The sequence below is a fragment of the Bradyrhizobium sp. 141 genome (genome assembly GCF_023074055.1).
In the GTDB taxonomy this organism is placed as follows: domain Bacteria; phylum Pseudomonadota; class Alphaproteobacteria; order Rhizobiales; family Xanthobacteraceae; genus Bradyrhizobium.
This window is the reverse complement of the sequence record NZ_JADPKR010000097.1, coordinates 115,343-172,060: the sequence shown is the minus strand read 5'-3', so window position 1 is coordinate 172,060 and position 56,718 is coordinate 115,343. Positions and strand designations below refer to the sequence as shown.

The 56,718-nt window shown below is 64.8% G+C and carries 51 protein-coding genes (1 of these 51 running past the window's edge); 23 read left to right on the top strand and 28 right to left on the bottom strand.

What is annotated here, in order from left to right; genetic code table 11:
* Positions 1 to 45 precede the first annotated feature (45 nt).
* Together IVA81_RS29880 and IVA81_RS29875 are read left to right on the top strand one after the other, a co-directional pair.
* Positions 46 to 954, top strand: coding sequence for a helix-turn-helix transcriptional regulator (locus IVA81_RS29880; RefSeq protein WP_247324623.1), 909 nt, complete (start codon positions 46 to 48; stop codon positions 952 to 954).
* A 2-nt stretch (positions 955 to 956) separates the two neighbouring features.
* Positions 957 to 1,352: a group II truncated hemoglobin gene (locus tag IVA81_RS29875; protein WP_247324622.1), complete on the top strand. Its 396-nt coding sequence runs from the start codon at positions 957 to 959 to the stop codon at positions 1,350 to 1,352.
* Positions 1,353 to 1,365: 13 nt separating this feature from the next.
* On the opposite strand, the gene IVA81_RS29870 is transcribed toward IVA81_RS29875, so the two are convergent.
* Both IVA81_RS29870 and IVA81_RS29865 read right to left on the bottom strand, forming a co-directional pair.
* Entirely contained in the window at positions 1,366 to 1,698 is a 333-nt protein-coding gene (locus IVA81_RS29870; protein WP_247324621.1) for a PRC-barrel domain-containing protein, read from the bottom strand.
* A 98-nt stretch (positions 1,699 to 1,796) separates the two neighbouring features.
* The gene (locus IVA81_RS29865) at positions 1,797 to 2,582 is read right to left on the bottom strand and encodes an IclR family transcriptional regulator C-terminal domain-containing protein (RefSeq protein WP_247324620.1); all 786 of its coding nucleotides are present in this window, start codon (positions 2,580 to 2,582) and stop codon (positions 1,797 to 1,799) included.
* 111 nt (positions 2,583 to 2,693) lie between these two features.
* On the opposite strand from IVA81_RS29865, the gene IVA81_RS29860 reads away from it, so the two are divergent.
* Both IVA81_RS29860 and IVA81_RS29855 read left to right on the top strand, forming a co-directional pair.
* Positions 2,694 to 4,052, top strand: a complete 1,359-nt coding sequence (locus IVA81_RS29860; protein WP_247324619.1) for an aromatic ring-hydroxylating dioxygenase subunit alpha — start codon at positions 2,694 to 2,696, stop codon at positions 4,050 to 4,052.
* Positions 4,053 to 4,182: 130 nt separating this feature from the next.
* Positions 4,183 to 5,619 (top strand): glutamine synthetase family protein, encoded by a 1,437-nt coding sequence (locus IVA81_RS29855; RefSeq protein ID WP_247324617.1) that lies wholly within the window; start codon positions 4,183 to 4,185, stop codon positions 5,617 to 5,619.
* Between the two features lie 17 nt (positions 5,620 to 5,636).
* Here the strand turns inward: IVA81_RS29855 and IVA81_RS29850 are convergent, their stop codons facing one another.
* The 11 genes from IVA81_RS29850 to IVA81_RS29800 all read right to left on the bottom strand — a co-directional run bounded on the left by IVA81_RS29850 (position 5,637) and on the right by IVA81_RS29800 (position 16,924).
* Entirely contained in the window at positions 5,637 to 6,971 is a 1,335-nt protein-coding gene (locus IVA81_RS29850) for a hypothetical protein (RefSeq protein WP_247324615.1), read from the bottom strand.
* Positions 6,972 to 7,079: 108 nt separating this feature from the next.
* Positions 7,080 to 7,622 (bottom strand): hypothetical protein, encoded by a 543-nt coding sequence (locus IVA81_RS29845; protein WP_247324614.1) that lies wholly within the window; start codon positions 7,620 to 7,622, stop codon positions 7,080 to 7,082.
* 530 nt (positions 7,623 to 8,152) lie between these two features.
* Positions 8,153 to 10,456 carry a TonB-dependent siderophore receptor gene (locus IVA81_RS29840; protein ID WP_247324613.1) on the bottom strand — a complete coding sequence of 768 codons (2,304 nt, stop codon included), beginning with the start codon at positions 10,454 to 10,456 and terminating at the stop codon, positions 8,153 to 8,155.
* Positions 10,457 to 10,566: 110 nt separating this feature from the next.
* A complete protein-coding gene (locus tag IVA81_RS29835) occupies positions 10,567 to 11,346 on the bottom strand; it encodes an AraC family transcriptional regulator (protein WP_247324612.1) in 780 nt (259 codons plus the stop codon).
* A 239-nt stretch (positions 11,347 to 11,585) separates the two neighbouring features.
* Positions 11,586 to 12,299 (bottom strand): ABC transporter ATP-binding protein, encoded by a 714-nt coding sequence (locus IVA81_RS29830; protein WP_247324610.1) that lies wholly within the window; start codon positions 12,297 to 12,299, stop codon positions 11,586 to 11,588.
* Positions 12,292 to 13,059, bottom strand: coding sequence for an ABC transporter ATP-binding protein (locus IVA81_RS29825; RefSeq protein ID WP_247324609.1), 768 nt, complete (start codon positions 13,057 to 13,059; stop codon positions 12,292 to 12,294). Before IVA81_RS29825 ends, IVA81_RS29830 begins: the two co-directional genes overlap by 8 nt.
* Positions 13,052 to 13,996: a branched-chain amino acid ABC transporter permease gene (locus tag IVA81_RS29820; RefSeq protein ID WP_247324608.1), complete on the bottom strand. Its 945-nt coding sequence runs from the start codon at positions 13,994 to 13,996 to the stop codon at positions 13,052 to 13,054. Before IVA81_RS29820 ends, IVA81_RS29825 begins: the two co-directional genes overlap by 8 nt.
* Positions 13,993 to 14,910: a branched-chain amino acid ABC transporter permease gene (locus IVA81_RS29815; protein ID WP_247324607.1), complete on the bottom strand. Its 918-nt coding sequence runs from the start codon at positions 14,908 to 14,910 to the stop codon at positions 13,993 to 13,995. Before IVA81_RS29815 ends, IVA81_RS29820 begins: the two co-directional genes overlap by 4 nt.
* Positions 14,911 to 15,221: 311 nt before the next feature.
* Entirely contained in the window at positions 15,222 to 15,440 is a 219-nt protein-coding gene (locus IVA81_RS29810; protein WP_247324604.1) for a hypothetical protein, read from the bottom strand.
* A gap of 1 nt (position 15,441) precedes the next feature.
* Positions 15,442 to 16,101, bottom strand: coding sequence for an acyl-homoserine-lactone synthase (locus IVA81_RS29805; protein ID WP_247324603.1), 660 nt, complete (start codon positions 16,099 to 16,101; stop codon positions 15,442 to 15,444).
* A gap of 85 nt (positions 16,102 to 16,186) precedes the next feature.
* Positions 16,187 to 16,924, bottom strand: coding sequence for a LuxR family transcriptional regulator (locus tag IVA81_RS29800; protein ID WP_246927773.1), 738 nt, complete (start codon positions 16,922 to 16,924; stop codon positions 16,187 to 16,189).
* Between the two features lie 165 nt (positions 16,925 to 17,089).
* On the opposite strand from IVA81_RS29800, the gene IVA81_RS29795 reads away from it, so the two are divergent.
* The 10 genes from IVA81_RS29795 (at position 17,090) to IVA81_RS29750 (ending at position 27,202) form a co-directional block, all read left to right on the top strand.
* Positions 17,090 to 17,266 (top strand): hypothetical protein, encoded by a 177-nt coding sequence (locus IVA81_RS29795; protein WP_247324601.1) that lies wholly within the window; start codon positions 17,090 to 17,092, stop codon positions 17,264 to 17,266.
* A gap of 279 nt (positions 17,267 to 17,545) precedes the next feature.
* Positions 17,546 to 18,508: a LysR family transcriptional regulator gene (locus IVA81_RS29790; RefSeq protein WP_247324598.1), complete on the top strand. Its 963-nt coding sequence runs from the start codon at positions 17,546 to 17,548 to the stop codon at positions 18,506 to 18,508.
* Positions 18,509 to 18,652: 144 nt separating this feature from the next.
* Complete coding sequence (locus IVA81_RS29785; RefSeq protein ID WP_247324597.1) at positions 18,653 to 19,531, top strand: shikimate dehydrogenase; 879 nt, start codon at positions 18,653 to 18,655, stop codon at positions 19,529 to 19,531.
* A 56-nt stretch (positions 19,532 to 19,587) separates the two neighbouring features.
* Positions 19,588 to 20,718, top strand: a complete 1,131-nt coding sequence (locus IVA81_RS29780; protein WP_247324594.1) for an ABC transporter substrate-binding protein — start codon at positions 19,588 to 19,590, stop codon at positions 20,716 to 20,718.
* A gap of 203 nt (positions 20,719 to 20,921) precedes the next feature.
* Positions 20,922 to 21,797, top strand: a complete 876-nt coding sequence (locus IVA81_RS29775; protein ID WP_247324593.1) for a branched-chain amino acid ABC transporter permease — start codon at positions 20,922 to 20,924, stop codon at positions 21,795 to 21,797.
* Positions 21,794 to 22,792, top strand: a complete 999-nt coding sequence (locus tag IVA81_RS29770; RefSeq protein WP_247324591.1) for a branched-chain amino acid ABC transporter permease — start codon at positions 21,794 to 21,796, stop codon at positions 22,790 to 22,792. Before IVA81_RS29775 ends, IVA81_RS29770 begins: the two co-directional genes overlap by 4 nt.
* Entirely contained in the window at positions 22,789 to 23,532 is a 744-nt protein-coding gene (locus IVA81_RS29765) for an ABC transporter ATP-binding protein (RefSeq protein ID WP_247324589.1), read from the top strand. Before IVA81_RS29770 ends, IVA81_RS29765 begins: the two co-directional genes overlap by 4 nt.
* 9 nt (positions 23,533 to 23,541) lie before the next feature.
* Positions 23,542 to 24,279 (top strand): ABC transporter ATP-binding protein, encoded by a 738-nt coding sequence (locus tag IVA81_RS29760; protein WP_247324588.1) that lies wholly within the window; start codon positions 23,542 to 23,544, stop codon positions 24,277 to 24,279.
* Positions 24,276 to 25,334, top strand: coding sequence for a Gfo/Idh/MocA family oxidoreductase (locus IVA81_RS29755; RefSeq protein WP_247324585.1), 1,059 nt, complete (start codon positions 24,276 to 24,278; stop codon positions 25,332 to 25,334). Before IVA81_RS29760 ends, IVA81_RS29755 begins: the two co-directional genes overlap by 4 nt.
* Positions 25,331 to 27,202, top strand: a complete 1,872-nt coding sequence (locus tag IVA81_RS29750; protein ID WP_247324583.1) for a sugar phosphate isomerase/epimerase and 4-hydroxyphenylpyruvate domain-containing protein — start codon at positions 25,331 to 25,333, stop codon at positions 27,200 to 27,202. The genes IVA81_RS29755 and IVA81_RS29750 overlap by 4 nt, the downstream gene beginning before the upstream one ends.
* A 310-nt stretch (positions 27,203 to 27,512) precedes the next feature.
* Here IVA81_RS29750 and IVA81_RS29745 read toward each other — a convergent pair whose 3' ends face one another.
* On the bottom strand, positions 27,513 to 28,685 hold the full coding sequence (locus IVA81_RS29745) for an ABC transporter substrate-binding protein (protein WP_247324580.1): 1,173 nt from the start codon (positions 28,683 to 28,685) through the stop codon (positions 27,513 to 27,515).
* Between the two features lie 310 nt (positions 28,686 to 28,995).
* Here IVA81_RS29745 and IVA81_RS29740 point away from each other — a divergent pair, with 310 nt between their 5' ends.
* The gene (locus IVA81_RS29740; RefSeq protein WP_247324579.1) at positions 28,996 to 30,258 is read left to right on the top strand and encodes an NAD(P)/FAD-dependent oxidoreductase; all 1,263 of its coding nucleotides are present in this window, start codon (positions 28,996 to 28,998) and stop codon (positions 30,256 to 30,258) included.
* A gap of 174 nt (positions 30,259 to 30,432) precedes the next feature.
* On the opposite strand, the gene IVA81_RS29735 is transcribed toward IVA81_RS29740, so the two are convergent.
* The 3 genes from IVA81_RS29735 to IVA81_RS29725 are packed head-to-tail and all read right to left on the bottom strand — an operon-like array spanning position 30,433 to position 33,249.
* Complete coding sequence (locus IVA81_RS29735) at positions 30,433 to 31,644, bottom strand: ABC transporter substrate-binding protein (RefSeq protein ID WP_247324573.1); 1,212 nt, start codon at positions 31,642 to 31,644, stop codon at positions 30,433 to 30,435.
* Between the two features lie 55 nt (positions 31,645 to 31,699).
* Positions 31,700 to 32,023, bottom strand: coding sequence for a 2Fe-2S iron-sulfur cluster-binding protein (locus IVA81_RS29730; protein WP_247324571.1), 324 nt, complete (start codon positions 32,021 to 32,023; stop codon positions 31,700 to 31,702).
* Between the two features lie 11 nt (positions 32,024 to 32,034).
* Entirely contained in the window at positions 32,035 to 33,249 is a 1,215-nt protein-coding gene (locus IVA81_RS29725; protein WP_247324565.1) for a cytochrome P450, read from the bottom strand.
* An 83-nt stretch (positions 33,250 to 33,332) separates the two neighbouring features.
* On the opposite strand from IVA81_RS29725, the gene IVA81_RS29720 reads away from it, so the two are divergent.
* Positions 33,333 to 33,839 carry a MarR family transcriptional regulator gene (locus IVA81_RS29720; RefSeq protein WP_247324564.1) on the top strand — a complete coding sequence of 169 codons (507 nt, stop codon included), beginning with the start codon at positions 33,333 to 33,335 and terminating at the stop codon, positions 33,837 to 33,839.
* A 394-nt stretch (positions 33,840 to 34,233) separates the two neighbouring features.
* Here IVA81_RS29720 and IVA81_RS29715 read toward each other — a convergent pair whose 3' ends face one another.
* The gene (locus tag IVA81_RS29715) at positions 34,234 to 36,090 is read right to left on the bottom strand and encodes a feruloyl-CoA synthase (RefSeq protein WP_247324563.1); all 1,857 of its coding nucleotides are present in this window, start codon (positions 36,088 to 36,090) and stop codon (positions 34,234 to 34,236) included.
* Positions 36,091 to 36,241: 151 nt separating this feature from the next.
* Here IVA81_RS29715 and IVA81_RS29710 point away from each other — a divergent pair, with 151 nt between their 5' ends.
* Complete coding sequence (locus IVA81_RS29710) at positions 36,242 to 36,748, top strand: MarR family winged helix-turn-helix transcriptional regulator (protein ID WP_247324562.1); 507 nt, start codon at positions 36,242 to 36,244, stop codon at positions 36,746 to 36,748.
* Positions 36,749 to 36,942: 194 nt separating this feature from the next.
* A complete protein-coding gene (gene atzF, locus IVA81_RS29705) occupies positions 36,943 to 38,751 on the top strand; it encodes an allophanate hydrolase (protein WP_247324561.1) in 1,809 nt (602 codons plus the stop codon).
* Positions 38,752 to 38,862: 111 nt separating this feature from the next.
* Here the strand turns inward: atzF and IVA81_RS29700 are convergent, their stop codons facing one another.
* The 10 genes from IVA81_RS29700 to ugpB all read right to left on the bottom strand — a co-directional run bounded on the left by IVA81_RS29700 (position 38,863) and on the right by ugpB (position 50,162).
* Positions 38,863 to 39,585, bottom strand: a complete 723-nt coding sequence (locus IVA81_RS29700) for a GntR family transcriptional regulator (RefSeq protein ID WP_247324548.1) — start codon at positions 39,583 to 39,585, stop codon at positions 38,863 to 38,865.
* Positions 39,582 to 39,977, bottom strand: coding sequence for an oxalurate catabolism protein HpxZ (hpxZ, locus tag IVA81_RS29695; RefSeq protein ID WP_247324547.1), 396 nt, complete (start codon positions 39,975 to 39,977; stop codon positions 39,582 to 39,584). The genes IVA81_RS29700 and hpxZ overlap by 4 nt, the downstream gene beginning before the upstream one ends.
* 12 nt (positions 39,978 to 39,989) lie before the next feature.
* Positions 39,990 to 41,384 carry an AtzE family amidohydrolase gene (locus IVA81_RS29690; RefSeq protein ID WP_247324544.1) on the bottom strand — a complete coding sequence of 465 codons (1,395 nt, stop codon included), beginning with the start codon at positions 41,382 to 41,384 and terminating at the stop codon, positions 39,990 to 39,992.
* A gap of 7 nt (positions 41,385 to 41,391) precedes the next feature.
* Positions 41,392 to 41,571 (bottom strand): DUF4089 domain-containing protein, encoded by a 180-nt coding sequence (locus IVA81_RS29685; protein ID WP_246925989.1) that lies wholly within the window; start codon positions 41,569 to 41,571, stop codon positions 41,392 to 41,394.
* A gap of 26 nt (positions 41,572 to 41,597) precedes the next feature.
* Positions 41,598 to 43,328, bottom strand: a complete 1,731-nt coding sequence (locus IVA81_RS29680; protein WP_247324542.1) for an ABC transporter ATP-binding protein — start codon at positions 43,326 to 43,328, stop codon at positions 41,598 to 41,600.
* Between the two features lie 91 nt (positions 43,329 to 43,419).
* Entirely contained in the window at positions 43,420 to 44,319 is a 900-nt protein-coding gene (locus tag IVA81_RS29675; protein WP_247324540.1) for an ABC transporter permease, read from the bottom strand.
* Between the two features lie 8 nt (positions 44,320 to 44,327).
* Positions 44,328 to 45,341: an ABC transporter permease gene (locus tag IVA81_RS29670; RefSeq protein WP_247324538.1), complete on the bottom strand. Its 1,014-nt coding sequence runs from the start codon at positions 45,339 to 45,341 to the stop codon at positions 44,328 to 44,330.
* A gap of 248 nt (positions 45,342 to 45,589) precedes the next feature.
* Complete coding sequence (locus IVA81_RS29665) at positions 45,590 to 47,212, bottom strand: ABC transporter substrate-binding protein (protein WP_247324536.1); 1,623 nt, start codon at positions 47,210 to 47,212, stop codon at positions 45,590 to 45,592.
* Between the two features lie 385 nt (positions 47,213 to 47,597).
* Complete coding sequence (locus IVA81_RS29660; protein ID WP_247324530.1) at positions 47,598 to 48,557, bottom strand: aminoglycoside 3'-phosphotransferase/choline kinase family protein; 960 nt, start codon at positions 48,555 to 48,557, stop codon at positions 47,598 to 47,600.
* Between the two features lie 222 nt (positions 48,558 to 48,779).
* Entirely contained in the window at positions 48,780 to 50,162 is a 1,383-nt protein-coding gene (gene ugpB / locus IVA81_RS29655) for a sn-glycerol-3-phosphate ABC transporter substrate-binding protein UgpB (RefSeq protein ID WP_247324528.1), read from the bottom strand.
* Positions 50,163 to 50,304: 142 nt separating this feature from the next.
* Here ugpB and IVA81_RS29650 point away from each other — a divergent pair, with 142 nt between their 5' ends.
* The 5 genes from IVA81_RS29650 to IVA81_RS29630 form a co-directional block, all read left to right on the top strand.
* Complete coding sequence (locus tag IVA81_RS29650) at positions 50,305 to 51,315, top strand: TRAP transporter substrate-binding protein (protein ID WP_247324526.1); 1,011 nt, start codon at positions 50,305 to 50,307, stop codon at positions 51,313 to 51,315.
* An 84-nt stretch (positions 51,316 to 51,399) separates the two neighbouring features.
* Positions 51,400 to 53,400: an ATP-binding protein gene (locus IVA81_RS29645; RefSeq protein WP_247324671.1), complete on the top strand. Its 2,001-nt coding sequence runs from the start codon at positions 51,400 to 51,402 to the stop codon at positions 53,398 to 53,400.
* Entirely contained in the window at positions 53,370 to 55,115 is a 1,746-nt protein-coding gene (locus IVA81_RS29640) for a DUF3369 domain-containing protein (RefSeq protein WP_247324525.1), read from the top strand. The genes IVA81_RS29645 and IVA81_RS29640 overlap by 31 nt, the downstream gene beginning before the upstream one ends.
* A 10-nt stretch (positions 55,116 to 55,125) precedes the next feature.
* Positions 55,126 to 55,863 carry a response regulator gene (locus tag IVA81_RS29635; protein WP_247324524.1) on the top strand — a complete coding sequence of 246 codons (738 nt, stop codon included), beginning with the start codon at positions 55,126 to 55,128 and terminating at the stop codon, positions 55,861 to 55,863.
* 406 nt (positions 55,864 to 56,269) lie between these two features.
* Positions 56,270 to 56,718, top strand: partial view of a sigma-70 family RNA polymerase sigma factor gene (locus IVA81_RS29630; protein ID WP_247324523.1) — the 5' portion only. 163 nt of this gene lie beyond the right edge of the window; 449 of the gene's 612 nt are visible here — the first part of the coding sequence; the start codon lies at positions 56,270 to 56,272; the stop codon falls past the right edge of the window.

Here is a 56,718-nt window from a genome sequence, read left to right as displayed (position 1 = left end):
GCGCCGCAGGACACCCTTCAAGAAGACATCCCTTAAAGAAGGCTCATGACCGACAGTCCCGACGCCGAATCCCAGTTCCTCGAACAGCTCGGCCAGCGCGTGCGCACGATGCGCGCGCTGCGCGGCATGTCGCGCAAAGTGCTCGCCAAGGTATCAGGAATCTCGGAGCGCTACATCGCGCAGCTCGAGAGCGGCAAGGGCAATGTTTCGATCGTGCTGCTCCGCCGCGTCTCCGACGCGATGGGCGCGCATCTCGAGGATCTGCTCCCCTCAGCCGATCCGACGCCAGACTGGCAGATGTTTCGCGATCTCTTGCGCAAGGCGACGCCTGCGCAGATTGCGCAAGCAAAGGATCTGCTCACCGGCGGCAGCTCAACCGCGCCGCGGCGCGCGCCATTCTGCGGCATCGCGCTGATCGGCCTGCGCGGCGCCGGCAAATCGACGCTTGGGCGGACGCTGGCGAAGAAGATCGGCTGGAGTTTTGTCGAGCTCAACAAGGAGGTCGAGCAGCAGAACGGGCTCTCGGTCGCCGAGATCATTGCGCTCTACGGCCAGGAAGGCTTTCGCCGCATGGAGCAGGCGGCGCTGCAGCAGCTGCTCGCGCGCAACGAGCTGATGGTGCTGGCGACCGGCGGCGGCATCGTCTCCGAGCCGCTGACCTTCGACCAGATCCTGAGCTCGTTCTACACGATCTGGCTGAAGGCTGAGCCGGAAGAGCACATGGCCCGCGTCCGCCGCCAGGGCGATTTGCGCCCGATGGCGGACGATCGCTCCGCAATGGCGGAGCTGCGCAACATCTTGCTGAGCCGCGAGCCGCTGTACTCGCGCGCAACGGCGGTGGTGGATACCGCCGGCCTCAGCGTCGATGCGGCGGCCGCCCGGCTGATCGACGCGGTGCGGCCGGTGCTGCAGAACGAGGCGCGCAGCTTCGGGCTGCGGAGCGTGGCGCTGTAGGGATGACCGATAGCGACGTCGCAATCACCATGTTCGAGCGGATCGGCGGCAGTGCCACGATCGACGTTCTGGTCGATCGCTTCTACGAGCGCATGGACACGCTGCCCGAGGCACAGATCATCCGCGCCATGCATGCGGACGACCTCGGTCTGATCAGGGACGTGCTGAAGCGCTATCTCACCGAATGGACCGGCGGCCCGCGCCTCTACTCCGTCGAGAAGGGCCATCCGCGGCTGCGGCAGCGGCACATCGGCTTTGCCATCGGCGATGCCGAACGCGACGCGTGGATGCTCTGCATGCGCGGCGCGCTGAAGGAGACGATCACCGATGCCGCCGCGCGGCAGGATCTCGACAAGGCGCTGTTCGGCCTCGCGGACTGGATGCGTAACCGGCAGTGACGAAGTCGATCTTCTAGATCGACCAGTAGTTCGGATGCTGGTACGGCCGCGAGCGGTCGCCCCAGTCGAATTCATCGCCGTCGACTTCGCAGGGACCGCTGCTCAATTGCTCCGGCGTCAGTTCGACCTGAAAGGCCTGACGTCCCGGATCATATTTCAGCGCGCTCCACTGCACGGGATAATGGTGATGGGTGCCGAGCAGCCGGCCGGTCTTGATCACGGCGTAAGCGACAGTCCCACTTACCTTGTCGAGCATCAATCGTTCGATCGTGCCGAGCTTCGTACCGTCGCACCCATAAACGGCAACGTGCTCGATGCGATCACTGGGAACCATGGTGTGTTGCATGGCGTGCTCCCTGATCTTGTGTAGACGGCATTATAGCACACACGTCGGAGTGTAGGACGTTTGCGTCAGCGCAGTCCGCTCTTGCGTTGCACCTAAAGCTACAGCAGCTGTGAACGCACCGCCTCTGCGCCTTCCCGCAGCAACGGCAGGAAACGATCGATCAGTTCCTGCACCGGCACGCGATCGACATGGGCGCCCATGTTGATGGCGGCGACGATCACGCCGTCATAACGGCGCACCGGAACCGAGATCGAGCGGAAATGCGGCTCGGCCTCGCGGTCGACCAGCGAATAGCCCTGCGCCCGGTCGGCTGTGATGCGCGCGAGCAGTGCTTTCGCGTCCGTCACCGTCTGCGGCGTCAGGGCCTCGCGCTTCATCGCTTCGATGCGCCCGGCAAGATCGGCATCGTCAAGCTGGCCGAGCATGGCGCGGCCGACCGAGGTGCAGAAGGCCGGCAAGCGGTAGCCGATTTCGAGGCCGCCCGAGAACATCCGCGCCGGGCTGCTGCGTGCGATGAACACGACGTCGTCGCCATCAAGCACGGCGAGCGATGCGATCTCGTTTGCCGCGGTCGCGACGCGATCGAGCACGGGCTGAAGCACCGCGACGAGCTGGCTCGAACGCAAGTATGACGCCGCCAGCGTCAGCACATGCGGCGTCAGCGAGAACAGCTTTCCATCACCGGAGACGTAGCCGCCGCGCTGCAGCGTGAACAGCATGCGCCGGGCCGTCGCGCGCGGCAGATCCGCGGCGCGGGCGAGATCGCTCAGCGTCATCGGCCCTGCGGTCGCGCCGAAGCATTGCAGGAGACGCAGGCCGCGATCGAGGGCCTCGACGAAATCCGTCGCGCGCTCGTCGCTCTCGTTCCGCTTCGGCTTGGGCATGGTGACGGGACAATCCTGCAAAATAATGCTTGCTGCGGGACCAAGGCATGTCATAATTCGCCCATTCGTTCAATAGGCGAACAAACGCCATTCCACAAGGATGCTACTGCCATGATGAGCCAGGAGCAGAACGACCTGATCACCCGCACGGGGCCGAAAGACCCTTGCGGCAAGCTGATGCGGAGCTACTGGCAGCCGGCGGCGCTGGTGGATGAGCTGGAGGGGGCGCGGCCGATCTGTCTCGTCAAACTGCTCGGCGAGAACCTGGTGCTGTTCCGCGACGAGAACGGACGCTACGGCCTGATCGACCGCCACTGCGCCCATCGCGGCGCCGACCTCGCCTTCGGGCGGCTCGAGCATGGCGGCCTGCGCTGCGCCTTCCACGGCTGGCTGTTCGATGCCACCGGCCAGTGCATCGAGACGCCGGCCGAGCCGAAGGATTCGAAGCTTTGCCAGAACATCCGGCAGCGCTCCTATCCCGTGATCGAGAAGAGCGGCATCCTCTGGGCTTATCTTGGCGAGGGCACCCCGCCCGCATTCCCGGAGATCGACTGTTTCGTCGCGCCCGGCACGCACACATTTGCGTTCAAGGGGCACATGGCCTGCAACTGGCTGCAGGCCCTCGAAGTCGGCATCGACCCCGCGCACGCCTCCTATCTGCACCGCTTCTTCGAGGACGAGGATACCTCCACGGCCTACGGCAAGCAGTTTCGCGGCGCCTCGGCCGGCTCCGACCTGCCGATGACGAAAATCCTGCGCGAATATGACCGCCCGATCATCAATGTCGAGCACACCGAATATGGCCTGCGGCTGATCGCGCTGCGCGAGATCGACGAGGAGCGCACCCATGTGCGCGTCACCAACCAGCTCTTCCCGCACGGCTTCGTCATCCCCATGAGCACGGAGATGACGATCACGCAGTGGCACGTGCCGGTCGACGACGAGAGCTGCTACTGGTACGCGATCTTCACCAGCTACTCGAACCCGGTCGACAAAAAGAAGATGCGCGACCAGCGGCTCGAGCTCTATGAGCTGCCCGACTACAAGTCGCGCAAGAACAGCGGCAACGATTACGGCTTCGATCCGCACGAGCAGCAGACCGCGACCTATACCGGCATGGGCACCGACATTAACGTCCACGACCAATGGGCGGTGGAATCGATGGGCGCGATCCAGGACCGCACCAAGGAGCATCTCGGTTCGAGCGACAAGGCGATCGTGCAGTACCGCCGCCTGTTGCGGCAGGAAATCGAGAAGGTCTCGGGCGGCGAGAAGCCGATGCTGTTCCTGGACGAAGCCAATGCGCGGAGCATCCAGGGACCGGCGACCATGGACGGCATCGGCCCGACGCGGGGCTGGGAGACCTACTGGATGGAGGTCGACGTCAAGCGCCGCCGCGGTGCGCCATGGACCGCGCCGGTGCCGAAGGAGATTGCCGACAACGTGCACAAGCTGACGGCGGCGGAGTGACGCGCGTGCACCGAACCCGTAGGGTGGGCAAAGGCGCAAAGCGCCGTGCCCACCATGCTTCCGCTCGGACGATAGAGGTGGTGGGCACGCTTCGCTTTGCCCACCCTACGGCAGTTGAGGGGGTCATGAAGTGACTTTCGTCGCGCGTCATGCGCTGTGGTCGGATGAGCAGAGCGAGGCGGCGGCGCGTATGCGACGCATCGTCGAGGAGAAGAACCTCGAGGTCATCCGCCTCGCCTTCCCCGACCAGCACGGTATCTTGCGCGGCAAGACCATCATCGCCTCCGAGGCGATTGCCTCGCTGGAGAGCGGCTGCTCCATCACCACCACCATGCTCGCCAAGGACACCTCGCACCGCACGGTGTTTCCGGTGTTCACGTCAGGCGGCGGCTTCGGCATGAAGGAGATGGAGGGCGCGGCCGATGTGCTGATGGTCGCCGATCCCACCACGTTTCGCGTTTTGCCCTGGGCGCCGACCACAGGCTGGGTGCTGTGCGACCTCTACTTCAATGACGGCCGCCCGGTGCCGTTCGCGACGCGCGGGCTCTATCGCAAGGTGCTCGACGAGCTTGCCGGCCGCGGCCACGACTTCGTCGCCGGGCTCGAAGTCGAATTCCACATTTTCAAGCTCGACGACGCGCATATGCGGCCCGAGGATGCCGGCCAGCCCGGCACGCCGCCGTCAGTGAGCCTGCTCAGCCACGGCTATCAATACCTCACCGAGCAGCGCTTCGATCAGATGGAGCCGGTGCTGGAGATTCTCCGCCGCGACATCGTCGCGCTCGGCCTGCCCTTGCGCTCGGTCGAGGTCGAGTTCGGACCGAGCCAGTGCGAATTCACCTTCGCGCCGAGCAAGGGGCTCGAGCCCGCCGACAACATGGTGCTGTTTCGGAGCGCCGTGAAGCAGATCGCGCGCCGCCACGGCTATCACGCCACCTTCATGTGCCGCCCGAAACTGCCGAACCTGTTCGCGAGCGGCTGGCACCTGCATCAGTCGATCGTCTCGCGTGCGAGCGGCGAGAACCAGTTCATGGCGAAGGACGGCGGCGAGCCACTCAGCGCGTTCGGCAAAGCATACCTCGCCGGCCTGCTCGACCACGCCCGCGCCTCCACAGTGTTCACCACCCCGACCATCAACGGCTACAAGCGCTACCGCTCCTATTCGCTGGCGCCGGATCGCGCGATCTGGGGCCGCGATAATCGCGGCGTGATGATCCGCGTGCTCGGTGGCGCCAATGATGCCGCAACGCGCCTGGAGAACCGCATCGGCGAGCCCGCCGCCAATCCCTATCTCTACATGGCCTCGCAGATCCTCTCAGGCCTCGACGGCGTCGACCGCAAGCTCGATCCCGGCCCCTCGGCCGACACGCCCTACGAAACCAAGGCGCCGCTGCTGCCGAAGAGCTTGCGCGATGCAGTCGCCGCGCTGAAGGACGATCCGTTCTTCCGCGAGAAGCTCGGGGCCGAGTTCGTCGATTATTACACTCACATCAAGAACGCCGAGATCGACCGCTTCCTATCCGAGGTGACGGACTGGGAGCACCGCGAATATTTCGAAATCTTCTGAGCGGTAACCAGCCCCGATCATTCCGCACGCGGTAGCGGCGTGAAGCCGAATCCGCCTCCGGTCACTAGAGCAAACGCGTTCGAGGCCGGGCCGGTCGCCATGCGGGGATCCGGCCCGTTGCTCGAGGTGGGCGAGCCGACCCGTGTCACGCCCGAGCGTAGCGCCGAACTGGCAGGGCTCGAAACGACGCGCCGGCCGGCACTTCGCGCGTAAACGCGCCGAAGCGCGGCGAACCGCTGGCTTCCGTTGCGCGCGATCAGCTGCTCGTCGGAATCCGGCCGATAGATGACATCGCAATTGCCGACCAGCGTGGCCGGAGCGCGGTAACCCAATGGATTGCCCTCATTGTATGTGATATCCGCAAGGTTGGTCGCAAGTAGTTCAACGCCATGCAGCCCAATGATCGAGCCTCGTGCAGCCTTGACCTCGACGGTTCGCACCTGCGGATTGCAGCGCGACTTCGCCTGAGGATATTCCTGAACGGCCGCGCGGGCATATGACAGCACCTCCCCGCTCTCATACACGCGATCAATGACGAGGCGCTGGACGTTTTCGGCCAGAAGAGTCTTGTTGACGAGGTGCGCACCGGTCACCGGAGACGGATCGAACGCAACCACCTTGGCGATCCGCGGACCACCCGACTTGGTCGCAAGCGCGACGAATTGCGCCAAGCCGGCGCCGAGGGAATGTCCCGTCGAAACGATCTGCGGCTTCCGGGCGGCCCGCTTGTAGCAGTCCAGGTTCTGGATCTGCCTCATGATCGTATCGACGTTGCGTTGCAGCTGCTGATAATAGTCGTCGTAGGGCGAACCGAACCGGCTGAAGTTCGAGTACCAATCGCCTCCGGAAAACCCTACGGTGCCGCGAAACGCAATGCTCACTTCGCTGCAGGCTCCACGCGCCGCGGCGCGTGTCCGCGCCCACACCTGGTATGTCGGGCCGCTGCCGAAGTTCCAGCCGCGCTTGGCGTAAGCCGCCTTGCAGGCCTCATCCGCCCAATCGAGGCAATCGAGATATGCGTCGCTGCCGAACTGATAGCGCCAGGGCTTGAAGATCCTCCGCGCGTGACCTCTGAGGTCGTCCTGCGAGGCCGGGATCGTACTCTGCACCGCGAAATCGACTTCCTCGCCGAGGCCGGCATCGCGCATCGTATTCAGCGTGCCGACCGGCTTATATGCCGTGGACGACTGGATGGCATAAGGCAGGTAATAGTCGGCATATCTGTAGACATAGGCCGCCAGGATATCGGGATCATTGTTGGACTGAGCCGCGGCAGGCTGAACGGCTGAAAGCCAGACAACGGCCGCCGCGCTGGCGAGAATGATCCGGAATGCTGCAAAACGAAACCGCATGGCAACATCTCCAAATATGAAAAACAATCTATGGCTGCATGAGACCATAATTGCCGCTTCTTGACAATATCGAGAGTCGGGTCGGCGGCGAGCCCCCCGGAACGGGAATCAGCCCAGAGGACGGAGAGCCTGCCTCCTCGAGCGCAGCTCGATGATCCCCGCAACGATCGCATAGACAACGAATATTCCGATCGCGATCGGAGCGCCCTCGATGATTCTCCAGCCCAAGCTGACCACCTTGTGGGCCACACTGCCGACGTCGCCGCCGTAGACGATGCAATCGCCCACGCCTCCCTCGTTTGGCGAGCATTTGGGGTTGACGAGATGGCCGATCGAAAGCATCGGGCCGAAATAGGGGACGAATGCGCAGATGAGACTGACCGCGAACGCCAGCAGCAGTCGGATCCATAGCCGGGGCCATCCCAGCGTGATCAGCCAGCAGCACGCGGCCAGCCACAGTGCCGCGAGTCCGTCGCCAAAGCGAGAGCCGACCAGCAAGCTCGCCTCCAGCGCATGACGGATGATTTCCGCGGCAGAAGATCCGATGGGACAGCCGGTATCAGTGCCGGGCTGGCATCCTGAGATGGCCGCGAAGAGAGAGGTGAGCAGGATCGCCAGTTCCGGCACAAAGGGGAGGACAACGAACAGCAACAGGATCGCTCTCCAGCGCCGACGATGAGAATTCCCGTCAGGTTGCGATGTCATGCTGGCGCGGGCGACATTCCCCAAATGATCTTCCGCGAAGACCCCTGCCCTTACTACCTCTGATACAGGCTGACCGCAACGAGCATCGTTCGGCTTGCGCGAGACGGTCCGGGTGCCGCAGCAACCAATATCTCACACGTCCGTGAGACGACTTCGCGTCTCCCGTTCCGACGAAACGTTGGCCGGCCTGACGAAGCCATTTTCCCAGCGTCGCGAAAACCGCCGGAAAGAGATGGGGTCTAGACTATCGCTCCATGATCAACAGTGGAGTTCGGTCATGTGGGATCAATTGTTCAGCCTGATCTATCGCCTGTCCTGCCGGACGACCTTGATCGAAATCGGCACCCATCGGCTGGCGCGTTAGCGGCCAAGCGGGCGCGATTTAGGTCAGGCGAATTGACCGGATAACGGGGTCTCCATGCGCAAACTGATCCTGATCGGCAGCATGACGTTGCTGACAAGCTCGTAAGCGCCATTCACCAGCGATAGCCGAGTGTTGCGATGACGGTCAGTGGTGCGCCGCGGTAGCAATATCCGACCTGGCACGTCGTGTAGTGCAGATTGAACAGGTTCTTGGCGTTGAGCTGAAACTGAAGCCCCTTCAGCTCCTTCGCAGCCTGGCCGAAATCATATTTCAGCGCCGCATCGACCAAGGTCACCGAGCTGTTCTTGAATGTGTTGAGGTCGTCGCCATAGCTCCATGACATATAACGCGCGCCACCACCGACGCTCAGTCCCGCAAACGGGCCTGCCAGCGGCAGGGTATAGTTCGCCCACAGCGTCGCAGTGTGGGGCGGATTGCCCGACGGAAACTTGCCGACCAGCGAGCTGTCGCCGGCCTGCTTGGTGACCATGTCGAGATAGGTGTACGACGAGGTGATGTCGAAACCGCCGCCGAGGCTCGCGAGCCCCTGCAATTCGAAGCCGCGGCTTTGGATCTCGCCGCGCTGGACCGTCACGCCCGTTCCCGTCGTCACCAGGCCGCCATCCTGGGTCAGGTCGAACACCGCGGCCGTGATGAAACTCCTCGTCCCCAGCGGCTGATACTTGACGCCTACCTCGGTCTGCTTGCCGGTGGTCGGCTTGAAGAACGCGCCCGAGGGATCGACGCCGAGATTGGGAAAGAACGACGTCGAATAGGCGACGTAGGGCGCAATTCCGGAATCGAACACGTAGGTCAGCCCGGCTCGACCGCTATAGGCCTGTTCGGACTGCTGCTGCCGGGTCAACGCGAACAGATCCTCACCGGTGGTGCGGACCCAGTCGCTGCGGCCGCTCAGCGTCAGGATCCAGTGGTCGAGCTTGGCCTGGTCCTGGATGTAAACTCCGGACTGGGTCTGCCGCTGCCGCGTCGAGGACGAGATCGCGGGATCGGGAATCGATTCCGGCACGTAGGCCGGCGCGGCCAGATTGAGATCGGAGACGCCGAAGCCAAATCCCTGCTTGTCGTTGAACTTCGACGAAGTGTAGTCGGTGCCGACCAGGAGCGTGTGCTGTACGGGCCCGGTTGCCAGCTTGGCCTCGACCTGGTTGTCGATGATGGCCGATTGCAGCGTGTCGTGGACGTAGCCGGTATAGCGCGAGACGACATCGCCTACGGGAGCACCGAGAAAGCCGACATAGCGGGTGACCGCATCGACGTCGACGTAGCGGAACTTCTGGCGAACGGTCACGGCGTTGTTGAACGCATGCTCGAACAAATAGCCGACGCGGCCCTGTTCCTGATCGAGCGAATTGTAGGACGGGCTGCCGGTGAAGATGTCCGTGGTCGTGCCGGTCCCCGAAGAGTAGGTGAACATCGACCCGGGCGTCTTCGATTTCTGATAGGCGCCGAGAATCGTAAGGGTCGTCGACTGATCCGGTTTCCAGGTGACAGCCGGAGCGACGTAGACGCGATTGTCCTTGCCGCCGGGCACAAACACGTCGGCGTCGCGCACCACGCCGGTCAGCCGATACGAAAATTGACCGCTGGGATCGACCGGCCCGGACAGATCGAAATTGCCCTGCACACGATCGCGGTCGCCAAACAGCGTCTGCACCTCATGGAATGGCTGGCTGGTCGGCAGCTTGCTCTGGAGGTCAACCAGTCCGCCGGGCGAGCCGAGGCCGTAAAGCGCCGAGCTCGGGCCGCGGACCACGGTGATGCTGTCGACGCCATAGGGCTCGGTCTTGAATACGCCGAGACCGGCGCCGACGAGGCGTAAGCCATCGAGATAGACGCCGTTGTAGGTGATGTCGAAGCCGCGGATCGAAATGGCGTCGAAGCGCGGATCGTAACCGGAGGCATCGATGCGGACGCCCGGTTGATAGCCGACCGCCTCCGTCAGCGTCTGGACGGCGCGATCGTTGAGCTCCTTGCGCGTCACCACCGAAATCGATTGCGGCGTCTCGAGCAGAGGCGTGCTCGTCTTCGTGCCCGCTGAGCTGCTGCTTGCAACATAGCTGTTCTCGCTCGACGCATTGGTACGGCCGCCGCCTGCCTCGCGCGTATCCGGGTTTCTGGCTGGGCCGGCTGCGGCATTGCGCGGCGGCGTGGCGCGGCCACGCTGCGATTGCGAGGCGCGCTGGGCAGATTGGGTGCGCGGACGCGCCTGGCTCGGTGCCTCGACCGTGACGGGCGGCAATGTCCCCGCCGTCGATGCCGAACTGGTCCCGGAGACCTGTGCGAGCGACGGCGTCGCGTGCAGCACCGTCCCCAAGCCGGCTACTCCCAAGCCAGCCATGCGCAGGCCGCCCTTCATTCGTTCCCAGCCGGGCATCTGCCCGTCGTTGCGCCTCATCGTCTTCCCCGAGTTCCGTATTCAGACAACCCGGGAGTAATCAGATCGAGGCGCTCGCCGCCTTTGCGCGCGCGCAAATCACCTTTGATCGCGCGTGGAGGCTTTCGAGTTTACTGACAGCTCTTCGGCGAATGGCCGAAACGCCTGCGGAACGCCGTTGCGAAATTGGCCGGATGGGCATAGCCGACCCGATAGGCCGCTTCGGTGACGGACAAGCGCTGATGGATCAAAAGCGCACGTGCGGCATCGAGCCGCTGCGCTCTCAAATAGTCGATTGCGCTTTCGCCATACGCCATCTGGAATTTCTGGTTGAAGGACCTGCGGCTCAATCCTGCGCTCCGCGCCAGTTCGTCGATGCTCCAGGGGTAGGCGAGATCGGCATCCATCCGGTCCTTGACCGATTGCAACCGCATCCTCTGGAGGTCGGCGGCCGGGTCGACCGCAATCCGGCCGCGCTCACTGAACAAGGCGTGGACGATGATCTCGGCGGCGTGCGCCGACAGCAATAATTGGCCTGCGTTTCCCGCGACCGGCGGCGAGAACATTTCTGCCGCGACGGCCTCGATGCGTGGAGATGCCGTCAAAGAGACGACGGCCGTGCCTGCCCCGTCGCTCCTAAACAGCGCCTCAAACTCGTCGCCAAGTCCAAGCTCATCGATGGAGGCCCGGGGAACAGCAAGGCCGACGGCAGGACGATCGCCAGAGCGTGCCGCGCGTCCCACAGCGCTGTCTTGGCGCACGGCAATTGCCGTCATCTGCCTTTCACCGCTGGCCGCGCGCGTCAGAAGGCCGCGGCCAGCACTGTCATCGAATGCCACGGAGATGAACAGGCCCGAAGCTGCGATCGCGGGGCCGTCGGCGTCGGCCCGAAACTCGCCCCTGACAAACACGCAGCCCGGAAAATCCAGCCATTGGCCCGCTGTTGAAGCGTCGGGCTGTGCGGAACCGATGTCGTCTTGAGGTCGTCCGACAATTTGATCGTAAAAGTCCCGCATCGAATTCCGCTTGCGCAGCGGCTTCTTTGACGGCTGTCGGCAGCGCACTCAAGAGCAGAGCGCGCAGTTTGGAGGATTTCGAAACTGGATTTGCTCGAAGAGGCTTTGCGTTGCGGCGAATGGCGACGAACGCGTCAGATGCCCAGATATTTGTGCTGGAGATCCGGCTCGGCCATCAGCTGGTGCGATGTGCCGCTCCACACCGTCCTGCCGCGCTCGATGATGGTGTGACGATCGCAGATGCGGGCGAGGTGATCGACGTTCTTGTCGACGACCAGGATCGACTGCCCCCGGCTCTTGAGCAGCGACAGGCAGTTCCAGATCTCTTCGCGGATCAGCGGCGCGAGGCCCTCGGTCGCTTCATCCAAAATGAGCAGCTTCGGGTTGGTCATCAGCGCGCGGCCGATCGCAAGCATCTGCTGCTCGCCGCCGGAGAGCTGGTTGCCCATGTTGGCGGCGCGCTCGGCGAGCCGCGGGAACAGCACGTAGATCGCGGCCAACGTCCAGGGGTTGGGGCTGCCGAAACGATCGGCCGCGGCCGCGACCAGATTTTCGCGGACGGTGAGGTTCGGGAAGATCTGACGTCCCTCAGGCACCAGGCCGACGCCGAGCTTTGCGATCCTGTACGAGGGAAGTTGCCTGACCTCGGCACCCGCGAAACGAATGCTGCCGGCGCGCGCCGGCGTCAGGCCCATGATGGAGCGGATGGTCGTGGTCTTGCCCATGCCGTTGCGGCCCATCAGCGAGACCATCTCGCCCGGCTTGATCGACAGCGACAGGCCGAACAGCACCTGGGACAGGCCGTAGCAGGTCTCGATGCCGTCGACGTCGAGCAGCGTCTCAGCCATGATGCGTCACCACGTGCTGATCGCCGAGATAGGCGCGCTTGACGTCTTCGTTGGCCCGGATCGCGGCCGGATCGCCGGAGGCGATGACGCGGCCATAGACCAGCACCGAGATGCGGTCGGCAAGCGCGAACACCGCCGGCATGTCGTGCTCGACCAGCACGATCGAGACTTCCTTACGCAGTTCCTGGAGCAGTTTCACCATACCCTGGGATTCGGTGACACCGAGACCGGCCATGGGCTCGTCGAGCAGCAGCAATTTCGGCTTGCTCGCGAGCGCGACCGCAAGCTCGATCTGGCGCCGCTCGCCATGGCTGAGCTTCGACACCAGAACATCGGCGCGATGAGCCAGCCCGACGCGATCGAGCGCGGCATGCGCGGCATCACGCAAGGATCGCTCCTTGCGCGCATCGGCGAAGAAGCGGAACGAGGTGCCGGCATGGGCTTGGGCTGCCAGCGCGACGTTGTCGGCGGCGGTGAAATCGAGCAGCAGCGAGGTGATCTGGAACGAACGCGCAAGCCCCAGCGCACAGCGGCGATAGGCCGGCAGATAAGTGATGTCGCGCCCGGCCAGCGAGACGCTGCCGGAATGCGGCTCGAGATGCCCGGTGAGCTGGCTGATCAGCGTGGTCTTGCCGGCACCGTTCGGGCCGATGATGGCATGCAGCTCGCCGGCCGCGACGTCGAGCGAGACGTTGTCGGTCGCGACGATGCCGCCAAAGCGGCGCACCAGCTTTTCGACGCGGAGCAGGGGTTCAGCCACGGCCAGCCCTCCCGAGCATGCCCATGATGCCGCCACGGCCGAACAGCACGATCAGCAGCAGCAGCGGGCCCATGATCAGCGCCCAATATTCGGTGATCTGCGACAAGAACTCTTCCAGCAGCAGGAACACCACCGCGCCCATGATCGGGCCGAACAGCGTGCCCATGCCGCCCAGGATCACCATCACCATGAGGTCGCCGGAACGCGTCCAGTACATCACGGCCGGGCTGACGAAATCGGTGTTGTTGGCGAGCAGCGCGCCGGCAAGCCCGCACATGGTGCCAGAGATGACGAAGCAGACCAGCTGGTAGCGCTTGGCGGGGAAGCCGATCGCCTGCATGCGCTGCTCGTTGGAGCGCAGGCCCTGCACGACGAGGCCGAAGCGCGAATTGACGATGCGCCAGATCAGGAAGATGACGCCGAACAAGCAGGCGAGGCAGAGATAATAGAACTGCGTGCGGTTGGAGAGATCGATCAGCCCGGAGAAGTCGCTGCGCTTGTAGACGGTGAGGCCGTCGTCGCCGCCGTAGCGCGCCAGGCCCGAGGCGACGTAATAGGCCATCTGGGCGAAGGCCAGCGTGATCATGATGAAATAGACGCCGCGGGTGCGTAAGCTGAGCGCGCCGATCACCAGCGCATAGAGCGCGGAAGCGGCGAGCGCGACCGGGAACTGGATGAAGCCGCTTCCGACGCCTTCCTGCGCGAGCATGCCGACCGCGTAGCCGCCGATGCCCAGATAGGCGGCGTGGCCAAAGCTCATCATGCCGCCGAACCCCATGATGAGGTTGAGGCTCGCGGCCGCCAGGGCCAGGATGATGATGCGGGTGAACAGCGTCAGGATGAAGATGTTGCCCGACATTTGCGAATAGAGCGGCAGCAGCACGAGGCCCGCCAGCATCAGGGCCGTGACGGCCTTGCTCACTGTGAGAGCCTTCATCGACGATTGGCCGGAAACAGCCCCTCCGGCCGCACCACCAGCACGATCGCCATCAGCAGATAGATCAGCATGGATGACAGCGCGGGTGCGGCGGTGGAGGCAGCGGCGCCGCTCAGCACCTGTCGCAGCAGATTGGGCAGGAAGGCGCGGCCGAGCGTGTCGATCATGCCGACGAAGATCGCGGCCAGGAACGCGCCGCGGATCGAGCCGATGCCGCCGATCACGATGATGACGAAGGCGAGAATCAGGATGTTCTCGCCCATGCCGATCTGCACGGTGAGGATCGGCGCCTGCATCAGCCCGGCAAGGCCGGCGAGCGCGGCGCCTAGACCGAACACCAGCGTGTAGAGCAGCTTGATGTTGATGCCGAGCGCGCCGATCATCTCGCGGTTGGAGGCGCCGGCCCGGATCAGCATGCCGATGCGGGTGCGCATCACACCAAGATAGAGCAGCAGCGCGACCAGCAGCGCCACAGCGATGATGGCGAGCCGATAGGCGGGATAGTGAATGCCGGGCAGGATCGGCACCGGCACGGTGAGCCAGGCCGGCAGCGGCAGCGCCAGGCCCGCCGGGCCCCAGATCAGCCGGACGGCTTCGTTGAAGAACAGGATCAGGCCGAACGTCGCGAGCACGTGGTCGAGATGGTCGCGGCCATAGAGATGCCGCAGCGCGCTCATCTCGAGCACGATGCCGAGCACCAGCGTGGCGCCCAGTGCCAGCAGCGCACCGAGCAGGAAGCTGCCGGTCCACGCCGCGAAGGTCGCGGCGAAATAGGCGCCCATCATGTAGAGCGAGCCGTGCGCGAGGTTGACGAGATCCATGATCCCGAACACCAGCGTCAGGCCGGCGGCGAGCAGGAATAGCAGCAGGCCGAACTGCAATCCGTTCAAGAACTGTTCGACGACGAGCAGCATCAAGACTCTTTCAGGCGCACGCGGTGTCGCGCCGATGTTCGAACACGGTCGCCATCAGTGAAAGAGCTCCCCCTGCCTGTTCAAGGCGGAAAAATGGGTAATGGCAGTATCGTTCCGAGGCAAGAGCGATTCGACATCAAACATGCACTTTGTTGCATCCCGGCCCGCCGCTCAAAACGGCATTGCCGAACGCAACGCAACACGGCCGCCGCGCAGGCTGGGGCAACCTGCCGCACCCAAACCGATCACCCTCTCGCCGGTTGGCCCGGCAAGAGGGTGCGAATTCGTGGGAATGTAAGCAAGGATGACGTCTAGTGCGACGTCATCTGCTGGGGAACGTCATCCTGTTCGGCGAGCACGCTGTTGGCCGTCGAGGCCTCCAGCGCCGCCATCCGGAACAGATAGGCGAGCGTCGCCAGTCCGGTGTCTTCCGCCATCTGCGCCAGCTCGAGCGCCATGTCGGACATGTAGCCGAGATTCTCGTCCTCGATCTGCGCCATGATCTGGCTGTCCCGCATCATGTTCGACATCTCAGGCGCTCTTTCGTTGCGCGGCAGCAGCGCCGCAGAGGTTGGCACGGGCAATGCAGTCGATCCGCGGACCGTCCTGCTGGACGACGCTGGTCATCCCGATACGGTCACGCACGACATCGAGCGACTCCTGACGGATCTCGATCGTTGCCGCCATGGTCAAGGAATTCTCCACCAGCGCGGGCAATCCCAGCGGCGTCACGACGAATCCGATGTCGTGGAAGCGCGGCAGCCACCAAGTCTCCATCACGAGACAAAGCCGCTCGATGCCCTGGTCGAGACAGAATTCCTGCGCAGCCGCCATCAATTGCAGATTGAACGCGCCGTCGCGGCGCTCGCGCGAGACGAAGAAGCGCGACCACTCCCAGACCAGCGGGTCCGAGGGGCAACCGCGTACCGCGGCGAGCTGCGGGAACACCTCGCTCATCATCGTCGGCCTGGTGGTGGGATACAGGCGCGAGCCGCCAAGCACCCGGCGGTTCTCGAGAGCCAGCAGGTAGACTGCGTCCTCATTGTCGTAGGTATCGATCTCGCGGCCATCGGGCTTGCGCAGCGCCTCCCATTTCCGCTCCTCGACGAAAATCTCGTGACGAACCCGAAAATGCTGTTCGAGGACGTCCTCGTACAGGTGCCGATTGACGGCAGAAATCACATGAATCATGAACTCCCCCATGGCTTGAAATGAGGGGAGCCTCAGCGAAAAAGACAAAACCGACTATTGGGAAATTTCCCAGTAGGCGAGGATTTCAGGGATTGATGATTCTGTGGCGGATCGCGATCGCGACCGCGTGCGTCCGGTTGACGGCGCCGAGCTTGCGCGCGGCGGTTGCAAGATGCTCTTCCGCCGTGCGTTGCGTGATGTGCAGGATCTCGCCGATCTCCCACGCCGACTTGCCCTGCGAGGCCCAGGCGATCACCTCCCGCTCGCGGGGGGTGAGGCGCGTCGACGGATGCGGCGCCGGATCGAGCAGACGGCGAATGTGGTCGAAGCCGTACATCCCGATCAGATGCAGCGCCGGCTTGCTGCGCGCATTGAGGTCGAGATGGACGCCGCCGAGCGAGACGCCGGCCTCGTAGCCGGTCAAGCCGTGGATCGGCACGACGAAGCCGCGCGACATGCGGAAATCGGCGGCGCGCCGCATGACCTCCACCGCACCCGGCTCCAGCTCCGGATCGTACGGCGCTTCGGACCATTCGAACGGGTTCACCGACTGCCGGCATTTGCGGATCACGGGATCGACACGGTCGTAGCTCTTCTGGGTGTAGAGGCTGAACCACTCCGCCGGCCACTTCTTGGCGAGCACCATTTGGGAAAAGCGCTGCTCGGGATTGGGCAGGCCCGTCACGATGATATGTTCGAAACCGTACCGGCCGAACGCGGTTGCAAGCGCGTCCATGGCGTCCGGAACCTTGGTGTAGGCTCCAAGCCCTTCGATGAAGTCGAGCGCCTCCCGGCCATAATCTACGGCATCTGCGGCGGACATCGGTGCGTTTCCTGACTTTCGCCCTCCATATAGCACGTATTCGGGAGCTGCCTCAAATGCGCTGCAGCCGTAGTTTCCCGGTGCTCATCTGGCCTGAAGATTTAAACTACTTGTGGCAGAATTGACGTCACGATACACCTGAAGCGTCCGCAGCGGGAAAACCAAATGGAAGACGAGGACATTGCCCTCAACAGCGTGCTCGGTCTGGAATTGAACCGCGTGTTTTTCGCCGTCCACGAAACGGCAAACAAGCAGAAGATCATCGAGTTCGCGCGCGAGGTGCTGCAAAGCGAGCGTGAGGCGCTGGCCGACCGCGTTTCGCCCGAAGGCCCGGCGAGCTAAAGCGCGGGTGCGGCGTTACGCGCTCTCCGACGCTCTTCCATTTGAACGCGCTGATTTTAGTCGAAACAATCTGACCGAGAAGTTGCCTTTCCTTCTCCCCTTGTGGGAGAAGGTGGCGCGAAGCGCCGGATGAGGGGTTCTCTCCGCGCACTCACTGCGGCAGGATCATTCGCGGAGAGAACCCCTCACCCGGCTCGCCGCTACGCGGCGAGCCACCCTCTCCCACCAGGGGAGAGGGAAAGGCATCGCCGCCATGATCGTCTTTCGGACGCAAAGAACATGATGACGCTGCGCCAGGTTGAAGTGATCCGTGCCGTGATGGTGACGGGGACCATCGGCGGTGCGGCGAAGCTGCTCAACGTCTCGGCGCCGGGGATCAGCCGCCTCGTCAAATACACCGAGCGCTCGCTCGGCATCCGCTTCTTCCAGCGCCAGAACGGGCGTTACTTCCCGACGCCGGAAGCCGAGAATATCTTCGAGCAGATCAACGGCGTCTACAAGAAGGTCGACGATCTCTCAGAGATCATCTCCAAGATCGGCCGCGGTGGGTTGTCCGAACTGCGGATCGGCTCGGTACCCAGCATCTCGCAGGTGATGGTGCCGCGCGCGATCGAGCGCGTCCGTCGCCGCTATCCCGATCTCGGCATCGACATCAACATCCTCAAGCTCGAGGAGGCCATCGACTATCTCATGCTCGGCCGCGGCGAGTGCGTGGCGATGAGCTACCGGCTGGAGCATTCCGCGCTCGACTTCATGCCGCTCGCCTCGGGCGAGCTGTACTGCATCGTGCCGCCGGGCCACGAGCTCGCCGGCCGCAAGCAGGTCTCGGCCGCCGAGATCACCCGCTATCCGCTGATCGGCATCGATCCCAACGATCCCTATGGCCGGATCATGGCCGAGATCTTCGCGCGCCACCGGCTCGACTACAACATCACCATCCGCGCGCGCTTCGGCACCACGGTCTGCGCGCTGGTGAAGGCCGGACTCGGTATCGCCATCATCGACCAGTTCACCGTGGCCCATGGCGGCTATCCCGGGATCGAGCTCTTGAAGATCGCCGAGCCGACGCGGTTCGACACCTACATCGCGGTCAAGCGCGGCGCGCCGCTGTCGCTTCATGCCGAGTATTTCATCGAGTCGCTGCGCACCGAGATGCGCGCGGTCGAGCCGTCCCGCGGCAACGGCAAGGCCGTGCCGGGCGGCAACGGCAAGGCCGTGCCGGCGCGCGGGCGAAAGAAATAACATGATGTTAGGTTTGTCCGATAAAAGGGTAATTGTGTTAGGCAGCGGAAAGACTATCGTCGCAGCTGGAAGCCCCCTTGGATTTGTGCGGATTTCCCCGCTAATGACCGGGACCGAACGCTCCCAACGAGACGATAGCGAATTATGTCGAAGCGCGGATACGCCGCCAGCAAGAAGCTCCTCACCGGCCTGATCGGCGCGCCGATCGCGCATTCCGCGTCCCCTGCCATGCATGAGTGCGCCGCCGAGGCGCTTGGCCTGCGCGGCCATTACCAGCTCATCGAGGTCGCCGGCGCCGACGCGGCCGGGTTGCGCATGATGCTCGAAGGCGTGCGGCGGCTCGGCTTTGCCGGCGTCAACATCACCTACCCCTACAAGGAAGCGGTGGTCCCGCTGCTCGACGCGCTGGCGCCGGGCGCGGCCGCCATGGGTGCGGTCAACACCGTCGTCGTCAGGGACGGCCGGCTGACCGGCCACAACACCGACACCACGGGCTTTGCGCGCGCCGTGGCGCCGCTGCTGGCGCCCGCGGACAACGCCGTCGCCGTGATCGGCGCCGGCGGCGTCGGCAAGGCCATCGCGTTTGCGCTGGCGAGCCTCGGCGTGACCGACATCCGCATCCTCGACAGCGAGCCGGCGCGCGCCGAAACGCTGGTTGCCCTGCTCGCCCCACGCGGCGGTGCCCGCGTTGCCGCCAGCGTCGAGGAGGCACTCGATGGCGCAACCGGCCTCGTCAACGGCACGCCGGTCGGCATGCTGCCGAACCGAGACACGCCAGTGCCGGCGGTGCTGCTCAGGTCCGACCTATGGGTCGCCGACGCCGTCTATTCGCCGCTGATCACGCCGCTGCTTGCCGCAGCCCGAGACAAAGGCGCTCGGATCATGACCGGCCGCGAACTCGCGATCTACCAGGCTGCCGACGCCTTCGAACTGTTCACCGGCCTTGCCCCATCGACCGAGGTCATGGGAGAGGCTTTTGATGCCGTGATGGCGGCGCGCAGCGCCGCCTATCAGGCAGCTTGAGACGAAGCGGCCGGATACAAGGCCGCTTGCAAAATTTGAAACGTGAGGAGACGACGATGAAATCAACGCTACTGGTGGGCGCGCTGCTCACCGCCATGACCGCAACGAGCGCCTTTGCCCAGGCGATCAAGCTCGCCGACGTCGCCGAACTCTCGGGCGGCGGCGCCACCGTCGGCACCAATTGGAAGAACGGCATCGACCTGGCGATCGAGGATATCAACGCCAAGGGCGGCGTGCTCGGGCGCAAGCTGGAGGTCACCCACGCCGACTCGCAGTCCAACCCGGGCGTGGCGCGTGCCCAGGTGCAGAAGGCGCTCGATGCCGAGCCCTATGTGCTGCTCGGGCCCGGCTATTCCGGCTCGGTGAAGGTCACAGCCCCACTGGCGGCCGAAGCCGGCATCGCCCAGATCATGGGCGGCGAAGCCGCTGAGCTGACGCAGGCCGGCAACAAGTTCCTGTTCCGGACCTCGTTCGGTCAGCAATCCTCGATGCCGAAAGTCGCAAAGTACATCCATGACGAGATGAAGGCGAAGACGGTTGCGGTGGTCTGGGTCAACAACGACTTTGGCCGCGGCGGGCGCGATGTCGTGGTCAAGGAGCTGGACCGGCTCGGCTCCAAGGTGGTCGCCGACCTCTCCACCGAAGCGGGCCAGGCCGATTTCGCCGCAGACGTCGGCAAGATCAAGGCTGCAAATCCCGATGCTGTGTTCGTCTATCTCAACGAGGAAGAGAGCGCGCGCATCCTGAAAGAGCTGAAGCGCCAGGGCGTCACCGCACCGCTGATGGGCGAGACCACGCTGATCGGCCAGAAGGTGATCGAGCTGGCGGGCGATGCCGCCAACGGCGCCCGCGGCCATGTCGGCCTCACCACCGACGCGCCAGTCGACCTGATCAAGCAATTCCGCGAGAAGTTCTCGAAGAAGTACAATTACGTCCCCGACCATAACGGCCTGAAGGGCTATCTCGCCGTCTACATGGTGAAGGCCACCACCGAGAAGATGGGCAAGGTCGACCCGAAGAAGTTTGCCGACACGCTGCACGGCCTCACCATCAAGGCCGCCGACGAGCCGGGCATCCTGATGGACGTCACCTTCAGCGACACCGGCGACATCGACCGCCAGAGCTTTCTGGTCGAAGTGGTCGAAGGCAAGCAGGTCGTGAAGCAGGTGCTGCCGAAAGTGAAGTGAGGGACGCGGTCTTTCACCTCTTCTCCCTCTCCCCGTTCTTACGGGGCCGCGACGAGCTTCGCACGCGCTGAGAGGGTTGGGGTGAGGGGCTGCTTCCGCAATGGCGGAGTTGAATTCGCGGAGAGCGCCCCTCACCCCGCCCTCTCCCCGCAAGTGCGGGGCGAGGGAGACGATAGAGCGGGGCGAGGGACACGAGAGGGAAAATGTCCAATCTGTTCGATCTTCTGGTCGCGGGACTTGCCACTGGCGCGATCTATGCGCTGGTCGCGGTCGGCTTCACGCTGCTGTGGCAGACCTCGCAGACCATCAATTTCGCGCAAGGCGAGTTCGTGATGCTGCCGGCGTTCCTGATGCTGGCGGCGATGCATGCCGGCGCGCCGTTCTGGCTCGCGATCATCCTCGGCATCCTGCTCTCGATGATCCTGCTCGGGCTCGCCTTCAAGCTGCTGCTGGTGGACCCGATGATGCGCCACGGCGTGCTGCCGCTCGCGATTGCGACCATGGCGCTGGCGATCGGCCTCAAGGAAGCGGTGAAGCAGTTCTTCAGCGCCGAAGCCTCGCCGTTCCCCTCGATCCTGCCGACCGGTGACGTCTCCATCCTCGGCCACGCGGTGGCGCTGCAAAGCATCGGCGTGCTCGTCGTCGCCATCTTCGCCGTAATCGGCCTGACCACACTGCTCAACCGCACCTCGCTCGGCCACCAGATGCAGGCGGCGGCGCAGAACCCGACAGTGGCGCGCATCATCGGCGTGCCCGTCGAGCGCATGATCCTCCTGACCTTCCTGATCAACGCCTTCCTGGTTGCGCTGGCCTCGCTTCTGATCACGCCGATTTACCTTGCAAAGTTCTCCTCCGGCGAGGTGCTGGGCCAGGCCGCTTTCATCGCCGCGATCGTCGGCGGCTTCAACCAGGTGCGCGGCGCGATCGCCGGCGGCCTCCTGATCGGCGTGCTCGACAATCTCGCGGCCGCCTATGTCTCGACGCAGTACCGCGCCGCCGTGCCGATGATATTCCTGATCGCGGTGATCCTGTTCCGGCCGCAGGGCTTGCTCGGCCGCGCCGAGGAGCGCACCGTATGAGTGGCTTTGCCAGACCGTTGAAAATCGCGCTCGGCCTCGCCGTCATCGCCGCGCTGATCATCGTCCCCATGAACTTCAACCGCTACGGCCTGTTCATCCTGAGCCAATGGGCGGTGATGAGCATCGCCGCGATGGGCCTCAACCTCACGCTCGGCTACGCCGGCCAGGTCTCGCTGGCCCAAGGCGCGTTCGTCGGCATCGGCGCCTATGCGTCCGCCATCATGACCACGCATGGCTGGCCGCTGCCGGCCGCGATCGTAGTCGCAATCGCCTTGAGCTTCGCGGTCGGCTGGGTGCTCGGCTATCCCGCGCTCCGCGTGCAGCATCACTACCTCGCCTTCGTCACGCTGGCTTTCTCCACCCTCGCCTTCCTGGTGTTTCGCAACGAGAGCTGGCTGACCGGCGGCATCTACGGCATCTCCAACATTCCGCGCCCGCACGTTTTTGGCCTCGCGACCAACAAGCCGCTGCCGTTCTATTATGTCTGCCTCGGCTCGCTCGCGATCGTGTCGGTGGCGGTGTGGTGGCTGATCCGCTCGCCCTGGGGGCGCGCCTTCATGGCGCTGCGCGAGAATCCGCTGCGCGCACAATCGCTCGGCATCGATACGCGCCGCTACACGCTGATGGCGTTCGCGATCGGCTCGGCGCTCGGCGGCGTCGCCGGCGCGCTCTACGCGCCGCTGACGCAATATATCGATCCGGTGCCGTTCAACCTGTCGCTCTCGCTCGACCTGCTGATGATGGTGATCGTCGGCGGCGCCGGCTTCTATTTCGGTCCGTTCTTAGGGGCGATGATCGCGGTGCTACTGCCGGAATGGCTGCGCTTCACCGAGGGCTATTATCTGATGCTCTATGCCGTGGCGGTGATGCTGCTGCTGATCTGGTCGCCGACCGGCATTCTGGGGATCCTCGACCGCTATCTCGCCGAGCGCCGCACCAAGGCAGCGTCCGCACTGCGCGCCGTCGCAAAATCCCGCCTGGAGACGGCGCAATGAGTGCAGTCCTCGAAGTCACCGACATCAAGAAGAACTTTGGCGGCATCAGCGCCGTCGACGGAGTTTCCTTCGACGTGCGCGAAGGCGAGATCCTCGGCCTGATCGGGCCGAACGGCTGCGGCAAGTCGACCCTGTTCAACTGCATCCTCGGCCAGCTCACGCCATCGGGCGGCGAGGTCAAGCTCGACGGCAAGCTCGTCACGGGCCTGCGCCCCGCCGAACTCAACAAGCTCGGCGTCAGCCGCACCTTCCAGCTCCTTCAGGTCTTCCCAAAACTCTCGGTGCGCGAGAACCTGATCCTCGCCGGACAGGAGCACCAGGGCAACATGGCCTCTCGCCTCGTCGGCCGCTCCGATGCCGGGCTCACCGACGCCGCCAACCAGATGATCGGCTTCTTCAAGCTCGATCATCTCGCCGACGAACCGGCCGGCGGCCTCTCCTATGGCCAGCAGAAGCTGCTCGACGCCGCCATGGCCTTCATGGGCGGCCCGCGCCTGGTGCTGCTCGACGAGCCCGCGGGCGGCGTCAACCCGTCCATGCTGGCGGATTTGAAGGAGCGCCTCGTCGCGATCAACCGTGAGAAGAACGCCACCTTCGTCGTGATCGAGCACAACATGGAATTCGTGATGTCGCTGTGCTCGCGCGTGATGGTCATGGCGGAAGGCAAGGTGCTGGCGATGGGACGGCCGGACGAGGTGCGCAAGAACCCCGCCGTGATCGAAGCCTATCTCGGACATTAGGAAGCCAACATGAGCGATCCGATCCTCTCGGTTCACAATCTCGTCGGCGGCTACGGCAAGATGACAATCCTGAACGGCACGACCTTCGCCGTGCCGCAGGCGACCATCACCACCATCATCGGCCCGAACGGCGCCGGCAAATCCACCGTGTTCAAGGCGATCTTCGGCCTGTTGAAGCCGCGCGAGGGCAAGATCAGCTTCGCCGGCCGCGACGTCACCAATTTGAGCCAGCGCGCGCTGCTCAATGCCGGCATCTGCTACGTTCCGCAGGGCCGCAACATCTTTCCCGAACTGTCCGTGCGCCACAATATCGAGCTTGGCGGCGTCGCTGCCGGGAAGGGTCTCGACCTCCCCGGGCGGATCGAAGCCGCGCTGGACCTATTCCCGGCGCTGCGGCGGAAATCGACGCAGCAGGCTTCCACACTGTCCGGCGGCGAGCAGAAGCAGCTCGAGATCGCCCGCTCGCTGCTGCTCGAGCCGAAGCTGGTGCTGATCGACGAGCCCTCGATCGGCCTGTCGCCGCTGATGGTGCAGCAGACCTTCGACATCCTCAAGAGTTTGCGCGACCGCGGCGTCACGATCCTGATGATCGAGCAGAACGCGCGCTCGGCGCTGGAAATCTCCGACATCGGTATCGTGCTCGAGCTCGGCCAGACCCGCATGGTCGACGACGCCAAGCGCATCCTGAACGATCCCCGCATCGGCCAGCTCTTCCTCGGCGGCGCCATGGAGGAGAGCGCGGCATGAACGCGAAAATGCGCATCGCCGTTGCCGGGGCCGGCCTGATCGGCCGCCGCCACATTGAATTGATCGAGTCCTCCAAGGATTGCGTGCTCGCCGGCATCGCCGATCCATCGCCCGCCGCGAAGGAGTATGCGCTGGCGCGCAACGCGCCCTGCTACGCGGACCATCGCGCATTGCTGGCGCAGGAGAGGCCGGACGGTCTGATCATCGCCTCGCCCAACACGCTGCATTTGCCGATGGCACTCGACTGCACTGAGGCGGGCGTGCCGGCCTTGATCGAGAAGCCGGTGACCGAGACGGTTGCCACCGCACAGCGCCTGTGCGCAGCCGTGAAACGTACCGGCGTGCCGATGCTGGTCGGCCACCACCGGCGACACAATCCCATCATCAAGGCCGCACGCGAGACCGTGGCGGGCGGCAAGCTTGGCCAACTCACCGCAGTGGTGGGACTCTGGCTGCTGAAGAAGCCCGACGACTATTTCGAAGTCGCATGGCGGCGGGAGCAAGGCGGCGGGCCGCTGCTGATCAATCTCATCCACGACATCGACAATCTTCGCTTCGTTTGCGGCGAGATCGTCGAAGTTCAAGCGCTGACCTCGAACAAGGTGCGCGGCTTCGCGGTTGAGGACACGGCCGCCCTCCTGTTGCGCTTTGCCAATGGCGCACTCGGAACCGTGACGGTGTCGGATGCGACGCCGGCGCCGTGGAGCTGGGAGCTGACCGCCGGCGAGAACGCGGTCTATCCCAGGCAGGACCAGCCCTGCTACGTCTTCGCCGGCACCAATGGTTCGCTGTCGGTGCCGACCATGGAGCTGTGGTCGTATCGACAAGATCCCGGCTGGCATGAGCCGCTGGTTCGCGAGCCCGTCGCATTCTCGGCTTACGATCCGCTCGTCGAACAGCTCCGGCATTTTCTCGCGGTGATCGCGGGCCGCGAGCAGCCGCTGATCTCCGTCGAAGACGCGATGGGCACGCTCGCTGTCGTCGAGGCCGTCAGCGAGGCTGCGCGCACGGGCCAAAAAGTATCGCCGGGCCGGATCATGGAGCAAGCTGCATGAACAAGCGTTCGATCGCCACCGTCTCTCTCTCAGGCGCTCTCGACGAAAAGCTCCGCGCCATCGCGGCCGCAGGCTTCGACGCGGTCGAGATCTTCGAGAACGATCTGCTGTCGTTCGGCTCAGGCCCGCGCGAGGTGGCACAGCTGTGCAAGGACCTCAATCTCGAGATCTGCGCGTTCCAGCCGTTCCGCGATTTCGAAGGCATGCCCGAGCCGCAGCGCGCGCGCAATTTTGCTCGCGCGGAACGCAAGTTCGATTTGATGCAGGAGCTCGGCACTGATCTCTTGCTGATCTGCTCCAACGTCTCGCCCGCCTCGCTCGGCGGCATCGACCGAGCCGCCGACGATTTTCGCGAGCTGGGCGAACGCGCGGCCAAGCGCTCCTTGCGCGTCGGCTACGAGGCATTGGCCTGGGGACGCCATGTCAACGACTATCGCGATGCCTGGGAGATCGTGCGCCGCGCCGATCACCCCGCGATCGGAATCATCCTCGACAGCTTTCACGCCTTGGCACCGGGCTTTCCGACGGGTGCGATGGCCTCGATCCCCGGCGACAAGATCTTTCTGGTGCAGCTTGCGGACGCGCCGAAGCTCGCGCTCGACATCCTGTCCTGGAGCCGGCACTTCCGTTCGTTTCCCGGCCAGGGCGATCTGCCGGTCGACGAGTTCATGGCGGCGATCGCGGCAACCGGCTATGCCGGGCCGCTGTCGCTGGAGATCTTCAACGACCAGTTCCGCGCCGGCTCGACCGCGCAGACCGCCATCGACGGCCTGCGCTCGCTGATCCTGCTGGAGGACCAGCTTGCGCCGGACTGGCCGAAGCTCATCCGCGAGCCGCTGGCGCCGAAGGCGAAGAGTCGCGGCACCGGGTTCGTCGAGTTTGCCGTCAACGAGACCAAAGCCGGCGAGCTCGCCCACTTGTTTTCGCAACTTGGCTTCCGCAAGACCGGCGCGCATCGCAGCAAGGCAGTGGAGCGCTGGTCGCAGGGCAAGGTCGAGCTCGTCATCAATAGCGAGACCGACGGCTTTGCCCATTCCCACTATGTCACGCACGGCCCCGGCGTTTGCGCGATTGCGCTCGATGTCGACAATGCGGGCCTTGCCATGCAGCGTGCCGAGACGCTGAAGGCGCGTACCTTTTACCAGCCGGTCGGGCCGGGCGAATTGGAGATACCCGCGATCCATGGCGTCGGCGGCAGCCTGCTCTATTTTCTCGACCAGGCCGGCAAGAACTGGGACACCGACTTCGAGCCTGTTGCGAGCGATGCGGGCGCGGACGCTCTGCTCGCGGTCGATCACATCGCGCAGTCGATGCCCTATGACGAGATGCTGTCCTGGCTGCTGTTCTACACCGGCATTCTCGACCTGACGCGGCTGCCGCAGATGGAGATCGCCGACCCCAGAGGTCTCGTGCAGAGCCAAGCCATCGTCAACGCAGACCAGAGCCTGCGTTTCGTGCTCAACGGCTCCTCCGCCAACCGCACCCTGCCGGCGCGCTTCATCTCGGAGTTTTTTGGCTCAGGCGTGCAGCACGTCGCGTTCGCGTGCAAAGACATCTTCGCGACCGTTGCGGCAATGCGCCAGCGCGGCGCGGATTTCCTGGACATCCCCGATAACTACTACGACGACATCGAAGCCAAATATGACCTCGCGCCGGAGCTGATGGCGCAGCTGCGCGCCAATCACATCCTCTACGACCGCGAGGGCGACGGCGAGTTCTTCCAGGTCTACACCCACATCTTCGACGAGCGCTTCTTTTTCGAGATCGTCGAGCGGCGAAACTATCAGGGGTTCGGTGCCGCCAATGCCGGGATCAGGCTGGCGGCGCAGGCTCGAGAGGTGCGGCCTGCGAGCATGCCAAGGGTGTAACGATCCTCTCCCCATGTGGAAAGGGTTTCTCTCCGCGAGTCCGGAATCGTAGGGTGGGCAAAGGCGCGCTTGCGCCGTGCCCACCACCTCCCCAATTATGCGGTGCGAATGGTGGGCACGCTTCGCTTTGCCCACCCTACGATATTTCCCTCTCCCCTTGTGGGAGAGGGTGGCTCGCCGCAAAGCGGCGAGACGGGTGAGGGGTCTCTCTCCGCGCACGCGATAGAATTTTTCCGCGGAGAGATACCCCTCATCCGGCGCTTCGCGCCACCTTCTCCCACAAGGGGAGAAGGGGCAACGTCGCTTGTGGCTACTTCATCTTGCACTTGTCGTGGAAGCGATCCTGGTCGTTCTCGACGATGGTCGCGACCGTCTTCAGCGCGAGCTGGCCTTCGGCGTCCTTCACGACGTCCTGCAGATAGAAGCTCTGCACCGGGATGTGGTTGTTGCCGTATTTGAACGCGCCGCGCAGCGACTTGAAGTTGGCCTTCTCCATCTCGGCCTTCATCGCGTCCTTCTTGCTGGTGTCGCCCTTCACCGCGACCACCGCGCTGTTGATAAGCTGGGCGGCGTCGTAGGATTGCGCGCCGTAATAGGTCGGACGCAGGCCGGTGTACTTCTTGCGGTAGTCGGCGACGAAGCGCTTGTTCTGCTCGTTGGGGAGGTCGTTGACCCATTCCTGCGCGCCGGGAACGCCGAGCGCGTTCTCCTTCTGCAGCGGCAGCGACAGCTCGTCGACCGTGAACGCCGTATAGAGCGGCATCGTGCTCTTCAGGCCCGCCTGCACATATTGGTTGAGGAACTGCACGCCGGCAGCGCCGGGATAGAACACGAAGATCGACTCGGCGCCCGAGGCGCGCGCCTTGGAGAGCTCGGCCGAGAAGTCGAGCTGGCTCGGCCAGACCGTATATTCCTCGCCCTTGACCTCGCCCTTGAAGGTGTTCTTCACGCCCGCGAGCATGTCCTTGCCGGCCGCGTAGTTCGGTCCGATCAGGAACACGCTCTTGACGCCCTTCTGGTTCATGTAGAGGCCCATTGCCTGCGGCGTCTGGTCGTTCTGCCAGGAGGTCGAAAACACGTAAGGCGAGCAGAGCTCGCCGGCGAGCTGCGACGGACCGGCATTGGCCGAGATCAGGAAGGTCTGCGAGTCGACGGCCGTCTTCAGCGACGCCAAAAGCACGTTCGACCAGATGTAGCCGACGATGAAGTCGACCTTGTCCGACTGCACCAGCTTCTCGGTCTTCTGCTTGCCGACATCGGGCTTCTGCCCGTCATCCTCGTAGATGACCTCGACCGGCTTGCCGTCCATCTTGCGGCCCATGTGGTCCAGCGCGAGCTCGAAGGAGTTGCGCATGTCGTTGCCGATCACGGCGGTCGGGCCGCTGAAGGTCGAGACGAAACCGATCTTGATGGTGTCGCCGGCGAATGCCTGATTTGCCAGCACCAGCGCCGCTGCGCCCGCCAGCCAGAATGCCGTCCTCATAACCACTCCCCTCCTTTATTATTGAGCCCGCAAGCGGGGTGATCGCCGCCCCGGGTCGTCTCTATTGAACGCAAAATCCATCGAGCCGCCAATGGCTCAGCGCCTGCCCCTGCACCATATTTCGCCCCCCTTGGCGATGGCAAGAAATATAATTCTACATACTTCGGCCAAGGCTCCGGCAAGGCTGCGGCGCTTTTTCGCGCCTGATCGATACATTCGGCCTATGCGGCGATTGATGACAGCTATTGGACCGCAGCGTCCAATCGGCACTTAAATGGGAATGTGGAGCAGCGAGATTCGAGGGTACATCATGACCACGACACCGCATCGCGTCGTCATCGTCGGGGCCGGCTTTGGTGGACTGGAGGCGACCTACCGGTTGGCAGGCATCCCGGTCGAGATCACGCTGATCGACCGCCGCAACCATCATCTGTTTCAGCCGCTGCTGTATCAGGTCGCGACCGCCTCGCTCGCGACCAGCGAGATCGCCTGGCCGATCCGCCATCTCATGCGCGACAGACCGGAGGTGACGACGCTGTTCGCGACTGTCAGCGGCGTCGATGCGGCAAGGCGCTGCGTGCTGATCGACGACGGAAGCGAGGTGCCTTACGACACGCTGGTGCTGGCGACCGGCGCGCGTCACGCCTATTTCGGCCACGACGAATGGGAGCAATGGGCGCCCGGCCTGAAGACGCTGGAGGACGGCACCACGCTGCGCCGGCACATCCTGGTGGCATTCGAGCGCGCCGAGCGCGAGACCGACCCGGGAAAGCGCGCGGCGCGGCTGACCTTCGTCATCGTCGGTGCCGGCCCGACGGGCGTCGAGCTCGCCGGCACCATCGCGGAGATGGCGCACCACACCTTGCCCGGCGATTTCCGCAACATCGACACGACCAAGGCGCGCGTGGTGCTGATCGAGGCGGGGCCGCGCGTGCTCGCGGGCTTTGCCGACGATCTCTCGGCCTATGCGCAGGAGTCGCTAGAGAAGATCGGCGTCGAGGTCGTGCTCGGACAGGCCGTGACCGAGATCAATCGGGAGGGTGTGGTGTTCGGCGGCAGACTGCTCGAGGCAAAAACACGGATCTGGGCCGCCGGCGTCCGCGCCTCGCCTGCCGCCGAGTGGCTGGGCGCACCCAGCGATCGCGCCGGACGCGTGCAGGTCGAGGCCGACCTGACCATCCCTGGCCATCCCGAGATCTTCGCGATCGGCGACACCATCAGCATCGACGCCTGGGAGGGCAAGCCGGTGCCGGGCATCGCGCCGGCCGCGAAGCAGCAGGGCCGTCACGTCGCCGAGACCATCAAGGCCCGCCTGCGCGGTGCTGCGACCGGCCCATTCCGCTACAAGCACGCCGGCAGCCTCGCCCAGATCGGCAAGCGGCTAGCCGTCATCGACTTCGGCCGCTTCAAGCTGCGCGGAACGATCGCGTGGTGGATCTGGGGCATCGCCCACATCTACTTCCTGATCGGCCTTCGCCACCGTCTCAGCGTTGCGCTCAGCTGGCTCTGGATCTACGCCCGAGATCAGCGGGCGGCGCGGCTGATCACGCAGGGGTCAAGCAAGGTGGTGTAGCCTTTTCTTCCTTCTCCCCTTGCGGGAGAAGGTGGCGCGAAGCGCCGGATGAGGGGTTCTCTCAACTCGCGAGATCGTCCGTGAGGAGAGAACCCCTCACCCGGCTTCGCTTTCGCGAAGCCACCCTCTCCCGCAAGGGGAGGGGTGCAGCAGTGCTCGCCGCAACAGCTACAGCTACTTCACCAGCTCACACCCACCTTCCGCCAGCGGGCGGAACGCCTGCTCCGCGGGGATGGTCGAGACCAGCTTGTAATAGTCGTAGGGATATTTCGACTCGTCCGGCTTCTTCACCTCGAACAGGTACATCGGATGCACGACGCGGCCGTCCTGGCGGATGGTGGTGTCGCCGAACAGCTTGTCCTTGCCCCTGAACTTCTTCATCTCGGGCACGGCGCCCTTGGCATTGTCGCTGCCGGTGGCGGCAACCGCGTTGAGATAAGCGAGCGTCGAGGCATAGACGCCGGCCTGGTTGCCGCTCGGCATCTTGCCGTTCATGCCCGGACGCGCGGCGAACCGCTTGGCAAAGGCGCGGGTGTCGTCGTTCATGTCCCAGTAGAAGGCTTCCATGAGCTGGAGGCCCTGCGCGACCTTGATGCCCATGCCGTGGATGTCGTTGATGAAGAGCAGGAAGGCGACGAGCCTCTGTCCGTTCTGCTGGATGCCGAACTCGGCGGCCTGCTTCACGGCGTTGATGGTGTCACCGCCGGCGTTGGCAAGGCCGATCACCTGTGCCTTCGAACCCTGCGCCTGCAACAGGAAGGAGGCGAAGTCGGAGGTGCCGAGCGGATGTTTCGAGGAGCCCAGCACCTTGCCGCCGTGTCCTTCGATGTATTTCTGCGCCTCCGCCTCGATGCCCTTGCCCAGCGCGTAATCGACCGTGAGGAAATACCAGTCCTTGCCGCCGCGTGACATCATCGCGGCTGCCGTGGTGTTGCCGGTCGCCCAGGCGTCGTTGACCCACTGGATGGTGTTGGGCGAACAGGCCTTGCCGGTGAGATCGGAGCTTGCGGTCGAGGAGGCCAGGAAGGTCATGCGGCTGTCGCGCAGCAGCGTGTTGATGGACAGACCGACCGCCGAATTCGGCACGTCGACGATGGCATCGACGCCTTCGACATCCAGCCATTTGCGCGCAATGGCGTTGCCGACATCGGCCTTGTTCTGGTGATCGGCATAGACGATCTCGACTTTGATGCCTTTGCCGCCGCCATTGAAATCCTCCGCCGCCATGCGCGCGGCTTCCACCGAGCCCATGCCGTTGGTGTCCTGGAAAATGCCGGAGATGTCGTTGAGCACGCCGACGCGCACGACATTGTCCGAGATCTCGGCGCTTGCCGCGCCGGACACCAGGCTTGCGGCCAGCGCAAGCGTCCACCTCAGATGTTTCATCATTCCCTCCCATGTTTGATGTTTTGTGCACCGGTCGTTACCGGCACGTCGAGACTCAGACCTGCCGTTCCGGCAGCTTTACGACGAGCCCATCGAGCTCGGGCGTGAACTTGATCTGGCAGGATAGCCGGCTCGTCGGCCGCCGCTCGCTCGCGGTGCCGTCGAGCAGCGCATCCTCGTCGTCCGCCATGTCAGGCAGCCGCGCGAGCCAACTCGCGTCGACATAGACGTGACAGGTCGCGCACATGGCGTTACCGCCGCATTCGGCCAGGATGCCGTCGAGGCCGTGACGGGTCGCCGCCTGCATGGCGCTCTCGCCCTCGCCGGTCTCGACGCGGTCGGACTTGCCGTCAGAATGGATGAAGATGATGGCGGGCATAAAACTCCTCGTCAGGCCGGGGTGATGGTGACAGGCAGACTGTCGAGCCCGCGCAGCGTGTTGTTGAAGCGGCGCTTCGGCTCGCCGGTGATCTCGATCTTCGCGATCCGCCGGGCCAGCGCGGTCAGCATCACCTCGCCTTCGAGGCGGGCGACGAGTTGACCGACGCACATGTGGATGCCCGAGCCGAAGCCGACATGGCCGGAGGTGCGGCGCGTGATGTCGTAGCTGTCCGGCTTGTCCCAGCGCCGCGGATCACGATTGGCGGCAGCGAGGAACATCAGCACTTTCTCGCCCTCGCCGATCCCGACGCCTGCGAGTTCGACTTCGCGGGTGGTGGTGCGGAAGAAGGTCTGCACCGGGCTTTCGAACCGCACCGCCTCCTCGAAAGCGTTACGCGCCAGCGTGGGATCGTCGCGCAGGCGCTGCCACTGGTCGGGGAAGCGCGCGAGGCAATAGACTGCGGCACCGATGCCGTTGACCGTGGTGTCGAGGCCGGCCGACAGCAGGGAGCGCACCAGCAGCGGCGCCTCGGTCGCGGTGATCTCGCCCTCGTCAACCCGGGCGTGAATGCAGGCACCGAAACCGCCAGGCGCGAGATTGTCGCGCTGGCACTGCTCGGCGACATAGGCCTGGTGCGGCGCCGAGCGCGCGATCGCCTCCTGGCGCAGCTCGTTCGGCGGACCGAACGCGTTGAACACCACGCTCGCGTAGGGAATCAGATGCTCGCGCCCTTCCGCCTTCAACCCGAGCGCATCCGGAAAGATCGAGAGCGGATAGGCTTCGGCGAGATCGGTGATCGCGTCGAAGCTGCGCTTGTCAAGCAGCGCATCCACCCGCTCCTCGGCGGCGGCTGCAAAGCGGTCGCGCACCTGCTTCATCACGGTCGGCGACAGCACTTTCGACAGCACGGCACGGGTGCGGGTGTGCGCGGGGGGATCGGCTTCGAGGATGATGCTTGGCGGCCGCCACGGCGTCTCCTTCTTGAAGTCGGAGAGGCCGACGCCGCGGCTGGAGCAGAAGGTCGCGGGATCGTTCAGCACCGCATGGACCTCGGCATAGCGCGCCACGCCATAGACGTTCCATTTGTCGAGATAGACGACCGGACCGGCCTCCCGCAGCCGCTGATGCGTGGGATAAGGGTCGGCAAAAAACTTCATGTCGAAGGGATCGACGTCGAGATGCGGGACGGAAGCGGAGTCCGCAGGAGAGCCGGATACGGTCATGGAAGACCTCCCTCATTTTGATCTTGTGAAAGGGCGGCGCATGGCCTTAGGTCAGCGGGCCCTCCGCGAGATAGAATCCCGATATGCCTGCGCCCTTGACCAGATCCCGCCAAAAGCCTGCGCTTAACGAGGCGGGACCAACGCTCGACCTCGACCGTTACGTGCCGGCGTTCGTCACCTTCATCGCCAACAAGCTCTCGAACAGCGCGACCGCGTTCTATCAGCGGCAATTCGGCGTCAACGTCACGGAATGGCGGATCATGTCGCTGCTGGCGATCGAGCCCGGCATTCCGGCCTCGCGCATCTGCCACGTCATCGGCTTCGACAAGGGGCCGGTGAGCCGGACGTTGGCGGGCCTCGAGAAGCGAGGGCTGGTCTCGATCCGCACCGATCCCAACGACGGCCGCACCCATTCGATCTCGTTGACGGCGAAGGGCCGCGCCACCCATGACAAGGTGATCGTTGCAGCGCTCGAGCGCGAGCGGCGACTGTTGTCTTGCCTCAACAAGGACGAGCGCGAGGTGCTGATCGATCTGCTCCGCCGGCTGCACGAAAATCTCGGCGCGGTCACCGGCAACACTGAGGCCTGACGGGTCGCGCCTCGGGCGCCACCTTCCGTCACGTCCGGGCACGCGCCAGCATTTGCTGACGGCACCAGTTCTGCCGCGCATTTGTTTCCTCCAGAAAAGACGCAGCGGTTTGCCCGCCGTCATTCCTTGTCTGGAACGGTTCGCACAAATTAGTTGCTTAAGCAACAAAAGAATCGGCAAGATAATGCGGCAGGGTTGTTGGCCTAGGTTGCGTGCTCAGCTCTCGTGTCTCGGACGCGCTGCAGCGTGAAACGTTGCTGCGCAGAGCCGAGACCCATGCCGCTGTACTGGGATAGATGGACCCCGGCTCTGCAGCGCATCACACCGGACGATGCTTCGCATCGCCGGGAGTGCTGCGCTGCGTCCGGGGCACGAGAGCAACTGGCGGCGGCTCTTAAGCGCTACAGCCAATCCACTCGCCCGATTCATCATCGTTCAGCCGCGCCACCGCATCGGCTCGCCGCGTCAGCACGGCGCGCTGGTTGATGTAGCCCTTGTCGGTGATCTCGCCGCCGTCGACCGATGGCGGCTCGGCGAGAAGCAGCGCGCGGGTGGCGTGGCCGGAGGAGTTGGGGCCTTGCTGTCTGAGTTTCGCCAGGCCCTGCGCGATTGCGGTCCTGACCTTGTCATGCGCCAGCACCTCGTTCACATCAGCCGTCTCGGGCAAACCGGCATGGGTGCGGCAGGCGACAACATTGGGAAACACCAGAAAGCGCGCCTCGTCGCCGCCATGACCTGACACGACGATATCCTGCGCCAGCGGCGCCAGCGCAGCGATGCCAGCGACCCGCAGCGTGCCGACGCTGACCCAGGTGCCGGAATTGAGCTTGAAGTCTTCCGCGACGCGGCCGTCGAAGAACAGGCCGCGCTCCGGCCGCTTGGGGTCGGCCAGCTTGACCGCGTCGCCGATGAGATAAAAGCCCTCCTCGTCGAACGCCTGCTTGGTCAGGTCCGGCGCCTTCCAATAGCCCGGCGTGACGTTAGGGCCGCGCACCCGCACCTCCAGCTTGTCGCCGGAGGTGACGAGCTTCAGCTCGGTGCCGGGAATGGGCACGCCGATATTGCCGGAGCGCTCGGCAAGGAAATGGCAGTCGGTCGCAAGCGGCGAAGTTTCCGTCGAGCCCCAGGCCGAGACCATCGGCAGCGCGCGACCGACGGTTTTGATCGAGAGCTCCTCAAGCGCATCCCATAGATTTTGCGGCAGCGCCGCGCCGGCATAGAAAGCGAATTTCACCTCGCTGAAGAAGCGGCGGCACAGTTCCTCGTCACCGCGCAGCGCCGCGATCAGCATGTCGAAGCCGCGCGGCACGTTGAAATACACCGTCGGCATCACGCTTTTCAGATTGGCCAGCGAGGTCGCAAAGAGACCGGGCGCAGACTTGCCGCCGTCGATATAGAGCGAGCCGCCGTTGCGCAGCACGAGATTGAAATTGTGATTGGCACCGAAGGTGTGGCTCCAGGGCAGCCAGTCGAGGATGACGAGATCGTCGCGCTTCTGCTCGAGAAAGATCCAGGTCTGCGCCTTGGCCTGCTGGCTCGAGGTCAGCATGCGCTGGGTGTTGATGACGGCCTTGGGCGTGCCGGTCGAACCTGACGTGAACAGGAATTTCGCGATCGTGTCCGGCGTTACCGCGGCGAACGCCGTTGCAACGTCGGGATTCTCCGGCGTTGCAACGACTGCGCGGAAGGCGAGCGCACCGGCGTCGTCCTCATGGCCGCTGATGATGCGCGCCCGGTGCAGCGGCGCGATGGCCTCCAGCGCCGCCGCGAAGGGTTTTATCGCGGCGACGTAGATCGCGCCCGGCTCCAGCAGCGTGATCATGCTCTTGAGCTTCTCGAAATCCCTGGACATCAGCGAATAGGCCGGCGAAATCGCGGCCGAGGGCACGCCGACATGCTGGGCGGCAAGCGCCAGCAGCGCGTTATCGACGCTGTTGTCGGAGAGGATCGCGAGCGGGCGCTCTGCGCTGAGGCCCTGCGCCAAAATCCAGGACGCCGCCGCGTGCACCTGGCGCAGCGCCTGCGCATAGGTGACAATGGTCCAGGGCGCATCGACCTTGCCGCGCTCGGCAAGGAAGATCGCGTCCGGGGTTTGCCGCGCCCATTGCTCCAGCCAGTCGCCGACGCAACGCGCGCCATCGCGCAACGGATCAGGCGAGCGCAGCACGATGCTGCCGTCGGCGCGATGCTCTGCGACGGTTCTCGGCGTTGCGAACAGGCCTGCAACGTCACCGCGTGGGGCGACTGTCATGTGTTTCCTCCCTCCGCCCGGATACGGGATCGGCCGCAGCCTCGTTCCGCGCTGCTTTGGCCATAATGTTGGGCATGACAATTGTTGTCGTCAACAACAATCTTTCGCTTGGCCCGCCAAGGAGCTAAGGTTGCGCGGCAGGAGACCTGACGTGACAGCCAGTGCAGCCCGGCCCGACACCCGCCCTTCCCCACGCAAGCGCGCCGGCAACGGCGCGGCGCCTCGCGATATCGCCGGCGATGTCGGCCTCGACGCGCTGGTCGGGCACGCCGGCTATGCGGTGCGGCGCTTCCAGATCTGGATCTTCCAGGACTTCATCAGGACGCTCGGCGATGTCGACATCCGGCCGACGCAATATTCGGTGCTGACGGTGATCGGCGCCAATCCGGGCCTGTCGCAGATGGCCGTGGCCAAGCGCCTCGGCATCGAGCGCGCCCGGCTGGTGCATCTGCTCGACAGCCTCGAACAGCGCAAGCTGGTCAAGCGGATCAAGTCGAAGGCGGACCGGCGCTCGCATGCGCTGCATCTCACCGCGCCGGGCGAGACGGCGCTGGCGAAGTTCAAGCGGCTCGCGGCCGAGCACGAGCGGAACGTCGAGGCGAAGATCGGCAAGGAAAACCGGGCCCACCTGCTCCGGATCCTTGCCGGCTTCACCTGATCTCGACTGCCCATGAATTGAGCAGTTGCCCGCCACAGGGCGCCGATGCGACCGCCGACCCGCCCGTCGAAATATCTCCCAAGCCACTGATCACACGATAATATCCGGAGCAATCGGGCTGCCGGGATATTGTACACAATGGCACATCGCTTGCTTCGCTCCGGGCGAAGACGAATTGCCGGAGTTTTGTCGCCATGGGGGCTGAGCAGCCTGAAACGATCGCCGCGATTGTGGCCGCACATCGCGCGGGCACGCTGACGCCGGCGCAGACGGTCGCGCGGACCTATCAGCGCATCCGCGACCGCAATGATCCCGCCATCTTCATCAGCCTGCGCGAGGAGACGGACGCGATCGCGGAGGCCGAAAAGCTTGCTGCGCGGAAGGACGCCGCCGACTTGCCGCTTTATGGCGTGCCGGTTGCGGTGAAGGACAATATCGACGCGCGGGGCTTTACGACCACCGCGGCCTGCCCGGCCTTCTCCACCACTCCGGCACACGACTCGACCGCGGTGGCGCGCCTGCGTACCGCTGGCGCCATCATCATCGGCAAGACCAATCTCGACCAGTTCGCAACCGGCCTTGTCGGCGTGCGCTCGCCCTACGGCATTCCCAGAAATTCGGTCCGTGACGATCTCATTCCCGGCGGATCGAGTTCGGGCTCCGCCGTCGCCGTCGGCGCCGGCCTCGTTCCTCTGTCACTCGGCACCGACACCGCCGGCTCAGGCCGCGTGCCGGCGATGCTCAACAACATCGTCGGATTGAAGCCGAGCCTCGGCATGATCTCGAATGCGGGACTCGTGCCGGCCTGCCGCACGCTCGATTGCATCTCGGTATTCGCGCTGACAGTGGACGATGCCGCGCTCGCTTTGTCCGTGATGGCAGGGCCAGACCCGGCCGATCCGTTCTCGCGCGACCGGCCGCTGGATGCGCTCACGCCGTTCCCGGCAGGCTTGCGCCTCGGCGTGCCACGCAACGGGCAGCTGATCTTCTTCGGCGACAAGACATCGGAAGCCGCCTACGCCGATGCGCTGGAGCGCTGGACCGCGCTCGGCGCAACGCTCGTCGAGTTCGACCTCGAGCCGTTCTACGAGACGGCGCGGCTGCTCTATGAGGGCCCGTGGGTCGCCGAGCGCTATCTCGTGATCAAGGATCTGCTCGCGTCCGCGCCTGATGCGATCCATCCCGTGACGCGCGAGATCACCGCGGCGGGCGCGCGGCTGACGGCGGCAGACACGTTCTCGGCGCTCTATCGCCTGCAGGGCCTGCGCAAGATCGCCGAGCGCACCTTTGCCGATATCGACGCGCTGGTGCTGCCAACGGCGCCGACCGCCTATACGACCGCGCAGGTGGTCGCCAATCCGATCGAGCTCAACAGCCGCCTCGGCACCTACACCAATTTCGTCAATCTGCTCGACCTCTGTGGCCTTGCCGTGCCGGCGTCGATGCGCGCCGACGGCATTCCGTTCGGCATCACGCTGCTCGCGCCTGCCGGACATGACGCCCTGCTCGCGAGCATCGGCCGCGTGTTCCATGCGGATACGAAGTTAAGTCTCGGCGCAAAGAGCGTGGCGCAAGCACCGCTCGCACCGTTGCCGGCAAGCAGCGACGACGAGATCCCGATCGCCGTGGTCGGCGCCCATCTATCCGGCATGGTGCTGAACGGAGAGCTGAAAGCACTGAACGGACGCCTGATCGAGGCGACCAGGACGGCGCCGGACTACAAGCTCTACGCGCTCAAGACCACGCCGCCAAAGCCCGGCCTGCTTCGCGTCGAGGCAGGCAAGGGCGCCGCGATCGAGCTGGAGATCTGGTCGCTGTCGTCGTCCGCCTTCGGCAGGTTCGTCAATGCGATCCCCGCGCCGATGGCGATCGGCACGGTGCGGCTTGCGGACGGCCGCAGTGTGAAGGGGTTTCTGGTCGAGCCGGAAGTGCTGGGCGACGCGCGGGATATCACCGCGTATGGCGGCTGGCGGAAGTATATGGCGGAAGCTGCAACAAAATAGGTCTCGTAGGGCGGGCAAAGCGAAGCGTGCCCACGATCTCGTCCTTCATGAGAAGATCGTGGGCACGGCGCTTTGCGCCTTTGCCCACCCTACGGCACCGCGCGTGCGGCCCTACACCGAGACCGCGTAGATCTCGTACTCTCCGCGCACCAGCTCGATATGCGCGCGCATTGCGGCCGCGGCGCCCTGTTTGTCGCCGCGCATGATGGCGATGACGACGCGGTCGTGCTCGGCCTGCGACTTGGCGAGACGTCCGAGGTTGCGGAACTGGGCGCGGCGGAATGGCTGCACGCGCACCCGCGTCGCCAGCGTGATCTCGGCAATGTAGCCGTTTTGCGAGCCGGCATAGATCGCATTGTGGAAGCGCTCGTTGACCTCGTGAAAGCGATCGGGATTGCCGGTATAGCTCAAGACCCGCAGCTCCTCGTGGATGGCCTCCAGGCCGTGGCGCTCGGCCGCGGACATACGCTCGGCGGCGAGGCCGGCGCACAGTGCCTCGAGCTCGGCCATCGCCTCGAACATACCGGTCAGCCGCTCGATCGAGGGCTGCGCCACCACCGCGCCACGATGGGCGCGCGCTTCGACGAGGCCGCTCGCCACCAGCTGGCGCAGCGCCTCACGCACCGGCGTCCGCGAGACGCTGAAGCGGCGCGCGATGTCGGTCTCGTCCAGCGGCGCGCCGGGAGCCAGGGCGCCGCGCACGATCTCATCCGCAAGCTGGAGGCGCAGCTCTTCGGCGCGCGTGACCTTCTGCACCGATGACGAGGGACGGTCGACGCGCGGCACCACCGGCTCAGTCGGCAGTGTCCCTCGCGGAAACTCGTCGAGCGTCATGCGGTCTCTTTCGGCTCGTCGATGATGCTGACATGGGCAGCGACGACGCGCCAGCCCTCGGGGAAGCGAATCCAGGTCTGCATCTGCCGGCCGACCTTGCCGGGCACCGTGTCGCGATAGAACAGGGTGGAAGCCACGGCCGTGTCGCGGCCATAGCTGGTGATAACCGTCTTTGCAGTGCGGCGGTTCAGGCCGACCGGCGAGCGGCCGGCGCGGAAGCCGCTTATCGCCTCGTAGCCATAGAGGTTCTCGCCGATGCCATAGCGCAGCGTACGGGGATCGTTGCGGAAGAGCTCACCGAGCACGGCGACGTCGTTGCTGACGAGGGCCTGCTCATAACGATCGAATGCGGCTTTGACTTCCGCGATGACGTCGGGGAGATCGATCTCCATCTCAAATTCCTCTTAAAGTCCCCTTGGGGTGGGCGCCGACGCCACGCCCATCTTTTCCAAGGCGTAGGCGACACGAAGCGCGATGTCCTCGCGCCAGGGCGCGGTGATGATCTGCACGCCGACCGGAAGCGGCTCGAGCGGCACTGGCACGGCGACCACCGGCAGGCCGATGAACGAGATCGGCTGGGTGTGGACGCCGATATTGGCGCGTACCGGCAGCTCGACGCCGTCGAGATTGAAATTCACCTGGCCGAGTTTTGGCGCGGTGCAGGGCGTCGCCGGCGCGAGCAGCACGTCGACCGATTTGAAGATCTCGGCAAGCTGCGCGCGGTACCAGCGGCGGAATTTTTGCGCGCGGTCGACCATGGGCGCGGGCACCATCGCGCCTGCGATCAGCCGGTCGCGCACCGCGGGATCGAAATCGTTCGGGCGCTTGCGCAGGCGATCGAGGTGGAGCGAAGCGCCTTCGGTGGTGGTAATGACATAGGCGGCCGCGCGGGCGCGCGCGGCTTCGGGGACGTCCACGACTTGCGTTGCACCAAGCGCCTTGGCAACGCGGCCGACGGCCTCGACGGCTTCCGGGAACACGTTGTTCTGGAAATACCCGCCGGCGATCGCGATCCGGAGGTCCGAGACCGGATTGGCCAGCAGCGGCAGCGTCGGCTCCAACCCGCGCGTCGTGCAGGCGCTGTCGTCCGCATCAGGTCCCTGCATCACGTCATAGGCGAGCGCGAGATCAGTGACGGACCGTGCGAACGGGCCGAGATGATCGAGGCTCGCCACGAACGGGAACGAGCGCGCTCGCGAGAGCCGGCCATAGGTCGGCTTCAAACCGAAGATGCCGCAGAACGAGGACGGCACGCGGATCGAGCCGTTGGTGTCCGAGCCCAGCGCGATCGGCACCAGCGCGCCGCCGACGGCGCTGCCTGAGCCGCCGGAGGAGCCGCCGGTCATGCGCGTCGTATCGTGCGGATTGCGCGACGGACCGTCATGGACGTTCTCGCCCGTGAAGTCGTAGGCGTATTCGCCCATGTTGAGCGCGCCGACCAGCACGGCGCCGGCGGCTTCCATGCGTTCGATCAGCGTGGCGTCACGCTTGGCCGGTGCAAGGTCGCGGTTGATCTTTGAGCCCGCGCGCGTGGGAAGCCCCGCGACATCGAACAGATTCTTCACCGCGAAGGGCACGCCGGCGAGCGGGCCGACGGTCTTGCCGGCGGCGATCTCGGCATCGGTCGCGCGCGCTTTCGCACGGGCGCGATCGGCGGTGACGTCGGTGAAGGAATTGAGGATGGTGTCGTGCTGCTTGATGCGCGCGAGTGCGGCTTCGGTGGCATCGAGCGCGGACATTTTGCCGCCTGCGACCGCGCTTGCGATCTCGGCCGCCGTCATCTCTGGCTTGGTGGTCATGGCAGCATCAGACCGTGAAGATCGGCGCCGGCTCGGTCTCGTCCGGCAGCGCGAATTCGTCGACAAGGCGGGAGAGGCGCAGCGACACTTCGAGGTTCGCACGCACCGCGGGCCTCCAGGCCTCCTCGACCGGCAGCGCCAGCGCTTTCGATACAGCGTCGATATAGTCGTCCAGGGGTTCGGCCATCACGCTTCCCAACAATCAGTGCACTCTCAGTGGATCTGCAACGGCGGATGCGGGATCGCCGTCAGCAGTTCCTTGGTGTAGTCGTCCTGGGGATCGCCGAGCACCTGCTCGGAAGAGCCCTCCTCGACGATCCGTCCCGCCCGCATCACAATGACACGATCGCACAACAAGCGCACCACATTCAAATCATGCGAGACGAACAGATAGCTCATGCCTAGCCGCTGCTTCAGGTCCTGAAGCAGATTGAGCACCACGGCCTGCACCGAGACGTCCAGCGCCGCCGTTGGCTCGTCCAGTATGACGAGCTTTGGATGGAGCGCGATGGCGCGGGCGATGCCGACGCGGGCCTTCTGGCCGCCCGACAATTGATGCGGGAAGCGGTCGAGCAGGTTGTGCGGCAGGCCGACCATGGTGGCGAGCTCCTCGCAGCGGGCCCGGAGCGCGTCGCGTCCCCTGATATGGCCGAGCTGCATGATGGGGTCCACGATGGCGCGCGCGGCGGTGAAGCGCGGGTTGAGGCTGTCGGTTGGATCCTGGAACACCATCTGGATGCGGCTGCGCTGCGGCAGGCGGGCGAAGGCGGCAGGCTGGATGCCGGAGATGGCCTCGCCCTCGAACTGGATCAGGCCCGAGGTCTGGTCCAAGAGGCGCATCACCATCATCGACGTCGTCGATTTGCCGCAGCCGGACTCGCCGACAAGGCCGACGCTCTCGCCATGACCGACCGCGAAGCTGATGCCGTCGACGGCGCGGAACACGTCCGGCTCCACCGGCGGCTTGCGGCCGAACAGTTTTCCCAGCACGGCGGTCGCGCCCTGACGGGGATACTCTTTCACAAGCTTGTCGACGAGGAGGAGGGGTTGGCCGCCGACTGCGGTCGCCTGAGCGGATCCCTTCGGCGCGGTGCTGGTGGCGGCGGGCGCGGCTCCCTCTTCCTCCGGCAACAAATCCCGCAGGCTCACACCGAGCCGCGGCGTCGCGCGCATCAGCTTCTTGGTGTAGGGGTGCTGCGGATTGGCGAAGATGTCGGCGGCTTTCGCGGTCTCGACCACGCGGCCCTTCTCCATCACGACGACGCGATCGCAATAGGCCGCCGCAAGGCCGAGGTCGTGGGTGATCAGGATGGTCGACATCGCCTTGCGTTTGGTCAGCTCGACGATCAGGTCCATCACCGCCTTCTGGGTGGTGACGTCGAGACCTGTCGTCGGCTCGTCGGCGATCAGCAGCTGCGGATTGCAGGCGAGCGCCAGCGCGATGACGACGCGCTGGCACATGCCGCCTGAGAGCTCGAACGGATAGGCGTGATAGCGCTCGCGCGGGCGGGCGATCTTGACCTGCTCCAGCGCCTCGATCGCCTTCTCGCCGTGATCTCTGACCTGGGCCTGCTGCACATGGGTGCGCAGCACGTCCTCGATCTGGTCGCCGACTTTGCGGATCGGGTTCAGCGCCGCGCGCGGGTTCTGGAAGATCATCGAGACCTCGCGGCCGCGCAGGTCGCGCATCTGGTCTTCGGTCGCGGCCTTGACGTCGATGCCGGAGAACATCACCGAGCCCTCGGCGATCCGCCCCGCGCGGTCGAGGATACGCATCACCGCGTAGGAGGTCACCGACTTGCCCGAGCCGGACTCGCCGACGATGGCCAGCGTCTCGCCCTTGGCGACGGAGATGTTGACGTGCTGCACCGCCTTGACGATGCCGCGGCGGGTGGTGAATTCGACGGTTAGGTCCTGAACGTCGAGCAGGGGCTGGGCGGTCAAGCGAGCCTCCCCATCAAAAAGGTCGAAAACAACCCCATGCACAGTACAATGGGATTGAAATCGTTGGGGAATTTCGAGCGGAAATTTCCCATCACGTCCTCCGCTGGGGGTCGACGATGTCACGCAGGCCGTCGCCGAGGAGGTTGAAGCAGAACACCGCGATCATCAGGGCCAGGCCGGGGAAGAGCGCGATCCACCATTCGCCTGACACCATGAAGCCGGCGCCTTCGGCGACCATGATGCCCCATTCGGCGGTCGGCGGGCGGACGCCGAGGCCGATGAAGGACAGGCCGGCGGCATTCAAAATGGCGTAGCCCATGGTCAGCGACATCTGCACGATCATGATCGGCATGATGTTGGGCAGGATATGCACCAGCAGAATGCGGAACTCGCCGTTGCCCGACAGACGCGCGGCCTGCACGAAGCCCGCGTTGCGGCGGACATTGGCTTCGGCACGCGCGACACGGGCATAGAGCGGGAAGTTCACGATGGCGGTGGCCAGGATGATGTTCTGCACGGTGTTGCCGAGGGCGGCGACGATGCCCATCGCCAGCACGAACAGCGGGAACGCCATGATGGTGTCGGCGACGCGGCCGACGATGCGATCGGTCCAGCCGCCGAAATAGCCCGCCGCGAGGCCGGCGAGGCCGCCCATCAGGAACACCAGCGCGACGGAGGCGACCGCGATGAACGTATCGAGCCGGGTCGCCACGACGACGCGGCTGAAGATGTCGCGCCCAAGCTGGTCGGTGCCGAACCAGTGCGCGGCCGAGGGCGGCTTCAGCGATGCGGCGGTGTCGGACGCCAGCGGATCGTAGGGCACCACATAAGGGCCGAAGATCGCGGCAACGAGGATCAGGATCAGCAGCACGAAGGCGAAGCCCGTGACCTTGTTCTCGCCGAGCACGTAGCGGGTCTGTTCGAGGATCGCTGATATCCCCGAGGTTCGCGCGGGGCCGACGGGTTCAACAGCAGGCGCAACGGAGCTCATCTCTCACCCTACCCTTCCAGCCTGACGCGCGGATCGATCACGCCGTACAAGATGTCGATCACGAGATTGAGCAGCACGTACATGACCGCCATGGTCAGCACGAAACCCTGCACCGGCGCGAAATCCGACGAGATCAGCGCTTCCACGGCGTAGGAGCCGATACCGGGCCAGGCGAACACTTTTTCGACCAGCACGTTGGCGCCCAGCAGGAACGAGAACACCATGCTGAGGGTGGTGATGACGGGCAACATGGCGTTGCGGAAGGCGTAGGTGACGATGACGGTTGCCGGCGACAGGCCGCTGGCGCGCGCGGTGCGGACGAATTCTGACGCCAGCACCGCGAGCATCGAGGCGCGCGTCATGCGCGCGATCGGCGCCAGCGAGAAGATCGCGAGCGTCGTTGCGGGGAGGATCAATTGGCTCAGCGCCGAGCGGAACGCCTCGAGGTCGCGCGCGATCAGCGTGTCGATCAGATAGAAGCCCGTCACCGTCGGCGGCGCGCTGTAGAACACGTCGAGACGGCCGAGCGGCGCCGGCGACCAGCCGAGGCGGAAATAGAACACATAGACCAGCACGAGGCCGGTGAAGAACACCGGCAGCGACACGCCGGCCGTCGTCGTGATGCGGCAGAGATGGTCGACCCATGATCCCGGCCGCGTCGCCGCGAGCACGCCGAGCGGAATCGCGATGACGACGGAGACGATGAGGCCGAGCAGCGTCAGCTCGGCCGAGGCCGGCAGGCGGTTGCGGATCTCGGCCGCCACCGGTTGACCGGTCGTCAGCGAATTGCCGAAATCGCCATGGGCGAGGTCATTGGTGTAGCGAAAGAACTGCTCGATCAGCGGCTTGTCGAGGCCGAGTTTTTTGCGGATCTGCTCGACGGCTTCCTTCGTGGCGGCGGGACCGGCAAAGTATGCGGCGGGATCACCGGGCAGCGCGCGCGTCAGCAGGAAGGTGACGATGACGACCCCGATCAGCGAGGGGACAGCGAACATCAGGCGCTTGCCGATCATGGTCAGCATGGGGTGCTCCTGGTGTGGAAATGAGATCGCGCCACAAGCTCCGCTGCGCTCCCTCTCCCCTTGTTGGAGAGGGTTGGGGTGAGGGGTAGCCCCAAGCGAGGTCGGAGTTCGTGGCTACCCCTCACCCGTCTCGCCGCTACGCGGCGAGCCACCCTCTCCCACAAGGGGAGAGGGAATGAGAGAGCTGCGCTCACCTCGCTCGAGCACGAGACACCGAAAGTCGCGGCCACGTCGCGCGCCATGTCCCCTCACCCCTTCGCCAGCGCGCGATAATCCAGCCTGCGGTGGAACCAGTATTGATAGCCGCTGATGTTCTTCTGCATCGCGACGTTGACGAAGGGCTGGTACAGCGGGATGCGCGGGATGTCGGTGAAGGCGAGATCGACGAAGCCCTTCACGTCGGCATCGTAAGTCGCCTTGTCGCCGCTCGCGGCCGCGGTGCGCGCGCCGTCGATGAGCTTGTCCATCTCCGCCGACTTGTAGCTCATGGTGTTGAAGACGGAATTATTGCCGTGATAGCACCAGTAGAAGAAGTATTCGGGGTAATCGAGCCAGCCCGAGAACACGTTGGTGAAGAGCGGCATCTCCTTCTTGTTCAACTCGGTGCGCCAGTTGGCGCCGGGCACCTTGTTGATGGTGGTCTTGATGCCGATCTGGGCCAGGCTCTCCTGCACCAGCACGCAGAGCGGCTCGTTGACGCCGGCGAAATTCAGATCGAACGAGATCGTGGTCTCGAAGCCGTTGGCGTAGCCGGCCTCAACCAGCAGCGCCTTCGCCTTCTCCATGTCGGTGTTGTATTTGTGCGGCTGCGGCCAGGCGATCTCGGTCGGCTTATCCTTCGGCGCACCGAACATCGGGTTCGCCAGGCCAAACATCACCGCGTCCATGATCTTCTGATAGGGCAGCGCGTAGGCCACCGCCTGACGGACCTTGGGATTGTCGAAGGGCGGCTTGGTGACGTTCATGCCGATATATTGGATGCCATTGGAGAACGGCAGCGACACAACGTTGAGCTTGCCGTTCGCCTTCATCTCCTGAAAGTCCTTGTTCGGCAGCTCGTAGGAGATGTCGGCATCGCCGCGCTCCAACAGCGCGCGGCGGTTGCCGGCTTGCGGCACCATGCGCCAGATCACGCGCTTGATCTTCGGCAGCGGACCGCAGACCCAGTCGTCGTTGCGCTCCATGATGACTTCGGTGCCGGCGGTCCATTTCGTCACCTTGTAGGCGCCGGAGCCCGCGGTCTGCTGTTTCGAGAACTCGAGACCCCAGGGGTCCTTCTCGCTGGCGTTCTTCTTCACCAGCTCGGAGTTGACGATGCAGGGCACGATGACGGCGAGATCGGGAATGGTCAGCCTGTCCTTCTTCAGGAAGTCGACGCGCACGGTGTAATCGTCGATCACGACGAACTGCTCGGGTTTTGTGAGAGAGCCCGCGCTCATCTGGAAGGTCGGAAAGCCGCCGACGCTGACAGCGCGGTCGAGTGACCACTTCACGTCCTTGGCGGTAACAGGCGTGCCGTCGTGGAATTTGGCGTTCTTGCGCAGCTTGAAGGTGACCGACATATCGTCGATCTTGAAGTCCTCGGCGAGTTCGCCCTTGAACTTGTCGCGGTCGTAATAGGGCACGCCGCCGGGGCCGACCTTCATCTCGTGGCTGATCAGGCGGTCGTAGCAATTCCACGACACCTCATAGCCGGGCACGTTGGTGCCGACGCCATGGATGTCGAGATTGTTCGGACCGCCCTCCGAGACGATCAGCAGCGTCTCCGAGCGTGCGTCAGCATAGGCCGAGGAGATGACCTGCGGCATGGCCGGAAGCGCCGCGCCTGCGGCCAAACCGGAAACGGACTTGAGGAAATCGCGGCGCTTCATGAAATGGCTCCAACACAAAAGTTTCTGGTTGGAACCGGATTCGCAAGGTTCGTGCCAAGGCTTAACGGAGCGTTATTCTTGCACTAAGCCTCTGAAATTAGCGGGCATTCGCCTTCTTCAACGGGGATTCGTAAGGAACTCAGATAGCATCATTGCATACAAAGAGTCGCAATTGCTTAATAATTAGCCTGTCAAGGATCGCAGCCCATCCAGAAGGCGCCCCCTTAACTGCGATGGAGCGGCACGCCCAGGCCGTCATTCCGGGGCGATGCGCGGCATCGGGCGGCGGAACGCGCGGGATAATGGATTATCAGGTGCGCAATTGCGCACCATAGCTCGCCGCTGCGCGGCGCCCCGGAATGACGGGGAGAGCTGGGGTCGGCCATCAGCCGGCCCAGATCAGCTCCTGCAGCTCGACCAGATCATTCGCCCTCTCCTGCCAGCCCTCGATGCAGATGTGCGCGTTGAGGTCGCTGGCGCGGTGCAGCAGCATCAGGGCCATCAGGCGGCGCTTGAGGGCGAAATCGGGCTTCGCGTAGCCAAAGCCTTCGAGCAGGCTGCGCACCCTCCCCGGCCGGCCCGCCGCCATGAACGCGCTGGGCCCGAGCAGGTCGTAATCGCGCCATCCCGCCAGCACGTCGCCGAAATCGAACAGGCCGGCGAGCGACCATTGGCCGTCATCGCAGGCGAGCAGAAAGTTCTCCGGAATGTATTCGCCGATCAGGATCACCGGCCGCGCATCCATCGGAATGAGTTTTCCTGCGTCATGCAGCAGATCGTCGAGGCCTCTAAGGAATTTCGGTGCAAGGCCAAGACGCTCGTGCCTGGCACGGCAGCCCCGCATCTGCTGGCGCATGAAGTCGTTCCAGCGCGGCTCGATATGCGCCAGCTCTCCGAGCGGCGCGCGCTGCACGGCGGCGATGGTCTCGCCGATCTGGCGCAGCAAGCGCTCCTTCTGAGCTTCCGGCAGTTGCGGCCATACCTCCGAGCCGAGCGTGCCGGCAAGGCGCGTGATGACGAGATAGGGCCAGCCGTCGCGCGTTCCTTCGGCAACGATCTCCGGAATCGGCAGATCGAGATGGCCTTTCAGTTGCGCCAGCGAGCCGCGCTCGGAGACGAACTGCGCTGCGAGCATCGGCGGGAAGATTTTCAGGATCAGCTTGTCGCTGAGCCCGATGACGAGATTGGTGCCGGTCGCAAACACATGCGGCGAGCTGGTATCGAGACCGTTGCGGCGCGCGATGTCGAGCGCGATCGGCAGCCATTGCGCCGGGTCGGAGCGAAAGGCCCGAAAGCTTTTCGCGTCGGTGAAGACCGGCAATTGTTGCGATGGCGCGATGCTCATTCGCACTCGCTCATGCGAGGCGGCTTAGTTTGATTCAGTGCCAGCCCAGGAAATGGTGCACCTCTCCCGCTTCCGGGAGAGGTCGCGCCGAAGGCGCGGGTGAGGGTTTTCTCCTCTGGGGGATTGTCCCGTTGTGGAGACACCCTCTCCCCAACCCTCCCCCGCAAGCGGGGGAGGGAGCACATCTCGCTGGCGGCCACAGCTAGGCTCATTTGCAATACGCTACCGCTCGGGACTTGCGCGCTCGAACTGGCGGAGCAGCTTGTTGCCGCGCTCGACGGCGGAATCCAGCGCTGCCTGCGCGCTCTTGTGGCCGGCAAAGGCCTGCTCCAGCTCGTCCTCGATCGCGCCGCGGATCAGGACGAAGGAGCCGAGCCGGATGCCCTTCGAATTCTCCGTCGGCGGATTGAGCGTGATCTCCTCGAACGAGATCGCCGAGCCCGGGTTGCGCTCGTAGAAGCCATGCGACCGCGTCAGCTCGAAGGCGGCACGGGTCACAGGCAAGTACCCGGTGTTCTGATGCCAGGCGGCTTGCACGCCGGGCTGCGACAGATAAGAAAAGAACCGCGCCACGCCCTTGTATTCCTCGCGCGGCCGGTCGCGCAGCACCCACAGCGTGGCGCCGCCGATGATCGAATTCTGCGGCGCGCCCTTCATGTCCGGCCAGTACGGCATCATGCCGTAGCCGATATCGAACTTCGAATTCGCTCTGATGTCGGCGCGCGTGGCCGAGGAGCCGATGAAGATGCCGCATTCGCCCTTCTGGAACCGTGGCTCGGCCGATTGGCCGCGGCCGCTATAGTCGAACAGCTTGGTCTTCTGCCATTCGCTGAGCGCTGCGATGTGATGCACCAGCGACGGATTGTTGATGGTCAGCTCCGCATCCAGCCCGGCAAAGCCGTTGGCCCGGCTCGCCAGCGGCAGATTGTGGAAGGCGGAGAAATTCTCGACATGGATCCAGGACGGCCAGGACGTGGTGAAGCCGCATGGAGCGCCGCGGTCGCGCAGCCGCTTTGCAGCCAGCCCCAGTTCCGGCCAGGTCTTCGGCGGCGTCTCCGGATCGAGGCCCGCGTCGCGGAACATGGTCTTGTTGTAGTACAGGATCGGCGTCGAGGAATTGAACGGGAACGACAACAGATTGCCGGCCGCATCGGTGTAATAGCCGGAGACGGCGGGCAAGTAATCGGCCAGCGAGAACGGCTCGCCCTGATCCCGCATCAGGCTGAACACCGGATAGATCGCGCCCTTGGCCGCGGTCATGGTCGCGGTGGCGACCTCGTTGACCTGGACGATCGCGGGCTGGCTGCGCGAGCGGAAGGCGAAGATCGCGGCGGTCACCGTCTCGGTGTAATTGCCCTTGTAAGCAGGCACGATGCGGTAATCGGATTGCGAGGCGTTGAAGTCCGAGGCCAGCTTCTCGAGCTGCCGCCCGAGCTCGCCGGACATGGCGTGCCACCACGCGATGTCGGTGGCGGCGCGCACGGGAGCAGCCAGTGAGAGAGCCGCAAGGGCGGCGACGACCTGCAAAATGCGCGATGCTGAAGTCACGATGGCTCTTCCCGTACCGCGCGACAAAGGCGGCCTGCCCTGCTTAAGGCGCAGCATTTGCGGTTTCAACCGGGAATGCGCGCCGGCCGCGCCGCACAATCGCACCACGGCACCGGGCGGATGGCCTTCCCCCGACCATCTGCTAGATTGCATTGAACCTTTTCCTTCCGCCATAGACTCCACCACTAAGGGGTTGAGTGTGCCAGTGCTGAGCCGTGCCGAACTCTCGCGGACCGGGGTGATCTTCGTCGCGCTTCTGCTCGCCGCAGCCTCGATAGGCATGCGCGCGACGGGTGCCGTTGCGCGCGAGTTTCGCGCCGCCGACACCCAGACCGAGGATTATCCGACGGTCCAGGCGCTGCGCTACATGGGCGCCCTGATTGCCGAGCGCAGCGGCGGCCGCCATGAGATCAAGGTGTTCCACTCCCGTCAGCTCGGCGAGGAAAAGGAGACCATCGAGCAGACCCGGGCCGGCGCGATCGACCTCAACCGGACCAACGTAGCGCTGATCGGCAATTTCGTTCCGGCGATGAACGTGCTCGCCATGCCGTTCCTGTTCCGGTCCATCGAGCACATGCAGAAGGTGCTGGATGGCCCGATCGGCAGCGAGATCCTCGGCAGTTTCGAGCCCTACGGCTTCGTCGGGCTGGCTTTTTACGATTCCGGCGCGCGGTCGATCTACAACGGTGTCCGGCCGGTGAGGAATATCGCGGACCTTAGGGGATTGCGGATCCGGGTGCAGCAGTCGGAGTTGATGAGCCAGATGATCCGTTCGCTCGGCGCCGAGCCGGTCGAGCTTCCTTACGGGCAGGTGCTCACCGGGCTCACCAACCATCTGATCGACGGCGCCGAAAACAACTGGCCATCTTTCGTGACGACAGACCATTACAAGCATGCCGGCTACCTTGCGCTCACCGAGCACACGATGAGTCCCGAAGTGCTGGTGATCTCGCAGAAGGCCTGGCAGAGCCTGTCGCCGGATGACCAGACCATCTTCCGGGAGGCCGCCCAGCGCTCCAGCCGGTTCATGCGCGAGAAATGGCGTGACCTGGAGGAACAGTCGCAGCGCAAGGCGCAGGAAGCAGGCGTTACCATCGTCAGGGATATCGACCGCAAGCCGTTCGAGGACGCCATGGCCGCTATCTACGCCAAGGCCGGGCGCGATCCCGCCGCGGCCACGCTGATCGAACGCATTCGCAAGGTGGAGTGAGCCGCATTGGCTGCACTTGGACATCACGAGCACGCGGACAGGCCGTCCGGCCCGATCGGACGGCTGCGCGCGCGGCTGGTCGGCATGCTGCGCGCGGTGCCGATCCGCTGGCGCATCCTGTCGATCGCGGCGCTGAATTCCGCCGTGGTGGTGGTGCTGGTGGCGATGATCTGGAACGGCGCGCAGGTGCTGGGCTCGGCCTGGGACGACGTGCGCCAGGTGCGCGAGTCCGACCGCATCCTGGCGCTGCTCGAAAGCGAGACCGGGCGCCTGCATAATCTGATCCACCGCTACATCAACCAGCCGAGCCCGGACCTGTTCGCCGAGATCCTGCTGCTGCGCGAGGCGGTGCTGGGCACGCTGTCCAACCGCGCGGCCAAGGACCCGATGCTGTCGGGCTCGGTCGAGGAGCTGGAGCGCACCACCGACCGCTTCCTCAATGGTTTCGGCGAGCTGCGCAGCGTGCAGGCCACCATCGCGAAAACCTATGAGGAGCAGGTGCAGGGCCCGGCCAGGGACATGGCGGGCCTCTATTCCATCATCGAAGGCGCCACCGGCCATCGCGACGCGCTGATCTGGCCCTCGCTGGGAAAATCCCGCGAGGCCTTCACCGCGATGCTGGTGGCGGCCAATTCCTATTATCTGTCGCTGTCATCGGGCGCGGCCGACGACGCGCGCCGCAACACCGAGACGATCGAGAAGACCATCCCCGTGATGATCGATCTCGCCGACAACGACCTGCAGCGCATGGCGCTGCGGCGGCTCGGGGCCCGCACCACCGCGCTGCGCGAGGGCTTTGCAAAGCTCTCCGAACAGCTTGCAAGCCGCACCGAGCTGCTCCGCAACACCATCGACGCCAGCCAGGCCGAGGCGATCGGCGCCATCGACGATCTCTCCACCAAGATGCGCAAGCGCGAGCAGAAGGCGCAGGAGACGTTCGACCGCACGCTGGCCGCCATTTCCAGGCGGGTGCTGTCGATCGCGGTGGTCTTCCTCGGCATCATCCTCACCGCGGGCGTGATGATCGCGCTGTCGATCCGGCTGCCGCTGCAGCAGATCATGGCCGCGATGCGCGCGATCACGCTCGGCGACCTCGACCGCGAGGTGCAGGGCACCAAGGCACGTGACGAGGTCGGAGCGATGGCGCGTGCGGTGGAGGTGTTCCGCGAGAACGCGATCGCCAAGCGCGAGACCGAGGACGAGCTGCGCGCGTCCAAGGAGAAGGCCGAGAGCGCGCTTCTCGAGCTCAACACCGCGCAGCAGAATCTGATCGACGCCGAACGGCTGGCGGCGCTCGGCGGCCTCGTTGCCGGCGTCGCCCACGAAGTCAACAACCCGATCGGCATCAGCCTGACCGTCGCCTCCAGCTTCGCCCGGCGCACCGAAATCTTCGAAGCCCAGCTCAAGGGCGAGGGAGGCCTGCGCCGCTCGCAGCTGGAAGAGTTCGTGCAGTCCTCGCGCGACGCCTCGCAGCAGCTGGTCGCCAATCTCCAGCGCGCCGGCGAGCTGATCCAGTCGTTCAAGCAGGTCGCGGTCGACCGCTCCCATGCCGAGCGGCGGCAATTCTCGCTCAGCGAGGCCACCGACCAGATCATTGCAAGCCTCAGGCCGGTGCTGAAGCGCTCGCCGACCACGCTCCAGGTCGACGTGCCCGAGGGGCTGCTGCTCGACGGCTATCCCGGCTCCTATGGCCAGATCCTGACCAACCTCTTCCTCAACGCCGCCAACCACGCCTTCGCCGACGGGCGCGCCGGCACGATCACGATCTCGGCGCGGCCGCGCGGGGCCGACGACATCGAGCTCATCTTCACCGATGACGGGGCCGGCATGACCCCGGACGTGCAGCGCCAGGCCTTTGACCCTTTCTTTACCACCCGGCGCAATGAAGGCGGCACGGGACTTGGCCTGCATATCGTCTATAACCTCGTCACCCAGCAGCTCGGCGGGCGCATGATGCTGGAATCCAAGCTGGGACAAGGCACCACTTTTCGCATTATCATGCCCCGGGTCGCCAAGGGCGGCGCGCAAAGCACAGAAAGTGACGGGACTTCTCAATGGCCGAACAGGACGATGTCCTCCACCTGATCGACGATACCGGTACCGCGTCGGAGGATAGCAACGCCCGGAAATGGAAGATTGCCGTCATCGACGACGATCCGGCCGTGCATGACGGCACCCGTTTCGCGCTGTCCGACTACAGCCTCAACGGCCAAGGCCTCGAAATCCTCTCGGCCTATTCCGCGGCGGAAGGCCGCAAGCTGATGGCCGAGCACGGCGACATCGCCGCCGTGCTGCTCGACGTCATCATGGAGACCGACGTCGCCGGCCTCGATCTGGTCGAGTTCATCCGCAACGAGATCAGGAACGAGACCGTGCGCATCATCCTGCGCACCGGACAGCCAGGCCAGGCGCCGGAGCGGCGCGTGATCGTGCAGTACGACATCAACGACTACAAGGCCAAGACCGAGCTCACCGCCGATAAGCTGTTCACCTCGCTGACCGCGGCGCTGCGCTCCTATCAGCAGCTCGAGCGCATGGTGCAGACGCGGCGCGGGCTCGAGATCATCATCGACGCGGCCTCGACGCTGTACGACTTCAAGTCGATGCAGCGGCTCGCCGAGGGCGTGCTGACCCAGCTCGCCTCGCTGCTCAACGTCGACTGCGCCGGTATACTGGTCTTGCGCGACAATGGCGGCATCGACCCCGAGCTCTCGGTGCTCGCCGGCAGCGGCTGCTACAGCCGCTTCATCGGCACCACCACGTCGAAGGCGCTCGATCCCGATCTGCGCTCGATGGTGGAGGCCGCGTTCCAGCGCCGCAAGAACGAATTCGCCGACCATCGCAGCGTGATCTATTTGCGCACCGGAAGCGGCCGCGAGGTGGTGGTGCTGCTGCAGGCCGAGCGAGAGCTGTCCGAGACCGACCGCTCGCTGGTCGAGATCTTCTCCTCCCGGCTCTCGATCGCCTTCGACAACGTCATCCTCTACCAGCAGCTCCAGGACGCCAACACGCAGCTGGAGGACCGCGTCGCCCAGCGCACCCGCGCCCTGATGCAGGCCAACCGCCGCCTCTCGGCGCAATGGCTGCGGCTGCAGCGCGCCAACGGCTTCAAGAACGAGATTTTGGGCACCGTGGCGCACGATCTGAAGAACCCGCTCGGGGTGATCCTCGGCCGCACCGAGATGCTGAAGGAGCTGATCTCGACCGGCGCATCGGAAAGCGGCGTGGTCGCCCAGGTCGACCACATCCGCGACGCCACCAAGCGGCTGACCACGATGGTCGACCATTTGATCTCGGACGCGATGGCCGATGCCTTCGACATCACCATCCGCCGCGAGCCGGTCGACGTCGCGGCCCTGGTCAAGGAGGTCGCCGAGGCCAACCAGCCGCTCGCCGTCAACAAGCAGCAGGCGATCAGCGTCGCCGCGCCGGCCAACATCGTCACCATGTGCGACACCGACCGCATCCGCGAGGCGATCGACAATCTCATCAGCAACGCCATCAAATACTCGCCGATCGGCGGCAAGATCGACGTCGCCGTCAGCCACGAGGGCGGCGACACCGTCGTCCGCGTCAGCGATGAGGGCGCCGGCCTGTCCCCGGAAGATCTCGGCCGTCTGTTCGGCCGGTTCCAGCGGCTGTCGGCAAAACCGACCGCCGGCGAGAGCTCGACGGGACTTGGCTTGTCCATCGTCAAGCGTATCGTGGACATGCATGGCGGCGAGGTGACCGCCGACAGCGACGGGCCCGGCAAGGGCTCGACCTTCACCATCACCCTCCCCGCGACCGAATTGCCGTGATCCAGAGACCATGACCCAAAGCCAGCACATCATGATCGTCGACGATGAAGCCCCGGCCCGGGAGATGGTCGGCGATTATCTCAAGATGCACGGCTTCACCGTGACGCTGTGCGACGGCGGCAAGTCGTTGCGCGCCGCGATCGACGGCAGCATGCCCGACCTCGTCGTGCTCGACCTCAACATGCCCGAGGAGGACGGCCTCTCGATCATCCGCGACCTCAAGAGCCGCATCAACGTGCCCGTCATCATGCTGACGGCGACCGCGAGCCCGATCGATCGCGTCGTGGGGCTCGAGCTCGGCGCCGACGATTACGTGGCAAAACCCTGCGAGCTGCGCGAGCTGATGGCGCGCATCCGCTCGGTGCTGCGACGAAGCGCGCCAGCCAAGGCAGCAGTGCCTGATAAGGCGGCGGCGAGATCCGACAAGGACCAGCTGGTGCGCTTCGGCACCAAATGGCTCGATCTCGAAGCCCAGGCCTTGCGCGACGATGAGGGCAACGAGCATCCGCTGACCGCATCCGAGTTCGGGTTGCTGAAGGTGTTCGCGGCCAATCCGAAGCGCGTGCTGTCGCGCGAGCGCCTGTTGGAATTGGCCAATGCACGCGACGCCGAAGCCTTCGACCGCGCCGTCGATTTGCGCATCATGCGCATCCGCCGCAAGATCGAGCCCGATCCGGCCAAGCCGGCCGTGATCCGCACCATCCGCGGCGGCGGCTATCTATTCTCGCCGGCGGGCGAGAAGGCGTAGGCAGCACGGCGCGCCAAGTGCCGTAGGGTGGGCAAAGCGAAGCGTGCCCACCAATCTCTCCATATTTGCGAAAGATCGTGGGCACGGCGCTTCGCGCCTTTGCCCACCCTACGAGATCGTTCGTCCTGGCTACGCGCGCTCTCGGCGACGATGGGTGCGGCGCGACCAAACGCAAGGCGCGCAAATTCGTTCCTGCCTTGCCGAGAACGCCGCCCCGTATTTTCCGTACATTGAAATTCCACGACTTTTTACTCCGAATGTTTCGTCGCCCCGCGTCGGACGAAACAATTTGGGGGCGCACGAAACCATTTTCCCCTTTTCGTGCAGACGTCCCGAAACGTTGGCTCATTAACACTTCGGTCCAAGGAAACGCCGCTCGGTTGCGGCGCTACGGGGAGCCAAGTCAATGCGGAACGTCATCGCCATCAACGCCCAGGCCAGCCAGAGCATCATCGCCGCTCAGGCGACTTCGGACGACATGCTTCTCGAGAGCATTGCCGGCGGCAACCGGACGTCGATGCATATCCTTTATTGCCGGCATAGTGTGCGGGTGTACCGCTTCATCCTGCGCATCGTGCGCGACGCCACCACGGCGGAAGACCTCGTCAGCCAGGTGTTTTTGGACGTGTGGCGGACCGCCGGCCAGTTCCAGGGCCGCTCGCAGGTTTCGACCTGGCTGCTCTCGATCGCCCGCTTCAAGGCCCTGACCGCGATGCGCCAGCGACGCTTCGAGGACATCGACCAGGAAGACGTGCGCCAGATTCCCGACGATGCCGAGACGCCCGAGACCTCGCTCGACCGCAGCGACACCAGCGCCATCCTGCGCGCCTGCGTGCAGAAGCTGTCGCCCGCGCA

What these genes read in the sequence shown, in the direction of transcription:
- IVA81_RS29880 (WP_247324623.1), top strand. Translation starts at nt 46, where the DNA reads ATGACCGACAGTCCCGACGCCGAATCCCAGTTCCTCGAACAGCTCGGC.
- IVA81_RS29875 (WP_247324622.1), top strand. Translation starts at nt 957, where the DNA reads ATGACCGATAGCGACGTCGCAATCACCATGTTCGAGCGGATCGGCGGC.
- IVA81_RS29870 (WP_247324621.1), bottom strand. Translation starts at nt 1,698, where the DNA reads ATGCAACACACCATGGTTCCCAGTGATCGCATCGAGCACGTTGCCGTT.
- IVA81_RS29865 (WP_247324620.1), bottom strand. Translation starts at nt 2,582, where the DNA reads ATGCCCAAGCCGAAGCGGAACGAGAGCGACGAGCGCGCGACGGATTTC.
- IVA81_RS29860 (WP_247324619.1), top strand. Translation starts at nt 2,694, where the DNA reads ATGATGAGCCAGGAGCAGAACGACCTGATCACCCGCACGGGGCCGAAA.
- IVA81_RS29850 (WP_247324615.1), bottom strand. Translation starts at nt 6,971, where the DNA reads ATGCGGTTTCGTTTTGCAGCATTCCGGATCATTCTCGCCAGCGCGGCG.
- IVA81_RS29840 (WP_247324613.1), bottom strand. Translation starts at nt 10,456, where the DNA reads ATGAGGCGCAACGACGGGCAGATGCCCGGCTGGGAACGAATGAAGGGC.
- IVA81_RS29830 (WP_247324610.1), bottom strand. Translation starts at nt 12,299, where the DNA reads ATGGCTGAGACGCTGCTCGACGTCGACGGCATCGAGACCTGCTACGGC.
- IVA81_RS29820 (WP_247324608.1), bottom strand. Translation starts at nt 13,996, where the DNA reads ATGAAGGCTCTCACAGTGAGCAAGGCCGTCACGGCCCTGATGCTGGCG.
- IVA81_RS29815 (WP_247324607.1), bottom strand. Translation starts at nt 14,910, where the DNA reads ATGCTGCTCGTCGTCGAACAGTTCTTGAACGGATTGCAGTTCGGCCTG.
- IVA81_RS29810 (WP_247324604.1), bottom strand. Translation starts at nt 15,440, where the DNA reads ATGTCGAACATGATGCGGGACAGCCAGATCATGGCGCAGATCGAGGAC.
- IVA81_RS29805 (WP_247324603.1), bottom strand. Translation starts at nt 16,101, where the DNA reads ATGATTCATGTGATTTCTGCCGTCAATCGGCACCTGTACGAGGACGTC.
- IVA81_RS29800 (WP_246927773.1), bottom strand. Translation starts at nt 16,924, where the DNA reads ATGTCCGCCGCAGATGCCGTAGATTATGGCCGGGAGGCGCTCGACTTC.
- IVA81_RS29795 (WP_247324601.1), top strand. Translation starts at nt 17,090, where the DNA reads ATGGAAGACGAGGACATTGCCCTCAACAGCGTGCTCGGTCTGGAATTG.
- IVA81_RS29790 (WP_247324598.1), top strand. Translation starts at nt 17,546, where the DNA reads ATGATGACGCTGCGCCAGGTTGAAGTGATCCGTGCCGTGATGGTGACG.
- IVA81_RS29785 (WP_247324597.1), top strand. Translation starts at nt 18,653, where the DNA reads ATGTCGAAGCGCGGATACGCCGCCAGCAAGAAGCTCCTCACCGGCCTG.
- IVA81_RS29780 (WP_247324594.1), top strand. Translation starts at nt 19,588, where the DNA reads ATGAAATCAACGCTACTGGTGGGCGCGCTGCTCACCGCCATGACCGCA.
- IVA81_RS29775 (WP_247324593.1), top strand. Translation starts at nt 20,922, where the DNA reads ATGTCCAATCTGTTCGATCTTCTGGTCGCGGGACTTGCCACTGGCGCG.
- IVA81_RS29770 (WP_247324591.1), top strand. Translation starts at nt 21,794, where the DNA reads ATGAGTGGCTTTGCCAGACCGTTGAAAATCGCGCTCGGCCTCGCCGTC.
- IVA81_RS29765 (WP_247324589.1), top strand. Translation starts at nt 22,789, where the DNA reads ATGAGTGCAGTCCTCGAAGTCACCGACATCAAGAAGAACTTTGGCGGC.
- IVA81_RS29760 (WP_247324588.1), top strand. Translation starts at nt 23,542, where the DNA reads ATGAGCGATCCGATCCTCTCGGTTCACAATCTCGTCGGCGGCTACGGC.
- IVA81_RS29755 (WP_247324585.1), top strand. Translation starts at nt 24,276, where the DNA reads ATGAACGCGAAAATGCGCATCGCCGTTGCCGGGGCCGGCCTGATCGGC.
- IVA81_RS29750 (WP_247324583.1), top strand. Translation starts at nt 25,331, where the DNA reads ATGAACAAGCGTTCGATCGCCACCGTCTCTCTCTCAGGCGCTCTCGAC.
- IVA81_RS29745 (WP_247324580.1), bottom strand. Translation starts at nt 28,685, where the DNA reads ATGAGGACGGCATTCTGGCTGGCGGGCGCAGCGGCGCTGGTGCTGGCA.
- IVA81_RS29740 (WP_247324579.1), top strand. Translation starts at nt 28,996, where the DNA reads ATGACCACGACACCGCATCGCGTCGTCATCGTCGGGGCCGGCTTTGGT.
- IVA81_RS29735 (WP_247324573.1), bottom strand. Translation starts at nt 31,644, where the DNA reads ATGAAACATCTGAGGTGGACGCTTGCGCTGGCCGCAAGCCTGGTGTCC.
- IVA81_RS29730 (WP_247324571.1), bottom strand. Translation starts at nt 32,023, where the DNA reads ATGCCCGCCATCATCTTCATCCATTCTGACGGCAAGTCCGACCGCGTC.
- IVA81_RS29725 (WP_247324565.1), bottom strand. Translation starts at nt 33,249, where the DNA reads ATGACCGTATCCGGCTCTCCTGCGGACTCCGCTTCCGTCCCGCATCTC.
- IVA81_RS29720 (WP_247324564.1), top strand. Translation starts at nt 33,333, where the DNA reads ATGCCTGCGCCCTTGACCAGATCCCGCCAAAAGCCTGCGCTTAACGAG.
- IVA81_RS29715 (WP_247324563.1), bottom strand. Translation starts at nt 36,090, where the DNA reads ATGACAGTCGCCCCACGCGGTGACGTTGCAGGCCTGTTCGCAACGCCG.
- atzF (WP_247324561.1), top strand. Translation starts at nt 36,943, where the DNA reads ATGGGGGCTGAGCAGCCTGAAACGATCGCCGCGATTGTGGCCGCACAT.
- IVA81_RS29700 (WP_247324548.1), bottom strand. Translation starts at nt 39,585, where the DNA reads ATGACGCTCGACGAGTTTCCGCGAGGGACACTGCCGACTGAGCCGGTG.
- hpxZ (WP_247324547.1), bottom strand. Translation starts at nt 39,977, where the DNA reads ATGGAGATCGATCTCCCCGACGTCATCGCGGAAGTCAAAGCCGCATTC.
- IVA81_RS29690 (WP_247324544.1), bottom strand. Translation starts at nt 41,384, where the DNA reads ATGACCACCAAGCCAGAGATGACGGCGGCCGAGATCGCAAGCGCGGTC.
- IVA81_RS29685 (WP_246925989.1), bottom strand. Translation starts at nt 41,571, where the DNA reads ATGGCCGAACCCCTGGACGACTATATCGACGCTGTATCGAAAGCGCTG.
- IVA81_RS29675 (WP_247324540.1), bottom strand. Translation starts at nt 44,319, where the DNA reads ATGAGCTCCGTTGCGCCTGCTGTTGAACCCGTCGGCCCCGCGCGAACC.
- IVA81_RS29670 (WP_247324538.1), bottom strand. Translation starts at nt 45,341, where the DNA reads ATGCTGACCATGATCGGCAAGCGCCTGATGTTCGCTGTCCCCTCGCTG.
- IVA81_RS29665 (WP_247324536.1), bottom strand. Translation starts at nt 47,212, where the DNA reads ATGAAGCGCCGCGATTTCCTCAAGTCCGTTTCCGGTTTGGCCGCAGGC.
- IVA81_RS29660 (WP_247324530.1), bottom strand. Translation starts at nt 48,557, where the DNA reads ATGAGCATCGCGCCATCGCAACAATTGCCGGTCTTCACCGACGCGAAA.
- ugpB (WP_247324528.1), bottom strand. Translation starts at nt 50,162, where the DNA reads ATGCTGCGCCTTAAGCAGGGCAGGCCGCCTTTGTCGCGCGGTACGGGA.
- IVA81_RS29645 (WP_247324671.1), top strand. Translation starts at nt 51,400, where the DNA reads ATGCTGCGCGCGGTGCCGATCCGCTGGCGCATCCTGTCGATCGCGGCG.
- IVA81_RS29640 (WP_247324525.1), top strand. Translation starts at nt 53,370, where the DNA reads ATGGCCGAACAGGACGATGTCCTCCACCTGATCGACGATACCGGTACC.
- IVA81_RS29635 (WP_247324524.1), top strand. Translation starts at nt 55,126, where the DNA reads ATGACCCAAAGCCAGCACATCATGATCGTCGACGATGAAGCCCCGGCC.